This window comes from Klebsiella sp. CN_Kp066 (assembly GCF_040065135.1).
Lineage (GTDB): Bacteria > Pseudomonadota > Gammaproteobacteria > Enterobacterales > Enterobacteriaceae > Klebsiella > Klebsiella oxytoca.
Genome location: NZ_JBEAIU010000023.1, coordinates 451,646 through 508,402 on the forward strand (window position 1 = coordinate 451,646; position 56,757 = coordinate 508,402).

The 56,757-nt window shown below is 57.2% G+C and carries 52 protein-coding genes and 1 pseudogene (2 of these 53 only partly in view); 22 read left to right on the forward strand and 31 right to left on the reverse strand.

Going from position 1 to position 56,757, the window contains the following annotated elements:
* A protein-coding gene (locus tag ABLV75_RS05045; protein WP_162098327.1) for an IclR family transcriptional regulator C-terminal domain-containing protein crosses the window boundary here: on the forward strand, positions 1–491 show its 3' portion. Its footprint begins 397 nt before the window's first position; the window shows 491 of its 888 coding nt (coding positions 398–888); the start codon falls outside the window, past its left edge; its stop codon occupies positions 489–491.
* Positions 492–494: 3 nt separating this feature from the next.
* On the opposite strand, the gene ABLV75_RS05050 is transcribed toward ABLV75_RS05045, so the two are convergent.
* The gene (locus ABLV75_RS05050; protein ID WP_004112851.1) at positions 495–1,985 is read right to left on the reverse strand and encodes an MFS transporter; all 1,491 of its coding nucleotides are present in this window, start codon (positions 1,983–1,985) and stop codon (positions 495–497) included.
* Positions 1,986–2,104: 119 nt separating this feature from the next.
* On the opposite strand from ABLV75_RS05050, the gene ABLV75_RS05055 reads away from it, so the two are divergent.
* From ABLV75_RS05055 to ABLV75_RS05085, 7 genes are all read left to right on the forward strand, one after another.
* A complete protein-coding gene (locus ABLV75_RS05055; protein ID WP_004101906.1) occupies positions 2,105–2,680 on the forward strand; it encodes a TetR family transcriptional regulator in 576 nt (191 codons plus the stop codon).
* Between the two features lie 190 nt (positions 2,681–2,870).
* Positions 2,871–4,259 (forward strand): NarK family nitrate/nitrite MFS transporter, encoded by a 1,389-nt coding sequence (locus ABLV75_RS05060; RefSeq protein ID WP_017145932.1) that lies wholly within the window; start codon positions 2,871–2,873, stop codon positions 4,257–4,259.
* Positions 4,260–4,353: 94 nt separating this feature from the next.
* Entirely contained in the window at positions 4,354–8,094 is a 3,741-nt protein-coding gene (locus ABLV75_RS05065) for a nitrate reductase subunit alpha (RefSeq protein WP_348854898.1), read from the forward strand.
* Positions 8,091–9,635: a nitrate reductase subunit beta gene (narH, locus tag ABLV75_RS05070; protein ID WP_004101903.1), complete on the forward strand. Its 1,545-nt coding sequence runs from the start codon at positions 8,091–8,093 to the stop codon at positions 9,633–9,635. Before ABLV75_RS05065 ends, narH begins: the two co-directional genes overlap by 4 nt.
* Entirely contained in the window at positions 9,635–10,330 is a 696-nt protein-coding gene (gene narW / locus ABLV75_RS05075; RefSeq protein ID WP_017145934.1) for a nitrate reductase molybdenum cofactor assembly chaperone, read from the forward strand. The genes narH and narW overlap by 1 nt, the downstream gene beginning before the upstream one ends.
* Complete coding sequence (narI, locus tag ABLV75_RS05080; protein ID WP_017145935.1) at positions 10,327–11,007, forward strand: respiratory nitrate reductase subunit gamma; 681 nt, start codon at positions 10,327–10,329, stop codon at positions 11,005–11,007. The genes narW and narI overlap by 4 nt, the downstream gene beginning before the upstream one ends.
* 368 nt (positions 11,008–11,375) lie before the next feature.
* Positions 11,376–11,723 (forward strand): hypothetical protein, encoded by a 348-nt coding sequence (locus ABLV75_RS05085; protein ID WP_004101900.1) that lies wholly within the window; start codon positions 11,376–11,378, stop codon positions 11,721–11,723.
* Positions 11,724–11,963: 240 nt separating this feature from the next.
* Here ABLV75_RS05085 and nhoA read toward each other — a convergent pair whose 3' ends face one another.
* The 4 genes from nhoA to ABLV75_RS05105 form a co-directional block, all read right to left on the reverse strand.
* Positions 11,964–12,809 carry an N-hydroxyarylamine O-acetyltransferase gene (nhoA, locus tag ABLV75_RS05090; RefSeq protein ID WP_004112839.1) on the reverse strand — a complete coding sequence of 282 codons (846 nt, stop codon included), beginning with the start codon at positions 12,807–12,809 and terminating at the stop codon, positions 11,964–11,966.
* Positions 12,810–12,885: 76 nt separating this feature from the next.
* The gene (locus tag ABLV75_RS05095) at positions 12,886–14,541 is read right to left on the reverse strand and encodes an iron ABC transporter permease (RefSeq protein WP_348854899.1); all 1,656 of its coding nucleotides are present in this window, start codon (positions 14,539–14,541) and stop codon (positions 12,886–12,888) included.
* Between the two features lie 156 nt (positions 14,542–14,697).
* Positions 14,698–15,666, reverse strand: coding sequence for an ABC transporter substrate-binding protein (locus ABLV75_RS05100; protein ID WP_017145937.1), 969 nt, complete (start codon positions 15,664–15,666; stop codon positions 14,698–14,700).
* On the reverse strand, positions 15,663–16,364 hold the full coding sequence (locus tag ABLV75_RS05105; RefSeq protein WP_017145938.1) for an ABC transporter ATP-binding protein: 702 nt from the start codon (positions 16,362–16,364) through the stop codon (positions 15,663–15,665). Before ABLV75_RS05105 ends, ABLV75_RS05100 begins: the two co-directional genes overlap by 4 nt.
* Before the next feature lie 213 nt (positions 16,365–16,577).
* On the opposite strand from ABLV75_RS05105, the gene ABLV75_RS05110 reads away from it, so the two are divergent.
* Positions 16,578–17,159 (forward strand): flavin reductase family protein, encoded by a 582-nt coding sequence (locus ABLV75_RS05110; RefSeq protein ID WP_004112829.1) that lies wholly within the window; start codon positions 16,578–16,580, stop codon positions 17,157–17,159.
* A 157-nt stretch (positions 17,160–17,316) separates the two neighbouring features.
* On the opposite strand, the gene ABLV75_RS05115 is transcribed toward ABLV75_RS05110, so the two are convergent.
* On the reverse strand, positions 17,317–18,141 hold the full coding sequence (locus ABLV75_RS05115; protein ID WP_004101892.1) for a helix-turn-helix domain-containing protein: 825 nt from the start codon (positions 18,139–18,141) through the stop codon (positions 17,317–17,319).
* 203 nt (positions 18,142–18,344) lie between these two features.
* On the opposite strand from ABLV75_RS05115, the gene ABLV75_RS05120 reads away from it, so the two are divergent.
* From ABLV75_RS05120 to ABLV75_RS05130, 3 genes are read left to right on the forward strand one after another with little or no spacing between them, the layout of a single operon-like run.
* Positions 18,345–19,916, forward strand: coding sequence for a family 78 glycoside hydrolase catalytic domain (locus tag ABLV75_RS05120; RefSeq protein WP_004101890.1), 1,572 nt, complete (start codon positions 18,345–18,347; stop codon positions 19,914–19,916).
* Positions 19,917–19,942: 26 nt separating this feature from the next.
* On the forward strand, positions 19,943–21,325 hold the full coding sequence (locus tag ABLV75_RS05125; protein ID WP_004101888.1) for a glycoside-pentoside-hexuronide (GPH):cation symporter: 1,383 nt from the start codon (positions 19,943–19,945) through the stop codon (positions 21,323–21,325).
* A gap of 43 nt (positions 21,326–21,368) precedes the next feature.
* Entirely contained in the window at positions 21,369–22,973 is a 1,605-nt protein-coding gene (locus tag ABLV75_RS05130) for a carbohydrate porin (protein WP_017145939.1), read from the forward strand.
* Here the strand turns inward: ABLV75_RS05130 and ABLV75_RS05135 are convergent.
* From ABLV75_RS05135 to ABLV75_RS05150, 4 genes are all read right to left on the reverse strand, one after another.
* Positions 22,970–23,191 (reverse strand): hypothetical protein, encoded by a 222-nt coding sequence (locus ABLV75_RS05135; RefSeq protein ID WP_017145940.1) that lies wholly within the window; start codon positions 23,189–23,191, stop codon positions 22,970–22,972. The genes ABLV75_RS05130 and ABLV75_RS05135 overlap by 4 nt on opposite strands.
* Positions 23,192–23,213: 22 nt before the next feature.
* Positions 23,214–23,441, reverse strand: coding sequence for a tautomerase PptA (pptA, locus tag ABLV75_RS05140; protein ID WP_004101884.1), 228 nt, complete (start codon positions 23,439–23,441; stop codon positions 23,214–23,216).
* 69 nt (positions 23,442–23,510) lie between these two features.
* Positions 23,511–24,128 carry a glutathione S-transferase family protein gene (locus tag ABLV75_RS05145; protein WP_017145941.1) on the reverse strand — a complete coding sequence of 206 codons (618 nt, stop codon included), beginning with the start codon at positions 24,126–24,128 and terminating at the stop codon, positions 23,511–23,513.
* A gap of 125 nt (positions 24,129–24,253) precedes the next feature.
* Positions 24,254–25,258: a LacI family DNA-binding transcriptional regulator gene (locus tag ABLV75_RS05150; protein ID WP_017145942.1), complete on the reverse strand. Its 1,005-nt coding sequence runs from the start codon at positions 25,256–25,258 to the stop codon at positions 24,254–24,256.
* A 304-nt stretch (positions 25,259–25,562) separates the two neighbouring features.
* Here ABLV75_RS05150 and ABLV75_RS05155 point away from each other — a divergent pair, with 304 nt between their 5' ends.
* Positions 25,563–26,759 (forward strand): L-talarate/galactarate dehydratase, encoded by a 1,197-nt coding sequence (locus tag ABLV75_RS05155; protein ID WP_017145943.1) that lies wholly within the window; start codon positions 25,563–25,565, stop codon positions 26,757–26,759.
* A 217-nt stretch (positions 26,760–26,976) separates the two neighbouring features.
* Positions 26,977–28,287 (forward strand): MFS transporter, encoded by a 1,311-nt coding sequence (locus ABLV75_RS05160; RefSeq protein WP_004101876.1) that lies wholly within the window; start codon positions 26,977–26,979, stop codon positions 28,285–28,287.
* A 65-nt stretch (positions 28,288–28,352) separates the two neighbouring features.
* Here ABLV75_RS05160 and ABLV75_RS05165 read toward each other — a convergent pair whose 3' ends face one another.
* From ABLV75_RS05165 to ABLV75_RS05200, 8 genes and pseudogenes are all read right to left on the reverse strand, one after another.
* Positions 28,353–29,246, reverse strand: coding sequence for a transporter substrate-binding domain-containing protein (locus tag ABLV75_RS05165; protein ID WP_004101874.1), 894 nt, complete (start codon positions 29,244–29,246; stop codon positions 28,353–28,355).
* Positions 29,243–30,022, reverse strand: coding sequence for an amino acid ABC transporter ATP-binding protein (locus tag ABLV75_RS05170; RefSeq protein ID WP_004101872.1), 780 nt, complete (start codon positions 30,020–30,022; stop codon positions 29,243–29,245). Before ABLV75_RS05170 ends, ABLV75_RS05165 begins: the two co-directional genes overlap by 4 nt.
* Entirely contained in the window at positions 30,006–30,935 is a 930-nt protein-coding gene (locus ABLV75_RS05175; RefSeq protein ID WP_004101870.1) for an amino acid ABC transporter permease, read from the reverse strand. The genes ABLV75_RS05170 and ABLV75_RS05175 overlap by 17 nt, the downstream gene beginning before the upstream one ends.
* 9 nt (positions 30,936–30,944) lie before the next feature.
* On the reverse strand, positions 30,945–31,454 hold the full coding sequence (locus ABLV75_RS05180; RefSeq protein ID WP_004101867.1) for a GNAT family N-acetyltransferase: 510 nt from the start codon (positions 31,452–31,454) through the stop codon (positions 30,945–30,947).
* 11 nt (positions 31,455–31,465) lie between these two features.
* Positions 31,466–33,739 (reverse strand): annotated as a pseudogene (locus ABLV75_RS05185) (NtaA/DmoA family FMN-dependent monooxygenase).
* 30 nt (positions 33,740–33,769) lie between these two features.
* Positions 33,770–34,891 (reverse strand): amidohydrolase, encoded by a 1,122-nt coding sequence (locus ABLV75_RS05190; RefSeq protein ID WP_004101864.1) that lies wholly within the window; start codon positions 34,889–34,891, stop codon positions 33,770–33,772.
* Positions 34,888–35,889: an LLM class flavin-dependent oxidoreductase gene (locus ABLV75_RS05195; RefSeq protein ID WP_004101863.1), complete on the reverse strand. Its 1,002-nt coding sequence runs from the start codon at positions 35,887–35,889 to the stop codon at positions 34,888–34,890. The genes ABLV75_RS05190 and ABLV75_RS05195 overlap by 4 nt, the downstream gene beginning before the upstream one ends.
* A 474-nt stretch (positions 35,890–36,363) precedes the next feature.
* Positions 36,364–36,903 carry an AAA family ATPase gene (locus tag ABLV75_RS05200; RefSeq protein ID WP_004101861.1) on the reverse strand — a complete coding sequence of 180 codons (540 nt, stop codon included), beginning with the start codon at positions 36,901–36,903 and terminating at the stop codon, positions 36,364–36,366.
* Positions 36,904–37,171: 268 nt separating this feature from the next.
* Here ABLV75_RS05200 and ansP point away from each other — a divergent pair, with 268 nt between their 5' ends.
* Positions 37,172–38,629 carry an L-asparagine permease gene (ansP, locus tag ABLV75_RS05205; RefSeq protein WP_016807843.1) on the forward strand — a complete coding sequence of 486 codons (1,458 nt, stop codon included), beginning with the start codon at positions 37,172–37,174 and terminating at the stop codon, positions 38,627–38,629.
* 49 nt (positions 38,630–38,678) lie between these two features.
* Here ansP and ABLV75_RS05210 read toward each other — a convergent pair whose 3' ends face one another.
* Positions 38,679–38,900 (reverse strand): YgdI/YgdR family lipoprotein, encoded by a 222-nt coding sequence (locus tag ABLV75_RS05210; protein ID WP_004101857.1) that lies wholly within the window; start codon positions 38,898–38,900, stop codon positions 38,679–38,681.
* Positions 38,901–39,124: 224 nt separating this feature from the next.
* Positions 39,125–40,186 (reverse strand): YncE family protein, encoded by a 1,062-nt coding sequence (locus tag ABLV75_RS05215; RefSeq protein ID WP_016807844.1) that lies wholly within the window; start codon positions 40,184–40,186, stop codon positions 39,125–39,127.
* Positions 40,187–40,449: 263 nt separating this feature from the next.
* On the opposite strand from ABLV75_RS05215, the gene pqqU reads away from it, so the two are divergent.
* Complete coding sequence (gene pqqU / locus ABLV75_RS05220) at positions 40,450–42,561, forward strand: TonB-dependent receptor PqqU (RefSeq protein ID WP_004101853.1); 2,112 nt, start codon at positions 40,450–40,452, stop codon at positions 42,559–42,561.
* Between the two features lie 73 nt (positions 42,562–42,634).
* On the opposite strand, the gene ABLV75_RS05225 is transcribed toward pqqU, so the two are convergent.
* Positions 42,635–42,934, reverse strand: coding sequence for a DUF406 domain-containing protein (locus ABLV75_RS05225; protein ID WP_004101851.1), 300 nt, complete (start codon positions 42,932–42,934; stop codon positions 42,635–42,637).
* Between the two features lie 293 nt (positions 42,935–43,227).
* On the opposite strand from ABLV75_RS05225, the gene rihA reads away from it, so the two are divergent.
* A complete protein-coding gene (gene rihA, locus ABLV75_RS05230; protein WP_004101849.1) occupies positions 43,228–44,163 on the forward strand; it encodes a pyrimidine-specific ribonucleoside hydrolase RihA in 936 nt (311 codons plus the stop codon).
* Between the two features lie 43 nt (positions 44,164–44,206).
* On the opposite strand, the gene ABLV75_RS05235 is transcribed toward rihA, so the two are convergent.
* From ABLV75_RS05235 to ABLV75_RS05245, 3 genes are all read right to left on the reverse strand, one after another.
* Positions 44,207–45,244 carry an NADP-dependent oxidoreductase gene (locus tag ABLV75_RS05235; RefSeq protein ID WP_004101848.1) on the reverse strand — a complete coding sequence of 346 codons (1,038 nt, stop codon included), beginning with the start codon at positions 45,242–45,244 and terminating at the stop codon, positions 44,207–44,209.
* A gap of 65 nt (positions 45,245–45,309) precedes the next feature.
* The gene (locus ABLV75_RS05240; protein ID WP_004101846.1) at positions 45,310–45,885 is read right to left on the reverse strand and encodes a helix-turn-helix domain-containing protein; all 576 of its coding nucleotides are present in this window, start codon (positions 45,883–45,885) and stop codon (positions 45,310–45,312) included.
* A 165-nt stretch (positions 45,886–46,050) separates the two neighbouring features.
* On the reverse strand, positions 46,051–47,346 hold the full coding sequence (locus ABLV75_RS05245; protein ID WP_032704668.1) for a membrane protein: 1,296 nt from the start codon (positions 47,344–47,346) through the stop codon (positions 46,051–46,053).
* A gap of 493 nt (positions 47,347–47,839) precedes the next feature.
* Between ABLV75_RS05245 and mddA the strand changes: the two genes are divergently transcribed.
* Both mddA and ABLV75_RS05255 read left to right on the forward strand, forming a co-directional pair.
* Positions 47,840–48,358, forward strand: coding sequence for an L-methionine sulfoximine/L-methionine sulfone acetyltransferase (gene mddA / locus ABLV75_RS05250; protein ID WP_004101840.1), 519 nt, complete (start codon positions 47,840–47,842; stop codon positions 48,356–48,358).
* Positions 48,355–48,804 carry a DMT family transporter gene (locus tag ABLV75_RS05255; protein ID WP_004101838.1) on the forward strand — a complete coding sequence of 150 codons (450 nt, stop codon included), beginning with the start codon at positions 48,355–48,357 and terminating at the stop codon, positions 48,802–48,804. The genes mddA and ABLV75_RS05255 overlap by 4 nt, the downstream gene beginning before the upstream one ends.
* 8 nt (positions 48,805–48,812) lie before the next feature.
* Here ABLV75_RS05255 and ABLV75_RS05260 read toward each other — a convergent pair whose 3' ends face one another.
* Both ABLV75_RS05260 and ABLV75_RS05265 read right to left on the reverse strand, forming a co-directional pair.
* Positions 48,813–49,046: a DUF2526 family protein gene (locus tag ABLV75_RS05260; RefSeq protein WP_004101835.1), complete on the reverse strand. Its 234-nt coding sequence runs from the start codon at positions 49,044–49,046 to the stop codon at positions 48,813–48,815.
* A 16-nt stretch (positions 49,047–49,062) separates the two neighbouring features.
* A complete protein-coding gene (locus ABLV75_RS05265; RefSeq protein ID WP_004101829.1) occupies positions 49,063–50,661 on the reverse strand; it encodes an ABC transporter substrate-binding protein in 1,599 nt (532 codons plus the stop codon).
* Between the two features lie 271 nt (positions 50,662–50,932).
* Here ABLV75_RS05265 and ABLV75_RS05270 point away from each other — a divergent pair, with 271 nt between their 5' ends.
* Positions 50,933–52,366 carry an aldehyde dehydrogenase gene (locus ABLV75_RS05270; RefSeq protein ID WP_004101826.1) on the forward strand — a complete coding sequence of 478 codons (1,434 nt, stop codon included), beginning with the start codon at positions 50,933–50,935 and terminating at the stop codon, positions 52,364–52,366.
* A 3-nt stretch (positions 52,367–52,369) separates the two neighbouring features.
* Here ABLV75_RS05270 and ABLV75_RS05275 read toward each other — a convergent pair whose 3' ends face one another.
* The 3 genes from ABLV75_RS05275 to ABLV75_RS05285 form a co-directional block, all read right to left on the reverse strand.
* Positions 52,370–53,626 carry a putative acyl-CoA thioester hydrolase gene (locus ABLV75_RS05275; RefSeq protein ID WP_004101825.1) on the reverse strand — a complete coding sequence of 419 codons (1,257 nt, stop codon included), beginning with the start codon at positions 53,624–53,626 and terminating at the stop codon, positions 52,370–52,372.
* Between the two features lie 80 nt (positions 53,627–53,706).
* On the reverse strand, positions 53,707–54,477 hold the full coding sequence (locus ABLV75_RS05280) for an alpha/beta hydrolase (protein WP_004101824.1): 771 nt from the start codon (positions 54,475–54,477) through the stop codon (positions 53,707–53,709).
* Positions 54,478–54,548: 71 nt separating this feature from the next.
* Positions 54,549–54,722: a GhoT/OrtT family toxin gene (locus ABLV75_RS05285; protein WP_004101823.1), complete on the reverse strand. Its 174-nt coding sequence runs from the start codon at positions 54,720–54,722 to the stop codon at positions 54,549–54,551.
* 197 nt (positions 54,723–54,919) lie between these two features.
* Here ABLV75_RS05285 and yncL point away from each other — a divergent pair, with 197 nt between their 5' ends.
* A complete protein-coding gene (yncL, locus tag ABLV75_RS05290; RefSeq protein ID WP_004101822.1) occupies positions 54,920–55,012 on the forward strand; it encodes a stress response membrane protein YncL in 93 nt (30 codons plus the stop codon).
* A 52-nt stretch (positions 55,013–55,064) separates the two neighbouring features.
* Here yncL and ABLV75_RS05295 read toward each other — a convergent pair whose 3' ends face one another.
* A complete protein-coding gene (locus ABLV75_RS05295) occupies positions 55,065–55,349 on the reverse strand; it encodes a hypothetical protein (RefSeq protein ID WP_032704667.1) in 285 nt (94 codons plus the stop codon).
* 567 nt (positions 55,350–55,916) lie between these two features.
* On the opposite strand from ABLV75_RS05295, the gene ABLV75_RS05300 reads away from it, so the two are divergent.
* Positions 55,917–56,039, forward strand: coding sequence for a small membrane protein (locus ABLV75_RS05300; protein ID WP_004101819.1), 123 nt, complete (start codon positions 55,917–55,919; stop codon positions 56,037–56,039).
* Positions 56,040–56,381: 342 nt separating this feature from the next.
* Here the strand turns inward: ABLV75_RS05300 and patD are convergent, their stop codons facing one another.
* Positions 56,382–56,757, reverse strand: partial view of an aminobutyraldehyde dehydrogenase gene (patD, locus tag ABLV75_RS05305; protein WP_004101817.1) — the end only. The gene runs 1,052 nt beyond the window's last position; only the last 376 of its 1,428 coding nucleotides appear in the window; the start codon falls outside the window, past its right edge; the stop codon is at positions 56,382–56,384.

A 56,757-nucleotide genomic window follows, 5' to 3' on the forward strand; every position in this document is an offset into this window, starting at 1 on the left:
GCGCCCTGGATAATCTGGGTAAAAACCTCGGAGAATCCTGCTCCGCCGCCACGCTGGACGGCGATAACGTCCTGTATATTGCCAGAGCGGCGGTGAATAACCTGCTCAGCGTAGATATCGGCCGCGGTAGCCGTCTGCCTGCGTGGGCCACGTCGATGGGACGCGTGCTGCTTAGCGCGTTGCCGGAAGAACAGCTTGAAGTGACACTGTCACGAGCCAGCTTAATCCGCTATACCCCGTATACGCTATGCGATCTGCCGGGTTTACGGCAGGAAATCGCCAGAGTGCGTATGCAGGGCTACGCGCTCGCTGACCGGCAAATTGAGGTGGGATTATGTTCGCTGGCGGTACCGCTGCTTTCCCGCAGCGGTCAGGTGGTGGCGGCGCTTAACGTTGGCGTTCCGGCAGGCTATACCAACGCCGCCGCGCTGAAGGAGAAAGCCCTCGCCCCGCTACGGCGGGCGGCGATGGCGCTTTCTCTTCAGCTGTAAGGGTTAATTCAGCTCCGGCGCCCTGGCCAGACTGCGCCAGATACCAGCCGCCAGCAGCAGAAGCAGGACACCGGCCGTCGCCAGCACGATACTGTGCGAATGAATAAACGCTGCCTTCGCCGCTTCGAGCAGGTTTTGCGCAGGAATAGCCGGCATCGACTGCGCCAGCTTAATCGCCTCGCTGATGGAGGAGGACGCCTGCTCCGCCGCTGCGCCGTCAACGCCCGACGGCAAAACAATCGATGAGGTGTAGCTGCGGGTCAATATCAGACCGAACAGGGCGATGCCCAGACCAGCCCCCAGCTCGTAGGCCATAGTTTCGATGGCCCCCGCCGCCGCCGCTTTCTCCTTCGGCGCTGCGGCCATAATGGCAGAGCTGGAAGCCAGCAGCGCGCTGGCGACGCTAAAGCCCAGCAGCGTCATCAGTCCCCAGGCTAACCACTGCTGGGTGCTGAAATCGGTCATCGACAGGCCGAGGAAGCTCAGCGCGCTGAGCAGCATTCCCCCGGTTGCCACCTCGCGCAGCCCCAGGCGCGAAACCAACATGCCGGCAATCGGCCCGCTAAAACCGCTGGCCACCATCACCGGCAGCATAAACAGCCCGGCCTCAAATGGCGTTTTGCTATGCACGAACTGCAGCTCCTGCGCCATCAGAAGTTCAAAGCCCACCAGCGTGATCAGCGCCGTCATCGCCATCATCACACCGCTTAAAATAATGCGATGGGTAAACAGTCGCATATCGACCATGGGCCGCGTCGCCATAAGCTGCTTGCGCACGAACCAGAACAACATACCGGCGCCAGCAACCGCCACCAGCCCGGTTAACCACAGCGCCATTTGCCCTTTAAGCGCCGTTTTAGCGCTGAATACCAGCATCAATATGGCGGCGATCAGGATTAGCGCCTGGAATAGATTCAGCGGCTGTTCCCGTCGTGCGGGCTGACGCGGCACCACTTTGGCGTTAATCGCTATCACCAGCAGCACGATCGGCACGTTGATCAGGAAAACCGAGCCCCAGTAAAAATGTTCCAGCAGCATGCCGCCGATCAGTGGGCCAAAGGCCGCCCCGCCGGAACCCACCGCCGCCCACAGGCCAAGGGCCATATTACGCTGTTGCGCCAGCGCAAAAGTGCTGCGAATACCGGCGAGCGTCGCCGGGACGATCATCGCTGCCCCTACCGCCAGTAGCGCGCGGGACGCAATCAGCGTTTCGGCCGTCGGCGAAAACGCCGCCGCCAGCGAGGCGGCGCCAAAAATAGCGCTGCCGAGCAGTAGCAGGCGTTTAAAGCCTATTTTATCGCCCAGCGCGCCCATCGGCAGCACCATGCCGGCCATCACCAACGAGTAAATATCAATAATCCACAATAGCTCATTGCCGCTGGTCCCCAGCGCTACGCTAAGCGTTGGCGCGGCCACGTGCAGAACGGTGGCATCAATCGCCACCGGAATATAAACCAGCAAAATCGCCATCAGCGTCAACCATTGCCGAGACATACTACCTTTCCTCAAAGTTGAAAATTGGACAAGTGTCCAGGATGGCGATCCTGCCCCAATGTTGAACGAGTGTCCAACTTTTTGTTACTATCGGCCAAAAACGGGGGTCACCAGGCGTTATGAGCTACTTAAATCGCGATGCGCGACGGGAAGTTATTGTACTGGCAGCCATGCGCGTAGCGCTTAGGGGCGGATTCAGCGCCATGACCGTGCGCCAGATTGCCGCCGAAGCCGGCGTCTCCGCCGGTCAACTGCACCACCATTTCACTTCAGCAGGCGAGCTGAAAGCCCATACCTTTGTACGCCTTATCCGTGAAATGCTGGACATGCCGCTGGTCGCTGACGACGCCACGTGGCGGGAACGCCTGTTTTCCATGGTGGGCAGCGACGACGGCAAGCTTGAGCCCTATATTCGTTTATGGCGCGAAGCGCAGCTGCTGGCCGACAGCGATAGCGATATCAAAGGCGCATATCTGCTGACGATGAGTATGTGGCATGAAGAGACGCTGAAAATTATTCAGCGCGGAACCGAAGCGGGCGAGTTTACGCCAAAAGACCATGCGGAAAGTATTGCCTGGCGGCTCATTGCGCTGGTATGTGGCCTGGATGGTATTTACGCGCTGGGTATGGAGGAAATAGATGATGCCACCTTTAACCGGCATATCAATTATTTTATTTCGATGGAACTGTTCTGACTCAGGTTACACTTTGTAACAAATAATCTCCCTCTATTCTCCGCGCGTCGACTGCCGACGCGCTTTTCTTATCTATTCTTCATTCATTACAACTAACACATCGTTCGGCCCCTTCTTTCATTCTTTTATATTAATTGACTGTTTTACATCTTTATTCTTTTTGACTGGTTAATGTTCATTCGAGGGCAATATGCTGAGCAAAAATGAGAAAAAGAATCATTATCTTTTAAGCGAGTGGAAACCTGAAAACGCGGCATTCTGGGAAAATAAGGGAAAGAAAATAGCCCGCAGAAATCTTTGCATTTCCGTAGCTTGTCTGCTACTTGCCTTTTGCGTCTGGATGTTATTTAGCGCCGTCGCGGTCAACCTCAATAAAGTCGGTTTTAATTTCACTACCGATCAACTCTTTTTATTAACCGCTCTGCCTTCGCTTTCCGGCGCGATATTACGCGTGCCCTACTCCTTTATGGTACCCATATTTGGCGGGCGCTACTGGACGGTATTAAGTACGATTATTCTGGTGGTTCCCTGCATCTGGCTGGGAATTGCCGTGCAAAATACCGCTACCCCGTTTTGGGTATTTATCATTATTGCCTTACTGTGCGGTTTTGCCGGTGCGAACTTTGCTTCGAGCATGGGAAATATCAGTTTTTTCTTCCCCAAAGCGAAACAGGGTAGCGCACTGGGGATTAACGGTGGGCTCGGCAACCTCGGCGTCAGCGTGATGCAGATGATCGCGCCGGCGGTGATTTTTCTGCCCATCTTTGCTTTTCTCGGTGTTCATGGGGTGCCTCAGGAGGATGGATCTCTTCTCGCCCTTAGCAACGCCGCGCTCGTCTGGGTACCGCTGCTGGCGATCGCCACCTTCGCAGCCTGGGTGGGAATGAACGATATCGCCAGCTCGAAGGCCTCAATTCGCGAGCAGCTGCCGGTACTGAAGCGCCCGCATATGTGGCTATTAAGCCTGCTCTACCTTGCCACCTTTGGCTCGTTTATCGGCTTCTCCGCCGGTTTTGCCATGCTGGCGAAAACGCAGTTCCCCGACGTGAATATTCTGAAGCTGGCTTTCTTCGGGCCGTTTATCGGCGCGCTGGCGCGGTCATTTGGCGGCATTATTTCCGACCGTCTCGGCGGCGTGCGGGTCACGTTGATCAATTTTATCTTAATGGCGCTGTTCACCGGCCTGCTGTTCCTCACCCTGCCCGGCACCGGCTCCGGCAGTTTTCTCGCTTTTTACGTGGTGTTTATGGGACTGTTCCTTACCGCTGGTCTCGGCAGCGGTTCCACCTTCCAGATGATCGCCGTGATCTTCCGCCAGATAACTATCGACAGCGTGAAGAAGCGCGGCGGCAGCGATGAACAGGCTCAGCACGAAGCGGTGACCGACACCGCGGCGGCGCTCGGTTTTATCTCCGCAATCGGCGCCATTGGCGGCTTCTTTATCCCTAAAGCCTTCGGCACCTCGCTGGCGCTGACCGGCTCACCTGTCGGGGCAATGAAGGTCTTCTTTGTTTTCTACGTGGTTTGTGTGCTGGTGACCTGGCTGGTCTACGGCCGTCGTAAATCGGCAAAAAAATAACGACATCTTTGCCGGATGGCGGCTGAAGCCTTATCTGGCCTACAGGATAGTGCGGTCTTGTAAGGCCGGACATTATTGGTGCAGGAGAAATGTCATGAGTAAACTACTGGATCGCTTTCGCTACTTTAAACAAAAAGGCGAGAGCTTTGCCAACGGTCACGGCCAGGTATACAACACCAACCGCGACTGGGAAGACAGCTATCGGCAGCGCTGGCAGTTCGACAAAATCGTCCGCTCAACCCACGGCGTGAACTGTACGGGCTCATGCAGCTGGAAGATTTACGTCAAAAACGGTCTGGTCACCTGGGAAACCCAGCAAACAGACTACCCGCGAACCCGCCCGGATCTGCCCAACCACGAACCCCGCGGCTGCCCGCGCGGCGCGAGCTACTCCTGGTACCTTTACAGCGCCAACCGTCTGAAGTATCCGCTGGTGCGCAAGCGGCTGATTGCGCTGTGGCGCGAAGCGCTGGCTCAGCACGCCAATCCGGTGCAGGCGTGGGATAGCATTATGCAGGACCCGGTTAAAACCCTCAGCTACAAGCAGGTACGCGGCAAAGGCGGGTTTATCCGCTCAAGCTGGAAAGAGCTGAATCAGCTGATTGCCGCCGCCAACGTCTGGACCATCAAAAACTACGGGCCGGACCGGGTGGCGGGCTTTTCGCCGATCCCGGCGATGTCGATGGTCTCTTACGCCGCGGGTACCCGCTATCTGTCGCTGCTTGGCGGCACCTGTCTGAGCTTCTACGACTGGTACTGCGACCTTCCCCCCGCCTCGCCGATGACCTGGGGTGAGCAAACCGATGTCCCTGAATCCGCCGACTGGTATAACTCAAGCTATATCATCGCCTGGGGCTCAAACGTCCCACAGACCCGAACGCCGGACGCCCATTTTTTTACCGAAGTGCGCTATAAGGGCACCAAAACCATCGCGATTACTCCGGATTTTTCGGAAGTTGCCAAACTCAGCGATCAGTGGCTGGCGCCGAAACAGGGCACCGACAGCGCGCTGGCGATGGCAATGGGCCATGTGATCCTCAAAACGTTTCACCTTGATAATCCCAGCGACTATTTCCTCAACTACTGTCGCACCTATACCGATATGCCGATGCTGGTGATGCTTGAGCGCCGCGAGGAGGGTTTCTACGTTCCCGGCAGGATGGTCCGCGCCGCCGATCTGGTCGACGATTTGGGCGAAAGCAACAACCCGGAGTGGAAAACCGTCGCGTACAACAGCGCAGGTGAACTGGTGGCGCCCAACGGTTCGATTGGCTTCCGCTGGGGAGAGAAAGGCAAGTGGAACCTCGAACAGCAGGCCGCCGGGCAAACCATTGAACTCAAACTATCGCTGCTGGATAGCCGTGACGACGTGGTGACGGTGGGCTTTCCCTACTTCGGCGGCAACGAAAACCCGCACTTTCGCAGCGTTAAGCAGGATCCGGTCACCCTGCACCAGCTACCGGTTAAACACCTCCCGCTGGCCAATGGCGAAACGGGACTGGTGGTCAGTGTTTATGATCTCATCCTCGCTAACTACGGGCTCGATCGCGGTTTAGACGACCCCAGCGCCGCCAGGGACTTTGGCGAAATGAAAGCCTATACCCCGGCGTGGGCCGAACAGATCACCGGCGTCCCGCGCCAGCACATCGAGCAGATCGCCCGCGAGTTCGCCGATACCGCGCATAAAACCCACGGACGATCGATGATTATTCTCGGCGCCGGCGTCAACCACTGGTACCACATGGATATGAACTACCGTGGGATGATCAATATGCTGGTGTTCTGCGGCTGCGTCGGCCAGAGCGGCGGCGGCTGGTCGCACTATGTCGGCCAGGAGAAACTGCGTCCGCAAACCGGCTGGCTGCCGCTGGCGTTCGCGCTGGACTGGAATCGTCCGCCGCGCCAGATGAACAGCACCTCCTTTTTTTACAATCACGCCAGCCAGTGGCGCTATGAAAAGCTGACCGCCCGGGAGCTGCTGTCGCCGCTGGCCGACGCCAGCCAATTCAGCGGCCATCTGATCGATTTTAACGTTCGCGCCGAGCGCATGGGCTGGCTGCCTTCCGCGCCGCAGCTGGGGGTTAACCCACTGACCATCAAGGCGCAGGCCGCCGCAGCCGGACTGCCCCCCGCCGACTACACCGCCCGGGCGCTGAAGTCCGGCGAGATCCGCTTCGCCTGCGAACAGCCGGATAACGGCAAAAACCATCCGCGTAATCTGTTTATCTGGCGCTCAAACCTGCTGGGCTCTTCCGGCAAGGGCCATGAGTATATGCTCAAATACCTGCTGGGGACCGACAGCGGTATTCAGGGCGAAGAGCTGGGGGCTACCGATGAGGTGAAGCCGGAAGAGGTGGAGTGGCAAACCGCGGCCATTGAGGGCAAACTCGACCTGCTGGTGACGCTCGACTTTCGCATGTCCAGCACCTGTCTGTTCTCCGATATCGTTCTGCCAACCGCCACCTGGTACGAAAAAGACGATATGAACACCTCGGATATGCATCCCTTTATTCACCCGCTCTCCGCCGCCGTTGACCCGGCGTGGGAGGCGAAAAGCGACTGGGAAATTTACAAAGATATCGCCAGAACCTTCTCTGAAGTCTGCGTCGGCCACCTCGATAAAGAGACCGACGTGGTGCTGGTGCCGCTGCAGCATGACTCCCCGGCGGAACTCTCTCAGCCCTTTGACGTGCTGGACTGGCGGAAAGGCGAATGCGAGCTGACGCCGGGTAAAACCGCGCCGTCGATTGCCGTGGTTGAGCGCGATTATCCGGCGACCTATGAGCGCTTTACCTCCCTCGGCCCGCTGCTCGACAAACTCGGCAACGGCGGTAAAGGCATCACCTGGAACACCCAGAACGAGGTCGATTTCCTCGGTAAGCTCAACTACGTCAAGCTGGATGGCCCGGCTAAAGGCCGCCCGCGCATCGACACCGCCATCGACGCCTCGGAAGTGATCCTCGCCCTCGCCCCGGAAACCAATGGCCAGGTGGCGGTCAAAGCCTGGCAAGCGCTCGGCGAATTTACCGGCCGCGAGCACACGCACCTGGCGCTGAATAAAGAGGATGAAAAAATCCGCTTCCGCGACATTCAGGCCCAGCCGCGCAAAATTATCTCCAGCCCGACCTGGTCCGGCCTCGAGAGCGAGCATGTGTCGTACAACGCCGGCTATACCAACGTCCACGAGCTGATCCCCTGGCGCACCCTTTCCGGCCGCCAGCAGCTCTATCAGGATCACCCCTGGATGCGCGCCTTTGGCGAAAGCCTGGTGGTCTATCGTCCGCCCATTGACACCCGCAGCGTCAGCCAGATGAAAGCGATCCCGCCTAACGGCTTTCCTGAAAAAGCGCTCAACTTTCTGACGCCGCACCAGAAATGGGGCATTCACTCCACCTACAGCGAAAACCTGCTGATGCTAACCCTGTCGCGCGGCGGGCCGATCGTGTGGATCAGCGAAACCGATGCTCGCGAACTGGGGATTGAAGATAACGACTGGATCGAGGCCTTTAACGCCAACGGCGCGCTCACCGCTCGCGCGGTGGTCAGCCAGCGCGTACCGCCGGGGATGACCATGATGTACCACGCGCAGGAGCGTCTGATGAATATTCCGGGCTCGGAAGTCACCGGACGGCGCGGCGGGATCCATAACTCGGTGACCCGCGTGTGCCCGAAACCGACCCATATGATTGGCGGCTACGCCCAGCTGGCTTACGGTTTCAACTATTACGGCACCGTCGGCTCCAATCGCGATGAGTTCATCATGATACGCAAAATGAAAAATATTGACTGGCTGGATGACGAAGGTCGCGACGGGATACAGGAGGCGAAAAAATGAAAATACGCTCACAGGTCGGCATGGTTCTCAATCTTGATAAATGCATCGGCTGCCACACCTGTTCCGTCACCTGTAAAAACGTCTGGACCGGACGTGAAGGAATGGAATACGCCTGGTTTAACAACGTCGAAACCAAACCAGGCATCGGTTATCCAAAAAACTGGGAAGACCAGGAGGTGTGGGAAGGCGGCTGGGTGCGCGACGTTAATGGCAAAATACGCCCGCGTCTGGGCGGCAAAATGGGCGTCATCACCAAAATCTTCGCCAATCCGGTGATACCGCAAATCGACGATTATTATGAGCCTTTTACCTTTGATTATCAGCACCTGCACAACGCGCCGGAGGGGAAACATTTGCCCACCGCCCGTCCGCGCTCGCTTATCGATGGTAAGCGGATGGATAAAATCATCTGGGGGCCCAACTGGGAAGAGCTGCTCGGCGGCGAGTTTGAAAAGCGCGCCCGCGACCGTAACTTCGACAAGATTCAGAAGGAGATGTACGGCCAGTTTGAAAACACCTTCATGATGTATCTGCCGCGCCTGTGCGAGCACTGCCTGAATCCGAGCTGCGTCGCCACCTGCCCGAGCGGCGCCATCTACAAGCGTGAAGAAGACGGCATCGTGCTGATCGACCAGGATAAATGCCGCGGCTGGCGTCTGTGCATCAGCGGCTGCCCGTACAAAAAAATCTACTTCAACTGGAAAAGCGGTAAATCGGAAAAATGCATCTTCTGCTACCCGCGTATCGAATCCGGACAGCCCACCGTCTGTTCGGAAACCTGCGTGGGGCGTATCCGCTATCTCGGCGTGTTGTTATACGACGCGGATCGCATTGAAGAGGCCGCCAGCACCGAGCGCGAAACCGATCTCTATGAGCGGCAGTGCGAGGTGTTCCTCAATCCCCACGACCCGGCGGTGATTGAAGAAGCGCTGAAACAGGGGATTCCACAAAACGTGATTGATGCCGCCCAGCGCTCGCCGGTGTACAAAATGGCGATGGACTGGAAGCTGGCGCTTCCGCTACATCCGGAATACCGCACCCTGCCAATGGTCTGGTACGTGCCGCCGCTGTCGCCGATTCAGTCCTACGCCGACGCCGGCGGCCTGCCGAAAAGCGACGGCGTGCTTCCGGCCATCGAAAGCCTGCGTATTCCGGTACAGTATCTCGCCAATATGCTCAGCGCGGGCGATACCGGCCCGGTGTTGCGCGCGCTGAAGCGCATGATGGCGATGCGTCATTACATGCGCTCGCAAACGGTGGAAGGCGTCACGGATACCCGCGCCATCGAGGAAGTGGGCTTAAGCGTTGAACAGGTCGAGGAGATGTACCGCTATCTGGCGATCGCCAACTATGAAGACCGTTTCGTGATCCCGACCAGCCACCGCGAAATGGCGCGCGACGCTTTCCCCGAGCGCAACGGCTGCGGCTTTACCTTTGGCGACGGCTGCCACGGCTCCGACACCAAATTCAACCTGTTCAACAGTAGCCGTATCGATGCCATCAACATCACCGAAGTACGCGATAAAGCGGAGGGGGAATAATGCAAATCCTCAAAGCGATCGGCCTGCTGATGGAGTACCCGGATGAGTTTCTTTGGCAGTGCAAGGAGGAGGTGCTGGCCATGGTGCGGCACGACGCCCCCATGCTCAACGACTTCGTCGCGGAAATGCTGAATGCTCCGCTGCTGGATAAGCAGGCCGAATGGTGCGAAGTGTTCGACCGGGGCCGCGCTACGTCGCTGCTGCTGTTTGAACACGTGCACGCCGAGTCCCGCGATCGCGGCCAGGCAATGGTCGATCTGCTCGCTCAGTATGAAAAAGCGGGTCTACAGCTAAACTGTCGCGAACTTCCAGACCATCTGCCGCTGTATCTGGAATACCTCAGCATCCTGCCGGAAAACGAAGCGCGTGAGGGGCTGCAAAACGTCGCGCCGATTCTGGCGCTGCTGGGCGGGCGGCTCAAGCAGCGCGAGGTAGCGTGGTATCCGCTGTTTGACGCCCTGCTGAGCCTCGCCGGGAGCCCCCTCTCAAGTGACAGTGTCACGCAGCAGGTTAACAACGAGTCCCGTGATGATACCCGGCAGGCGCTGGATGCGGTCTGGGAAGAAGAACAGGTGAAATTTATCGAAGATAACGCCACAACCTGTGACAGCTCACCGTTACAGCAATATCAACGACGCTTTAGCCAGGACGTGGCGCCGCAGTACGTCGACGTCAGCGCGGGAGGCCCGAAATGATACAGTACCTGAACGTCTTTTTTTACGACATCTACCCCTACATCTGCGCGACGGTCTTTTTTCTCGGCAGCTGGCTGCGCTATGACTACGGTCAGTACACCTGGCGCGCCTCCTCCAGCCAGATGCTCGATAAACGCGGGATGGTGATCTGGTCGAATCTTTTTCATATCGGCATACTCGGCATTTTCTTTGGCCATCTGTTCGGCATGTTAACGCCGCACTGGGTGTATGCCTGGTTTTTACCGATTGCGGTCAAGCAGCAGATGGCGATGGTGCTCGGCGGCGTCTGCGGCGTCCTGACGCTGATCGGCGGCGCCGGTTTGCTCTGGCGTCGTTTGACCAACCAGCGCGTTCGCGCGACCTCGACCACCCCGGATATCATCATCATGAGCATTCTGTTGATTCAGTGCCTGCTCGGGCTGAGCACGATTCCTTTTTCGGCGCAGTATCCTGACGGCAGTGAAATGATGAAGCTGGTCGGCTGGGCGCAAGGCATCGTGACCTTCCGCGGCGGCTCGTCTGAAATGCTCAGCGGTGTCGCCTTTGTTTTCCGCGTACATCTGGTACTGGGAATGACGATTTTCCTGCTGTTCCCGTTCACCCGTCTGGTTCACGTCTGGAGCGCGCCGTTTGAATATTTCACCCGCCGCTACCAGGTGGTACGTTCAAGACGCTGAGTCTTATCCTCACCCCAACCCTCTCCCCGCAAGCGGGGAGAGGGAGAAAGGCAGCCTAAAACCCACTTTAAACGCTACACCAGTTTCCGGTTATCGACGCGCTCGGCGGTATCTTCAGTAGACTTTCGCTTTTACCTTATGCCGAGTGCTTTTCTGAATTGTCAATTATCCCCAATCCAATAAGGTATAGTAGCTTTGAGCTGATCGTCTGGCGAAAGAGCATCACAAACTTAGTTTATTGACTTTGATTTGTATAACCCGCATTGCAGCGAGAAGCATTATTGAAGAATCAACGAATCGCACTTCGAACACAGTAAACAATAGACACGCATTCGTTGGCGTAAAAACGAAAATTTCCGTGAGGAAAGATGAAGACACAGCGCAAATTCTACCGAATTGCCTTCGGAATAGTTGGTTTTTTATTACTCACTTATATTAGAGTGCAATTAGGTTACAATCCTCTCAACCCACTCCTTGCCGATTTATGTTTTTTAGCTGCAGGGTATGTTTTCATCTATTTTGTTATATTTTCACTGATTGAATCCGGTGTGGAAAAGATGGGCTCCTTCCATCAAAAATACAATAAAGACAACCTGCATAAACAACCTCTTAAGTGTTTCATGCAGCATCAATCGACAGTCGCTGGAGGATACAAACTGGTTTTTAACCTTGGGTATATTTTAATCACTTACCTGATATTAAAACAACACCTGTGAAATCTCCACAGCCTCGTATCGAAAAGAAACAATATATTCGTAGAACACAATGAAGGGTTGCCAGACCATTACAAAATCAGCAGCTTGACGTTCGATTATACATGGCATTTATCTCCGCCTGACAGGCTCGCCCTAAGTGAAGCATTATGGGCACAAACAATTTCACAGAGTCAGGTTTCAATGATTCATTTAACCTGACTCTGTCACTTAAAATAGCTGTTTTTAACGCTTTCCCCGGCTCTACTTTCCGGCTTCGGGATGGGTATCAAACGCCGCCATCACTGCCGCCAGTTCCGCTTCGCTGAAGCCATATTTGGCATCATCCACGCCGAGGCCAAAACGCGTTTGCAGCGCTTCATACAGCGCCGGAACATCCGCTAAATCCCGCTTTTCGACCACATGGTTTTTATCCCAATGGGTAAAGTGGAAATTGGTCAGCGTCATCTTGCCGCCATCCGGTAAGTGGCGGCACATCAGCAGATGATGGCGGAAGTGCGACTGCGGCCAGTGCGCTGACCAGAAGTTGCCCATCACATAGTCGGAAGCGTACTGGCGACCTAAGTCAAAATGGTACATCGACTGCCAGTGGCCGTGATGGCTGAACTGCAGGGTCCACTCTTCCCCTTCGTAGATCAGGCGATACTCACCGTGCGGGGTCGCTTGTTCCACATCGGCCAGCAGCTTGATCGGCGCGGTCAGGGTCTGGCCGCCGAAACCAACGTCAGCAATCCAGCGTTCGCCCTCCACGTCCACCAGCAGCAGCCGATGGGTACGCGGCGGCATATGCGGCGGATTGGCCAGCACCACGCGGCCCAGAAGGCTGCGCACATTGAAACCAATTTCGCGCAGCGCTCTCTCCAGCAGGCCGTTTTGCTCGAAGCAGTAACCGCCGCGACGACCGTGAATCAGCTTATCTTCCAGGGTGCGATCGTCGAGATGTATCTCTCTTGGCAGCAGCACATCCAGATTTTCAAAGGGGATCGCGCCGTTATGGTGAATATGCAATTCGCGCAGGGTATTAAGTGAAACACCCGGGGTGCCCGTCCAGCCCAGACGAGAAAAATAGGCGCTTAAAAAGGGACTCATCAATGCCTCCAGCAATCGGTGTCCGACATTTATAGCCTGTTTTTCCCGCCTGACCAGCTATTTTGTGCGATCGCATTTATCCGCGCGTGCCTCGCTGCATCAGCGACAGCGCGCTGAGCATCAGCCCGAGACCGGTAAGCAGCGTCAGCGACGCCATTGCCATTCCCTGCCCCGCCGAGCCCTGCTCAAACTGGCGCCAGATAAACACCGCGACGGTTTGCGTCCCGGCTGGCGCGAGCAGCAGCGAAGTTACCAGCTCGCGGGAGGCGACGGCGAACACCATCAGCATCGCCGCCAGCAGCGCCGGGAAGACCAGCGGCAGAACGATCAGACGCAGCGCCTGCAGGGCCGTCGCCCCATGTACCCTTGCCGCAGGCTCAAGATTATTGCCAAGCTGGCGCAGCGCGCTGCCGACGTAGCGTACCGGCCAGGGCAGCAGCAGACAACTGTAGGAGAGCAGCAGCATAAACCAGCTGTTGTAGGGGGAAAGCGGCCAGAACGGCTGATTCCACAACAGAATCAACCCGACGCCTACCACCACGCCCGGCAGCGCCGCCGGCAGCAGCGATAAGGCATCGACTATCGCGCTCCCCTTGATTTTTTGCACCACAACCAGCCAGGCGGCGAGCAGCCCCACCAGCCCAACAACCCCAGCCGAAGCCAGCGCCAGCGAAAGGCTGGTTGCCAGCGCCGACAGCGCATCGCCCTGCTGGGTAAACAGCGCAGCAAAATGGCGAAAGGTAACGTTGTCAGCATGAATACCGCCCGACAGCGTGCTCATCAGGCTGGTCAACACCATCGATGCGCCAGGCAGCACCACCGCCAGCCCACCGACGCCCGCCATCACTAGCATCGCCGGAAGCGCCAGCCAGCCCAGCTCCGCCCCGCTATTCTCTCCCGGTTTGCCGGTGACGCTGGTAACCTCTTTACCGCCAGTCAGCCGTTTTTGCAGCCACCAGGCCAGCAGCGCCACCGCGATCAGCAGCAGCGACAGCAGCGATGCGCCGGGCTGATCGACGGGCCAGTCGGCAAGCTTTTTCTCAATGCCTACGGTCAGCATGACCAGCCCCGCCCGCGACCCGAGGGCCGCCGGAACGCCGTATTCCTCAATCGCCAGGGTAAACGCCAACAGCATCCCCGCCGCCAGCGCCGGCGAAAGCATCGGCAGCGTGATGTACCAGAACGCACGCCAGGCGCTGGCGCCGTGCACCCGGGCGACAATCGCCAGCCGCTGACCGCTGGCCAACAGGCTGCGCGAGACGGCAAAGTAGACCACCGGAAAGATATTGAGGGTCATCACCAGCACGATCCCGATGCGGCTAAAAAGCAGATCGTTAAGATCCCAGCCGGTCAGCTGCTGCAGATAGCCATGACTTTGCAGCATCAGCATCCACGACAGCGCGGCAATATAGGGCGGCGTCAGAAAGGGGATCAGAAAGAGCAGATCCCACAGCCGCGGCAGCGGGATAGTAAACAATCCGCGCACGACGCCCAGCGGTAGACCGATGACCACGCTCATCAGCGCCACGCCGCAGGCCACCCACAGGGTGCCGCCGAGCATCGTAGGCAGCTGCGGGTCGGCAATCAGTGTTGACACGCCGCTAAACGCGCCGCTCAGCGAGCCGGCGCTAAACCGGGGAAAAATCGCCTGGAGGACGATAAAGAGCAGCGGCAACGCCACCAGCACCAGCAGTGCCGCCAGCGTGCCCGCTGAAATAAGTCTCTGTTTCACGATATATTCCTGGATACGATCTTACCCGGCTCGCGCTGCGCTTAGCCGGGCTACAAAATCACGGCCGTTTACAGTCCGGTAGCCCCGACAGGCGCGCCAGCGCCGCCTCCGGGGAATGTGCCCGAACCAACTTTCGCAGCTTGGGGAAAAGTCGGTTTACTGGGCGAAAAGCGTATTAAAGCGGGAAAGCACCGCACTACGTTCGCTAGTGCCTTCGCCGGCGGTCGGCAGAATTTTCAGTTCGTTGAGCAGCGGACGCTTCGCCGGAATATCGCTGCGGGCGGGCATAAGCCAGGCGTCGGCGACCAGCGCCTGGCCTTCCGGCGACAGCACATAATCAATAAAGGCCTTTGCATCGTCAGCATGCGGGCTGGTTTTGAGGATCATCATTGGCCGCGGCGCAATCACCGTGCCGCTGGCCGGGAAAATCACCTTTAGCGACTCGCCCTGATGAATATTGCCGTAAGAGACATAATCAACCGCGCCGAATACCGCCGCTTTCGCTCCCTGCATCACCGGCGTTACCGCCTGGGCATTCGGCCCGCTGACCGCCATGCCATTCTTCTTCAAGTCTTTAAACAGCGCCCAGGCCTGGTCGCCCATGCCATTCTGTAACCCGATCAGCAAATCCAGCGATGCGCCGGAAAGCGCCGGGTCCGGCGTCGTCACTTTGTCTTTGAACGCCGCTTCGGTCAGGTCGCGCCACTCTTTCGGCTCCGGAGTGCCGCTTTTGGTATTCCAGACGATCCCCAGCGCCGAAATCCCCTGGGCAACGTAATCGGCGGATTTCAGGTTCACCGGGACTTTATCGGCATTGGCGCTCTGATACGGCAGCAGCCAGCCGCGGTGATGCAAATCTTCCGCGGTATCCCACGAGGCGGAAATCAGCACATCTGCCTGCGGGTTAGCCTGCTCGGCCTCAAGACGCGCCATCACCTTACCGGTGGTGGCCTGAAATATATTCACCTTCACCCCGGTTTTCTTCTCATAACCGCTGGCGAGGCTTTTCGCCAGCGAGCCCGGCCCGGCGGTGTAGACGGTGAGCGCGTGGGCGCAGGAGATCGTGGTGGCGGACAGCATCATCGCGAGCGCGGCTCCTTTGGTAACGGTGATAACGGTTTTCATACGGATTCCCCTGAGGTTGAAGTCACGGCGCGGACAGCGGCAACGCAGCCCGCAGATAAATGAATAATCTTGTCGGCCAGCAGCTCGGCTTCGCGACGGTCGTGGGTGACGTAGACGGCAGTGATGCCCAGCTGGCGCAGCAGGCGGCTCATTTCGAGACACAGCGACTCGCGCAGCTCGCTGTCGAGATTGGAGAGCGGCTCATCGAACAGCAGCACGCGCGGTTCTGCGACGATGGCGCGGGCCAGGGCAACGCGCTGCTGCTGTCCGCCGGAAAGGCCCGACGGTTTACGCTCGGCGAAGCCGCTGAGACCGACCATTGCCAGCGCCTCCTCGACCCGTCGCTGTCGTTCCTTGTGCCCGATGCCGCGCATGCGCAGCGGGAAAGCCACGTTCTGCGCCGCCGTCATATGCGGCCACAGGGCGTAATCCTGGAAGACCATGCCGAGATCGCGCTGCTCCGGCGGCATACCCCAGCCGGCTTTCGCCACCAGCCGATCGCCGAAGTGAATGCTGCCGCTGGCGGGTACGGTTAATCCGGCGAGCAGGCGCAGCAGCGTGCTTTTGCCGCAGCCAGAAGGCCCGAGCAGCGCCACGATGCTGCCCGCATCGATATGCAGATCGATCTGATTAAGGACGGTGTTGGCGCCGAAGGCGAAAGAAACGCCGTCAAGCTTAATGCTGGTAAGCGCGCGCATTTTCGCCCTCCCGTTGGGAAAGCGTGGCTCTGCCGGCGGTCAACATCCGCCGGCGCGCGCTCACCTGTGTCAAAGACAGGGGAGCTAACATATTGTTATCCTCTTTGGGACTTAGTGACGCCGACTATAGGGAGCCTTGATGACGTATTGATTACATTTTCATTGCGGATTAACGTGTTGTCTGGCATCAGACCCATTTACCAAGGAACGCATATGAGCCGTTTTCGCCACGTGGAACTCCAGTACGCCAGTCGCCTGCTCAACCATGGCCCAACGATTTTAATAACCAGCTACGACGCCCATACTCAGCGCCGCAACGTTATGGCCGCCGCATGGTCGATGCCGGTGGAGTTCGCCCCGCCGCGGCTGGCTATCGTGGTGGATAAAAGCGCCTGGACGCGGGAAATTATTGAGCGCAACGGCACGTTCGGCATCGTCGTCCCGGGCGTCGAGGCCGCCAGCTGGACCTACGCGGTCGGCAGCATCAGCGGACGCGATGAGGATAAATTTAACGCTTACGGTATTCCGGTGGTGCAAGGCCCGGAGCTGGGATTGCCGCTGATTGAAGAAAAGTGTCTGGCGTGGATGGAGTGCCGACTGCTGCCGGCAACGGCGGCTCAGGAGCAGTACGATACGCTGTTTGGCGAAGTGGTTTCCGCCGCCGCCGACGAACGCGCGTTTGTCACCGGACGCTGGCAGTTCGACGATGATAAGATCAATACCCTCCATCATCTCGGCACCGGCAACTTTGTCGCCAGCGGCCGCCACGTCCGCGCCAATACGCCAGAAGAGTAGCCCGGACAGATGCGCAGCATCGCCTCCGGGGCAATTCTTCACCACCCTGCTCGTCTCTCCCGGGGGCGGCGCGCAGCGCCTGCCCGGGCTACCGGGCCCCAGACCGCTGAGAACGCGTAGCCCAAACAGATGCGCAGCATCGCCTCCGGCAGGTGTACTAGCGCAGCAAACGCCGCCGGTCTTCGCTGGGAGTCAGGCCAAAAACCTTTTTATATAAAGTGGTAAAGTGATTACTGTTGGCAAAGCCGCATAGATAAGCCACTTCGGTAATCGTCATATCGGTCTCGCGTAATTTTACGCGCGCCGAAACTAAGCGCAGACGCTTTAAATAATTATCCGGCGTCAATCCCGTCGCCTCTTTAATATGGCGAAAAGCGGTACGCGTGGTCAGATGGAATTTCTCCGCCAGCTGCTGCCAGTTATGATCTTCAAAACAGTGCTCCTGTAGCCAGGTCAGCAATTTATGCAGCTTATATTTAGTGGTGCTATATTCGGCTTCGGTTTCGGCATGCAGAATCGTCGTCACCAGCTGGAAAAACGCGGCTTCGCGCAGGGCAATATTTTGCCCCTGCCGCAGCTCGGCAGAAAATATCTTATCCACCAGTTCCTTGCAGATATGGCGGGTGTCCGGCGCCAGCCAACCGTAGCAGGACGCATTCTGCGCAGAGAAAGTCTGTAATAAAGTATCGAGAGGCTGTAAATAATGAAACCCTACCAACGGGTTAATCAGCACATTAATTAACTTAAGCGTCCCTAGCTCATCATAATAATGAACGTCACCCGGCTGAACGTAAAAAACGTCGCCCTGTTGAATATATAGTGGTCTGCCATTAATAACATGTAAACCGTGCCCTTCCTCAACGATCACCAGCTCAGCAAATTCATGACTATGTTCATGGCTATTATCTTCCGGATCGCTGGCGTACATGCCCAGCTTATCCTGCGGATGGGTGAAATAATACTCAACGGTCAACATCATCATCTATAAAGTCCAAAACGGCATACGGCGCAGAGGCAAGATAATGCATTTTCCCGACCGCCACGAGCAAGATTTTTGGAATTGTGATCGGCAACCCGCCCATCTCATTATCAGTGCCAATCTGGCAAATGCATTGGCATTGCCAGAGTGGTTACCCCCGGGGCCGGCATCTTATGCTGCGGACAAATAAATACAGAGGACGCAGTATGTCACAGGCAATTCAGCATAATTCTCAGGTCTCGATGACCCGCCACCCGGATTTTCTACGCACCGCCGAGACGCTCCGGCCCGCGCTACGCCGCCAGGCGTACCCGCCGATCGCCGTGGTGGAAGCCCACGCCGACGCCACGGCGCTGTTTGGCTGGCGCGCCGAACCGGTAAGTTCCCCGGCCGCGTTTTACCAGCGCGAGCTGAGCAGCGGCGATAGCGTCATTATTGATTTTGGCAGCCACTTTGTTGGCTACCTGCATTTTCTCTGTCAGAGCGTCGGGAGCCCACCGGACGCTCCGGCCCATCTGCAGTTCACCTTCGGCGAAACGCTGAGCGAAGTGTGTGAGCCGTTCAGCGATTACCAGGGCTGGCTAAGCAGCAGCTGGCTGCAGCAGCAGGATCTGTGGCTTGATGTCCTGCCGGCCGAAGTTGATCTGCCGCGCCGCTACTGCTTCCGCTATCTGAAGGTGGAGGTCAAAGCCGTGTCGCGCAAGTTTCGTCTGCAGTTCAACCAGATTCAGGTGAATGCCGTTACCTCCGCCAGCGGCGCATGCCCGGCAGCGACAACCGCCGACCCGCAGCTCAAGGCCATCGACAGCGTTGCCGTTCTGACCCTGCAAAACTGCATGCAGGAGGTGTTTGAGGATGGCCCCAAACGCGACCGCCGCCTGTGGCTCGGCGATTTACGTTTGCAGGCGCTGGTGAACGATGTGACCTTCGCCCGTCACGATTTAGTACGCCGCTGCCTGTACCTTTTCGCCGGGCATACTCGTGAGGACGGTATGGTATCGGCCAACGTGTTCGTGCAGCCGGATGTCATTGCTGACGATACCTTTCTTTTTGATTATTCTCTATTTTTTGTTGACGTTCTCTACAACTATCTGCAAAGCGCGGAGGATATTGCTACGGCCCGCGAGCTGTGGCCCACGGCCCGTCGTCAGATTGAACTGGCGCTGAAACGCTGCGACGCCTACGGGGTTGTGCGCGATAGCGACGACTGGTGGGTGTTTATCGACTGGCAGGCATCGCTGAATAAACAGGCTGCAGCGCAGGGCGTGCTGATTTACTGCCTGCAGCGCGCCGTCTGGCTGGCCGAGCGTTTCGAACCTGAGCTGGCCGTCAGCTATCGCCAGCGTTTACAGCAGCTTAAAGCTGCGGCCCTCGATGTCTTATGGGACGAGCAGCAAGGCTTCTACATCAGCGGCGAGCAGCGGCAGGTCTCATGGGCATCGCAAATCTGGCTGGTACTGGCGGAAGTCGGTACTCCTCAGCAGCGCCGGGAGATCATGCATAATCTGGAGCAAAATCCCCCCGCGATCGCCATGAACACGCCATACCTGCGTCACCACTATATTGCCGCCCTTCTGCAGTGCGGGCTGCGCGACGACGCTATTGCGCAGATCAAAGCCTACTGGGGAGCAATGGTCGACTACGGTGCCGATACCTTCTGGGAAATCTTCGACCCGGCGCATCCTGATTTTTCCCCTTATGGCAGCAAGCTGATAAACAGTTATTGCCATGCGTGGAGCTGCACCCCGGCCTGGTTTATTCGCCAGTACGGACTTTAACAACAACGATAAGCGAGTTTACTTTTATGGCAGAAACAACCTTTACCCTTTGGCGGCAGCGCCTTGGCTATGGCATCGCCGACCTCTCCTGCAACCTTGTGTGGCAGATGATCTCTCTTTATCTGATGTTCTTTTACACCGATGTGATGGGCCTGCCCGCTTATTACGTAGGCCTGATGTTCCTCGTGACGCGCCTGGTGGATGGCGTTGCCGACGTGCTAATGGGGCTGGTTATCGACAATACCGCCACCCGCTGGGGGCGCTGCCGTCCGTATCTGCTGATTGGCGCGATCCCCTTCGGACTGCTGTGTATTCTGGCCTTTTACGTGCCTGATTTTGGCACTACCGGTAAGCTGATCTACGCTTTTGTCACCTATCTGTGTCTGTCGTTTCTCTATACCCTCGTTAATATTCCATTCTGCGCCATGCTGCCGTTTCTGACGAACGACTCGCGGGAGCGCACGACGCTGTCGGCGGTGCGCATTCTGCTCGGCTCGCTCGGCGCGACTATTGTCGCGGTCGCCACTCTGCCGCTGGTTGGCGCGCTGGGGAAAGGCAATCAGGAGCACGGCTTCTTCTATACGGCGGTGATTTTCGGCGTTATTGCCACCTTTTTTCTGCTGGTGAGCTTCCGGAACGTTAAGGAAAATATCAGTATTACTCAGGAGCGCATGACCTTAAAACGCGCCTGGGTCAGCCTGCGCGCCAACCGACCGTGGTTCGTCTTCGCCATCAATATTTTCCTGATGTGGGGCGCGTTTTTCTTCCAGACCGGGGCGCTGGTCTACTTCTTCCATTATTACGTCGGTAATAACGATCTCACGGCGATCGTCGCCGGGATCTCCACCTTCGTTCCTCTGCTGGGTACCCTCACCGTTCCGCTGCTCGCCAGCCGGATGAAAAAGCGCCACGTCTATCTGGTCGCCAGCGCGATCAACCTGGTCGGCATGGGCATGATGATGGCGGCAGGCGTTAACAGCTGGGGTCTGGTTGCCGGAGCGGTCGTACTCTCGCTTGGCGCCGGACAGCGCACGGCAATTTACTTCTCTATGCAAGCCGATCCGGTGGATTACGGAGTATGGAAAACCGGCATCAATACCGCCGGCATTTTGACCTCTATCAACGGCTTTCTTGGCAAGGTGGCGATGGCGGGCGCGGGAGCCATTACCGGGGTCCTGCTCTCATCCGGCGGTTATATCGCTAACCAGACGCAAAGCGACGGCGCGATGCTGGCGATAAAAGCCTGCTACCTCTATATCCCGGCGCTGCTGATTGTGGCTTCAATGCTGTGGATTGGTCGCTTCTACCGACTCGACGACCAGTACGAGCAGATCCGCGCCGACCTTGACGCTGGACGCCGTGCGCCGTCGAACCCATCGTCCGTTGCTGGAGAAAACCACGCCCTGTAAGGCGCAGCACCCCCTACATACCTCTGAAAAAATAAGGATTGATATGCGTATCTCTTTGATTAGCGCAGCGGTTTGCTGCGCCCTTTTTTCGGCTTACGGCGCGAGTGCGGCCCCGCTCACCGTCGAACAACGGCTAGCGCAGCTGGAGGCCCGGCTTAATCATGCGGAGCAGGAGGCCGGAGAGGCCAAACGTCGGGCGCAGCAGGCGGAGCTGCGCACCAGCGCCGCGGAACAACGCGCGGCGGCAGCGGAAAAGCAGGTGCAGACCCTCAGTCAGCGCACCGCAGCGACCGAGCAAAAGCAGCAGGCTGCTGACAAACAGCTGGCGAAAAGCAGCCTCAGCGATGGCTTCGAGTTCAACGCCTACGCGCGCTCCGGGATGCTGGTTGACAGCCATGGTAAAGGCGCGCGCGGCGGCCCGGGTGTCTCCCCGGCCAGTTCGCTCAACGGCGATGCCCACGTTGGCCGTCTCGGCAACGAGAAAGATAACTACGTGGAGCTCAGCTTCGGCAAAAAAATGACCTTCAGCGACGGGTCATGGGCGCACTTTAAAACCATGCTTGCCGACGGGGCAACCAACCCGGATCCATGGGTACAGGATAACGACAGCCACCACATGAACGTGCGTCAGCTGTACGTCGAGATGGGCAATTTCGCCGATTTTTCCGGGCCGTTCAGGAGCGCTTCCATCTGGGCGGGCAAGCGTTTCGACCGCGATAATTTCGATATCCACTTTACCGATAGCGATATTATGTTCCTCGGCGGTACCGGCGGCGGGATCAATGACGTGATGTGGGGTGATACGCTGCGCGGCGATTACTCGGTCTATGCGCGTAACTTCGGCGATCTGGGTAGCGATAACTACCAGGATAACGATATACAGAACCTGATGTTCACCGCCAACCACTTCTGGAACAACTGGCAGCTGATGACCACGGCGATGACCGCCCAGGGCAATGATGACCTGAAAGATAATACCTCGACCACCGGCAGTTACGCTCTGCGCAGCGATAATACGGCGAAACACGGCTACTACGCGATGCTGGCGTATCACGACAAACAGCAATTCTATGGCCTCGCGCCGGGCGTATCGGAGAGCGCCCTGCAGTACGGCGGCGGGCTGGGCGCCGAGGCGCGCCAGCCCGGCAGCGATGGCGATCTTACCGAGAACGCTAAGTCCCTGCGTTTTGCGTCCTACGGCATTTTGCCGTTGGGGAAAAACTGGCAGCTTGCACCATCGGTTATCGCCCAGCATAGTGAAGATCGCTACCGCGATGGCGACCGCTACGATTGGGCAACCTTTAACCTGCGGGTTTCCCAGGGCATCACCCGCAACTTCGCCCTGCTATACGAGGCGTCCTGGCAATATATGGACCTGAATCCCAACGGCCGAACCTATCGCTACGACAGCGGCGTGCATCAATACCAGGCGGTGAGCGGCGATTTTTACAAGCTGACCTTCGCCCCGACGTTCAAAGTTGGCGATGTGTTTGATATCAAAGCGAGGCCGGAGATACGTTTCTTTGTCACGTGGATGAATTGGGATAAAGACCTGGATCGTTATGCGATCAACGATGATTTCGGCAGTAAAGGCTTTACCGCCGGAGGAAACTGGAACTTTGGCGTGCAGACGGAGATTTGGTTTTAATACATCAGCCCTGGCACCTCTTCCCGGGGGCGGCGCACAGCGCCTGCCCGGGCTACCGGACCGCAGACCGCTGAGAACGCGTAGCCCGGACAGATGCGCAGCATCGCCTCCGGGATATTCTGCCACTCCGCACTCTCTCCCGGGGGGCACACAGCGCCTGCCCGGGCTACCGGATAGCAGACCACTGAGAACGCGTAGCCCGGACAGATGCGCAGCATCGCCTCCGGGAAAGAAAGCGGGTTACATGCTATAACCCGGTTTTTTAATCAGCTGTTCCATCTGCGGGGCGATTTCGCTGTCCCACACCTGTTGCCAGTCGCTCTCTTTAATTTCATTCAGGGCCACGCTCACCGAGCGTTCTTTGCTGTTGAGATGGCGAATCACCACCTCGGTAATATCGGCGGCCAGCGCCGCTTTTTGTTCATCATTCAGGTCGCGGGGAAAACATTTAATATCAATATGCGGCATAGCAGGCTCCTTTATTGTCAGGATGATAAAGCTAGCATAACCCGCATCATCTGGATCGCTTTTTGTGCTTTAAATCAGTTCGTTGCGGCGAAGAACGGCTTCGAGTTTGGGATGGCGATAAACCGCATCCGCCACGGCGACGAATTTTGGCGTTTGCGCCGTAAACCACTCCCGTCGCGGGCCCCAGGCACACATCGCGGCAATATAGCAGTCCAGCAGAGTTATTTCCGCCCCCAGCGCATACGGCGCGGCGGCAAGCTGCTCCTCCAGCCACAGATAAAGCGATTTGCGATAGCTGATGCAGCTTTCCCGCAGCTGCTCTGGCGCATCGGCGGCCCAGCGCTCCGGGTAATCCGCAAAGGTAAAGGTGGGATAAACGTTCGCCACCAGCCAGATGAGCAGACGCTGAAAGGCATGCCGCTGCGGCGATCCCGGCGCCGGAGCCAGATCCGGTCGCACGTCGAGGATCATCAGAGCAATCGCCGCGGATTCGGTCATCATGCTGCCATCTTCAAGCGTGAGGGTCGGCACCTGACACAGTGGGTTAATCTGCTTGAGACGGTCGCGCTGCAGGCCCGGTTGGTCAAAGCCCTCAACGTTGACAAAATGGTACGGGATATCGGCCAGCGTCAGCATCAGTTCGCTTATCGTTGAACCCCAGCCGGGTACGCCATAGACGGTGATCATATTCTGCGCCCTCAAGAAATTTGCCGCCCGTGAACAGAGCGGCGACGGGTTTAGCAACCTTGCAGTATAGGTTTGATTGAGCAATGTCGCTATGGAGTCCCCCTCGCCCAGGCTAAACCACAGCGCTACGCCGACTCACGCGCCACCAGGTGAAAGCCAATATCAATAATCGCGTCCCCTTCTTCTCCGCCTTCTATGCGGTCGGCAAGCAGCGTAGCCGCCTGCTCGCCAATGGCGTGACGGTCGACGCTGACGGTGGTGATCGCCGGACGATTGCTGGCGGCGAAATCCAGATCGCCAAAGCCGATCACCGCCAGATTCTGCGGCACGCGCAGCCCCCGGCTTTCCGCTTCCATAATCGCTCCCTGGGCAAGGGTGTCGGAACTGCAGACGATAACGTCAAACTCGCCACCGGCGAGCAGTTCGCCCAGCCCGCGTCGCCCCAGCGCCAGCGATGCCGGAAGCGGCACCTCGACCTGCGGGGCAACGTTAATTCCACTTTTGGCCAGCCGGGCCAGGAGCCCCTGCTTTCGCAACGTCGCGCGCGCATCGCCTGCCCATAGCAGTCCCGGACGACGGTAGCCTTTTTCCAGCAAATATTCGCCAATGGTTTCACCGACTTTTTCATGCGAAAAACCAACCAGCATATCCAGCGGCGTCGGGGTGAGATCCCAGATTTCCACCACCGGCGTGGCGGCGTTGAGGATCGTCCTCTTTAACGCCGGAGCGTGCTGAATACCGGTCAACACCACGCCATCCGGACGCCGGGAGAGTAAGGTTGCTACCAGCTCGGCTTCGGTCTGACGGCTATAGCCCGCCACGCACAGCAGCATATGATAGCCGCGCGCCGCCAGGGTATCGCTCAGCGCCTGGATGGTATCGACAAACATATTGTTATTGATTTGCGGCACCACCACCGCCACCAGTTTGCTGCGCCTGGAGGCCAGGCCGCCGGCCAGCGCATTGGGGATATAACCCGTGGCCTGCACCGCCTGCATCACTTTCTCTACCGTTTTTGGCCTTACCAGCTGCGGCGTATTCAGCGCCCGACTGACCGTCATCGACGACAACCCGGCGCTGCGGGCCACATCATCCAGCGTCGGCGCGCGCGTCGGTTTTCTGCTTTTCACGGCTAAGCCCCTGTGTTGAGTCGTTTCCTGTGGCCATTATTGATGATGGTCCAGGCAATTGCCAGCGCCCGTCCGTATATCCCCAATAGAATCAACGACCTGCCGAATTAAATGTTATCGCTATCATTATGATTTGTGAATTTTCACAAACCTTTTTGGAACGTGACCTGCGCTGCATAATTTTACCCTTTATAACCGCTAATTGTGATCGTTTGTACAAATTAAAATCACTGTCGTAGCACCAGGATAATTTCAGGATTAAAAATGTTAGCGCAAACATTTTACCACTAAAAAGGAACTGACTATGACCTCGAGCGCAAATTCCGACTCCGTGACCTACGCCAAAGCTTCCGGCGTCAAAACCGCCGCTGAAACCGGCGACCGCATTGAACATGTCAAACTGTCGCTGGCCTTTCTGCCGCTGGCCACCCCCGTTAGCGATGCAAAGGTTCTGACCGGTCGGCAAAAACCGCTGACCGAAGTGGCGATCATCATCGCGGAAATCCGCTCCCGGGACGGCTTTGAAGGCGTTGGCTTCAGCTATTCCAAACGCGCGGGCGGCCAGGGCATTTACGCCCATGCAAGGGAGATTGCCGATAATCTGCTCGGCGAAGACCCGAATGATATCGACAAGATCTACACCAAACTGCTGTGGGCCGGGGCTTCCGTAGGTCGTAGCGGCATGGCGGTGCAGGCAATCTCCCCTATCGATATTGCGCTGTGGGATATGAAAGCCAAACGCGCCGGGCTACCGCTGGCGAAACTGCTCGGTTCGCATCGCGATTCCGTGCAGTGTTACAACACCTCCGGCGGCTTCCTGCATACCCCGCTGGAGCAGGTGTTGAAAAACGTGGCTATCTCACGCGAGAACGGGATTGGCGGGATAAAACTGAAAGTCGGTCAGCCGAATACCGCTGAGGATATTCGCCGTCTGACGGCAGTACGCGAAGTCCTGGGCGATGACTTCCCGCTGATGGTGGACGCCAACCAGCAGTGGGACCGTGAAACCGCTATCCGCATGGGGCGCAAAATGGAGCAGTTCAATCTGATCTGGATTGAAGAGCCCCTTGACGCCTACGATGTGGAAGGCCACGCACAGCTCGCCGCCGCGCTGGATACGCCGATTGCCACCGGCGAGATGTTGACCAGCTTCCGCGAACATGAGCAGCTGATCCTCGGCAACGCCAGCGACTTCGTGCAGCCCGATGCGCCGCGCGTCGGCGGCATCTCCCCGTTCCTGAAGATTATGGATCTGGCGGCGAAGCACGGTCGCAAGCTGGCCCCACACTTTGCGATGGAGGTACACCTGCATCTCGCCGCCGCCTACCCGCTCGAGCCCTGGCTGGAGCACTTCGAGTGGCTGAACCCGCTGTTTAACGAACAGCTGGAACTGCGCGACGGGCGGATGTGGGTTTCCGAACGCCACGGTCTGGGCTTCACCCTGAGCGAACAGGCCCGCCGCTGGACCCAGCAAAGCTGCGAGTTTGGCAAACGCCCTTAACCGAATTCCCCGCATGGCGGCATAAGGGCTACAGGCCGCGTAGCCCGGCAAGGCGCATCAAGCGCCGCCCCCGGGAGAATACCGCATTCTCCCGGGGGCGATGCTGCGCATCTGTCCGGGTTACCGGTCCGCGGACGACTGAAAACCCGTAGGCCTGCCGGGGAAATACCTCTTATTGGCTGTACCCACAATAAACAACCCTGCAAAGGAGTTGAAGATGACTACACCCTTAAAACGCAGCAACGTGCGTTACGGCATATTACTGTTTTTATTTCTGGCTACCGTATTTAATTATGCCGACCGGGCAACGCTGTCCGTTGTCGCGCCTATTATGAGCAAAGAGTTAGGTTTTGATCCCGAGGCGATGGGGCTGGCTTTTTCAGTTTTTGGCATCTCCTACGTCATTATGCAAATACCCGGCGGCTGGCTGCTGGATAAATATGGTTCGCGGCTGGTCTACGGCTGCGCGCTGATTGGCTGGTCAGTCGTCACCATGTTTCAGGGAACGATCTATCTGTTCGCCAGCCCACTGATTGTACTGGTGATTCTGCGCCTGATGATGGGCGCGATAGAAGCCCCCGCCTTTCCCGCCAACAGCCGTCTGAGCGTACAGTGGTTTCCCAATAAAGAGCGCGGGTTCGTCACTTCGGTCTATCAGGCCGCGCAGTATATTTCCCTGGGGATTATTACGCCGCTAATGACGATTATTCTGCATAATTTAAGCTGGCACTATGTATTTTATTATATTGGCGCTATCGGCGTGGTGCTGGGGATATTCTGGCTGGTAAAAGTAAGAGATCCCTCTCATCATCCAAAAATTAACCAACAGGAGCTCGACTATATTCGCGAAGGCGGCGGCGAGCCGGAATTAGGCACGAAAAAAACGCAGCAGAAATTAACCCTCGCGCAAATCAAAAGCGTCTGCGTCAATCGTATGATGATCGGGGTATATATTGGCCAGTTCTGCGTGACGTCAATCACCTGGTTCTTCCTGACCTGGTTTCCGACCTATCTTTACCAGGCCAAAGGCATGTCGATTCTCAAGGTCGGCTTCGTCGCCAGCATCCCGGCCATTGCCGGATTTATCGGCGGCCTGCTGGGCGGCGTGTTCTCGGACTGGCTGCTGAAACGCGGCTATAGCCTGACGACCGCCCGCAAGTTGCCGGTGATCTGCGGCATGCTGCTCTCCTGCGTCATTGTGGTCGCCAACTACACCACTTCGGAAGTGGTGGTGATCGCCGCCATGAGCCTGGCTTTCTTTGCTAAAGGGTTCGGTAACCTCGGCTGGTGCGTGCTGAGCGACACATCACCCAAGGAGATGCTGGGAATTGCCGGTGGGGTGTTCAATATGTGCGGCAACCTGGCGAGTATTATCACGCCGCTGGTTATCGGCGTGATCCTCGCTAATACTCACTCCTTCGATTACGCCATCCTGTACGTCGGTTCCATGGGCGTACTGGGCCTGTTCTCCTACCTGTTTATCGTCGGGCCGCTGGATCGCTTAACGCTGACCCCGCGCGCCGCCTGATTTAAAACTCTGGCGAGCCTTCGCCTCCGCTGTTTCGCATCACACTCCTGCGAAACAGCGGTTTTTTAGTAGGTAATCCCCGGCGGATTCACCTCCGATTGTCTCACCTCTTCGCCCTGCTCACCCCAGCGGGCCAGCACTTTCTGATACTCTCCGCGCGCTATCGCGCCATCCAGCGCGGCCTGAAGCGCATAGACCAGTCCGTTACCCTTCCTGGTGGTGGTGGCGACATAAGCCTTTTTTGGCCCCAGCCCGACAACTTTGGTTTTACCGCTGAGCGCCGCTTTGTAAGCGGCTACCGACTGCGGCCCAAAAAACACGTCCGCGCGACCGGACTGAATATAGAGATTGCCCGAAGCGTCATCGGTCAGGTAGACCGGTAGCGCAGGTTGTCGCCCGGCGGCTTCGTTTTCGGCGTTCCAGCCGAGCAAAATTCGCTCCTGGTTGGTCCCGGACCCGACAATCACTTTTTTACCAGCGAGATCCGCCGGACCGCTCACGCTGGCGATGTCGCTGGTCGATTTTACGGAAAAGGCCAGCGAATCGACGCGATAGGTGGCAAAATCAAACTTCGCTTTCCGCTGCTCGGTTACCGCAATATTCACCAGCGCCACGTCGTAGCGCCCGGAAGTAATCCCCAACGGCCAGTCCTCCCAGGCGGTGGGCACCAGCTTTAGCTTCAGCCCGAGGCTGCCGGCCAGCAGTCGGGCGATATCCGGGTCGCTGCCGATACGCGTGCGGTTATCGCTGGCCAGCAGCGCCAGCGGCGGCGAGTTGAGCGCTGAAATCGCCACCGTTAAAGTACCCGGTTCGACGAAGACGTAATCCGCCGGGATCTTCGCCACCGCCTGCTCATCGCGGGTTACCGGCAGCGGCTGCTCGTTGGCGCGCAGGTCGATAGCCGCCTGCGATGCCGCAGATAAAGAGAGTAACGCCAGGGTCAAAAATCCGTTTTTCATGCCGCTAATACCCTCGATAAAAACTGCTGCGTACGCGGGTGCTGCGGATGGTTCAGCACATTGTCGCTGCTGCCCTGCTCGACTATCTTGCCGTCGACCATAAACACCACCCGATCCGCCACCTCTTTCGCAAAGCCAATTTCGTGGGTGACCACGACCAGCGTGGTGCCGGAGCGCGCCAGCTTTTTAATCACATCCAGCACTTCCCCCACCAGCTCCGGGTCAAGCGCGGAGGTGGGTTCATCAAACAGCATCACTCGCGGGTTAAGCGCCAGCGCCCGGGCAATGGCGATGCGCTGCTGCTGACCGCCGGACAGGTGCCGCGACCAGGCGTCGGCTTTATTGCGTAGTCCAACTACGTCCAGCAGTTCGTACGCCCGCGCGATAGCCTCCTTACGGGTCGCCTGTTTATGGGCGATGGGGGCTTCAATCAGGTTTTCCAGCACCGTCAGGTGCGGGAACAGGTTGAAGTTCTGAAACACGTAGCCAACGTTGATCCGCTGGCGAAGGATCTCCTTCTCTTTCAGTTCGTAGAGCTTGTCGCCTTTACGGCGATAACCGATATAGTCGCCATCGATCTGAATAAAGCCTTCATCAACGCGCTCCAGATGATTGATCGCCCGCAGCAGCGTCGATTTTCCCGAACCGGACGGCCCGAGGATCACCGTCACCGTACCGGGTGCTATTTCCAGCGATACATCGTCCAGCGCTTTATGGCGGCCAAAGTATTTGCTGACGCCGGTAATGGAGATATGACCGTTACGAGAGTTGAGCATGGGCGGACTCCTGCGGTTGGGGACGATGAACGGTTTCAACAACGCGACGGCTGCTGCGGGCGCTATTAACCGCCGAGCGGCGCTCGCTGCGGGCCAGGCCGCGCTCGACCAGATACTGAATCAGCGACAGCACGCTGGTGATCGCCAGGTACCAGGCGGCGCCGACCATCAGCAGGGGGATCACTTCCTGGGTGCGGTTATAGATCATCTGGATGGTGTAAAACAGCTCCGGCATCGCCAGCACGTAAACCATCGCCGTCCCCTTGGCGAGGCTGATAATTTCGTTAAAACCCGCCGGTAAAATGGTGCGCAGCGCCTGCGGCAGGATAATGCGCAGCGTGCGGCGGCTGGCCGGAAGCCCCAGTGCCGCCGCCGCTTCATACTGCCCGTGATCGACCCCGAGGAAACCGCCGCGAATAATTTCGGCGGTGTAGGCGCTTTGTACCAGGGTCAGCCCGACAACGGCGGTAGAAAACTGCCCCAGCACGCTAATGGTCTCAAAGCTGGCCCAGCGAATAGCGGTGAACGGAATGCCGATCGACAGGGTGTCGTAAAGATAAGAGAAGTTGTAGAGAATAATCAGCACCACGATCAGCGGCAGCGAGCGAAACAACCAGATATAGCCCCAGGCAAGGCTGCTCAGCAGCCATGAACTGGAGAGTCGCGCCAGCGCCAGCAGTCCGCCGAAGATAACGCTGAGCGCCGTCGCCAGCAGGGTCAACAGCAGCGTCTGCCCGAGGCCTTCGAGGATCACCGGGTCAAAGAACCAGCGGGCAAAGACGCCCCACTCCCAGCGCGGGTTAAAGGCAACTGATTGAATCACCACCGCCAGCACCAGCAGCGCCAGCACCGCGCCCACTGCCCGCAGCGGATAGCGCGCGGGGACAACCTTAATCGTTTCCTGAGTATGCATATTGGCTCCTTAAGCGCTCTGGCTCAGCGCGCTGACCGCCAGCGCTTTCGTAAAGCGCAGCCGACCATCGAACGGCGGCAAACTGTACTCTTCCGGATCGCGGTTGAGGTCAAACTGCGCCTCGTAGCCCTGGCTCAGATAGAGCCGCACCGCTTCCGGCTGACGAAAACCGGTCGTCAAAAAGATATGGCTGTAGCCTGCCAGCAGCGCCCGACGTTCCAGCTCCTGCACCACTTTCGCCGCCAGCCCCTGCTGGCGCAGACGACGAAGGGTCCAGATCCGTTTGATTTCTGCCGTATGGGCATCTTTCGGTTTATACGCGCCGGTAGCGATAATTTCCCCCTCCCGCTCCAGCACGATAAATAGCCCCTGCGGCGCCAGATACCATTCAGTCAGCTCGACTTCGGCATCGCGGGAAAAGTAGTCGCCGTAGCGCGCGGCGTACTCGCCGAACAGGCCCTCAATAATCGGCTGCAGCTCCGGCGCTTCCGGAGAGACATCGCGGAATAGATCGCTCATCATGCCTCCTGTTAATCGCCGAGTCCGGCCGGGTTAATTTCCGATTGCGGGATGCTCTCCACGCCTTCGCCCCAGCGACTCAGCACCTTCGCGTAATCGCCGCTGCGGATAGCGCCGTTCAGCGCCGTCTGTACCGGTTCAACCAGACCGCTGCCTTTTTTCACCGTCACGGCGATATGCGCCGCCTTCGGCCAGCCGCCGTCAACGCTGCCCACCAGCCTGGTTTTGCCGGTCAGCGCCGCTTTCCACGCGCCGATTACGTTCGGGCCGAAGAAGGCGTCGGCTCGCCCGGACTGCAGCGCCAGGGTCTGGGCGGCGTCGTCTTTGGTGTAGACCGGCGTAAACGGCTTCAGCCCCTTCTTGAGATTCTCGGCGTTCCACGCCAACAAAATCGCTTCCTGGTTGGTGCCGGAGCCGACGATAATCCGCAGCCCGGCAATATCTTCGGCTTTTTCAATTTTGCTCAGCGGACTGGTGCTCTTGACGTAAAAACCCAGCGAATCTTTGCGGTAGGTGGCGAAATCAAACTTCTCTTTGCGCTCTTTGGTCACGGTGATATTGCTGACCGCCGCATCATATTTGCCGGAGGCGACGCCGAGCGGCCAGTCTTCCCACGAGGTGGGCACCACGTTTAGCTCCAGCCCGAGGCTGTCGGCCACCAGGCGGGCGATATCCACCTCGCTGCCGAGCAGGGTTTTGTTATCATCAGAAAACACGGTCAGCGGCGGCGAATTCAGCGCGGCGACCGCGACGGTCAGCTTACCCGGCACCGCCAGGTGGAGACCCTTCGGCAGTTGGGCGATAGCCTGCGGATTTTTTGCCGTGTGAATCGGCGTTTTGTTGGCTTCGAGGCTCACGCCGGTGCCGTTGATCGTGACGTTCTGCGCCCAGGATGACGCGCTCACGGCCAGCGCCAGCGCCAGTAATAGCGATTTTTTCTGCATTTTCTGCATAGCGGGTGTTCTCTATTATTGTTTTTGGAATTGATTGACGGGCTCTGCCAGCCCTAAACTTTCGCGCAGCGTGGTGCCGGGATATTCTTCACGGAATAATCCACGCTGCTGCAGGATCGGTACCACCTGGTCCACAAAGCGCGGGAAGGTATCCGGCGTACCGCCCTGGATAATAAAACCGTCCGCCGCGCGCTGTTCAAACCACTGCTGTAGCCCATCTGCCACCTCTGCGGCGGTTCCGGCAAAACGCGGTCGCGGGCTGGCTGCCTCCAGCGCGACCTGGCGCAGGGTCAGGCCGCGTTCGCGGGCGTTGCGTTTAATCTCATCGGTGGTGCTGCGAAAGCTGTTCTGCCCGAGGTCACCGATATCCGGGAACGCCTCATCCAGCGGATATTGGGCGAAATCGTGATGCTCAAAATAGCGGCCGAGATAATTCAGCGCGTCCTCAATCGATACCAGCGCGGCGGTGGTCTGGTATTGCTGTTCCACATCGTCGGCGCTATCGCCAACGATCACGCTGACGCCCTGGAAAATGTGTAGTTCGCTCTCCCGGCGGCCGTACGCGTCGAGCTGGCTTTTGACGTCGCGATAAAAGGCCTGCGCTTCCGCCAGCGATTCCTGATGGGTAAAAATAGCGTCGGCATGGCTGGCGGCTAATTTTTTACCGTCTTCGGAAGCGCCCGCCTGAAAGATAATGGGTCGGCCCTGCGGCGTGCGGGCAATATTTAGCGGGCCGGCCACTTTGAAGAAATCACCGTGATGATTAAGCGTATGCAGCTTATTTTTATCAAAGAACTGGCCGCTCTCTTTATTACGAATAAACGCGTCCTGTTCCCATGAATCCCACAGGCCTTTAACGACCTGAAGATATTCATCGGCGATGCGGTAGCGCAGCGCATGATCGGGATGCTGCGCCCGGGAGAAGTTTTTCGCTGAGCCTTCGAGCGGCGATGTCACCACGTTCCAGCCAGCGCGTCCTCCGCTCAGATGATCGAGGCTGGCGAACTGGCGAGCGGTGGTAAAGGGCTCGCTGTAGGAGGTCGACAAGGTGCCGACGAGGCCTAAACGCGAGGTTACCGCTGCAAGGGTGGATAATACGGTGAGTGGTTCAAAACGGTTTAAAAAATGCGGGATCGATTTTTCATTAATATATAAGCCATCGGCAACAAAAATAAAATCGAGCTTGCCCTCTTCCGCTTTTAACGCCGTCTGCTTCACGAACTCAAAGTTAATACTGGCGTCGGCCAGCGCGGCCGGATGGCGCCAGGCCGACATATTTCCCGATGCGCCATGTAAGATAGTGCCAATGCGCAGCTGTCGTTGTTCAGACATCGTTAATCCTTAGTCTATGACCCTGAATAATTAAAGTTCTTTCAACGCCTGCTCTGCCAGATCGGCAAAGTAGTGCGCCGCCGGCGCGATTAAGCGCTCATCCGGGTTAAACGCCGGATGGTGAAGACCAAACTCGCTGGCGCTGCCGATGCTGACGAACGCGCCGGGAATATGCTGAAGATAAACGGCGAAATCCTCTCCGCCGAGATGGAGATCCGCATGGTGCGTGCGGTAGCCGGATCGATCGGCCACGTGGCTGGCGAAAGCCGCCCAGCGCTCATCATTGACCAGCGCGGTCGGCCCGGCGTACCAGAAGACATCGATCTGCGCGCCGAAGGCGCTGGCGAAGCCGGCGGCAATCTCGCTCACCCGCGCCTTCACCCGCTGCTGGACTTCGCTGCTGTGGGTGCGCAGCGTTCCTTCCAGCTCGACGCTTTCCGGCAGGACATTCCACGTATTGCCGCCCTGAATCCGCGTGACGCTCAGCACCACGGAATCGAGGGTGTTCACTTCGCGGCTGGCGACGCTTTGCAGCAGGGTCACCAGCTGGCTGGCCAGCAGAATGGCGTCCTTCCCTTCATGAGGCCGGGCGGCGTGAGCGCCTTTGCCGGTCACCTTAAACACAAAGCGATCGACGTTGGCATAAAACGCGCCGCCTCGGGTGGCGAATTCCCCCACCGGCAGCCCCGGTTCATTATGCATACCGAAAATGGCGGAAACGCCCTCCAGCACGCCGGCGCGAATCAGGGTTTTCGCGCCGCCGAAGCTCTCCTCCGCCGGCTGGAACAGAATGCGGACGCGTCCCGCCAGCTGCGCTTCGCGTTGTTTCAGTAGTAAGGCCGCGCCAAGGATCACGCTGGTATGAATATCATGCCCGCAGGCGTGCATCACGCCGGCATTCAGCGAGCGAAACGGCACGCTGGCCGCCTCTTCGATCGGCAGCGCATCAATATCGGCACGCAGGGCAATCACCTTATTGCCGCTCCCAACCTCGGCAACCGCGCCGGTTTTCAGATCATATGGCAACAGGCTGATGCCGCCGCTTTGTAGCCAGTCGCGAATACGCGCGGTGGTGTCGACCTCCTGCAGCGAAAGTTCCGGATACTGATGCAGCTCGCGCCGCCAGCGAATTAACTGTTCAGCAAGGCTCATGGCTGGACCTCCGCGCTCAGATGCGCCCGGGCCAACAGACGCAGGGAGTTAAGGCGCGCCGCGCCGTCGCTAATGGGCGTGTCGATAATAAATTCGTCGATGTTCCACGCCGACTGCAAGGCATCCAGCTGCGCTTTCACCTGCTCGGGGGTGCCGAACAGCACGGCCGATTCCCGCCGGGCGATACGCGTCGGCCTGCTGCCCGCCTGACGGGCAAAGGCGGCCGCCTGCGCTTCGCTGCCGACGGTCACCCGCTGACCGTTTTCCAGCTCAACGCCCCATGCTTCGACGGATTTTGCCAGCGCCGCGGCCGCTGCGGCCTCTTCGGCCACAATAACCTGAACGGCGATAATGGCGTCGCGACGGCTCAGTTCGCGCCAGCGGGTTAACACCTCCCGCAGCAGTTGCTTATCGCCGTTGAGATGGGCGGCGAAGACGAAGTTCCAGTCCAGCTGCGCCGCCAGCTGCGCGCTCTCCAGGCTGGCGCCGAGCAGAAAACCGTCGGCGCGACGCGGCGGGATTGGGGTTGCGCGGACGCTCTCTTCACCATCGGTTTCGGTCAGCGACAGCCAGTTGTCGAGCTGCGCCAGCTGGTCGGCAAAACTCCCCTTTTGCTGGAGATTAAGTCCCTGCTGCAACGCGCGAGTGGAGAGCGGCAGTCCGCCGGGGGCTTTGCCCACGCCCAGATCCACGCGGCCCGGGGCAAGAGAAGCCAGCATATTGAAGTTCTCCGCCACCTTATATGGGCTGTAGTGCTGCAGCATAACGCCGCCGGAGCCAACGCGAATGCTGCGGGTCTGGCCGAGGATCCAGGCAATCGCCAGTTCCGGCGACGGGCTGGCGAGCTGGTCGGTGTTGTGGTGTTCGGCGATCCAGAAACGGTGATATCCCCAGGCTTCCGCCTGTTGCGCGAGCGTTAATGTGCGCGCCAGCGCCTGGGCGGCCGTTTCTCCGGCTGCCAGCGGGCTTTTATCCAGGATACTGATTCGATAGGACATTTCGCAGGCTCATGTGAATTAACATGTCTGCATTATTAGAAGCGCCCGCGGCTGGAGAGAAACAATTTATTTACATGTGCTCTGCCGAAAATTAGATATGCGGTGAGGTAAATGTCCCCGGAGGCGATGCCACGTCACGACGCATTCCCCGGGTTGCGGCGCAAACGCCTTATCCGGGCTACGAGTTCCCGGCAATCTGCGGCCCGGTAGCCCGGACAGGGGCTTTGCGCCGCCCCCGGAAAAAGAGCGCAGAGTGACAGGATTTCCCGGAGGCGATGCTGCGCATCTGTTCGGGCTACGCGTCCTCAGCAGTCTGCGGCCCGGTAGCCCGGGCAAGGGCTTTGCGCCGCCCCCCGGAAAAAGAGCGCAGAGTGGCAGAATTTCCCGGAGGCGATGCTGCGCATCTGTCCGGGCTACGCGTCCTGAGCAATCTGCGGGCCTGTAGCCCGGCTAAGCGCAGCGCGAGCCGGGGGATTATCGGCTATTCTGCCGAAGCTCGCGCACCAGCGCCTCGGTCTGCTGCTGGTTGCGTAAGCGCACAAAGCGAATATGTCGATACTGCGGATCCTGCATATCCGCCAGATAGCGGCGGCGATTATTGCGCCAGGTTTTTAGCGTCCAGAGAATAATGGAGTCCCGGCTAAAGAAGGAGCGGCGGAAGGTTTCACAGTTACCGGTGCCAGGCCACAGTTCCTGGCGTCGGCTGGCACGCGATGCCGCGCGCCAGATAGCCTGGCGCATCGTGCGCCAGAAGCTGTAATCCACCCACACCACCAGATCCACGTCGCGCCATTTTACCGGACGACTGCGGTTATAGTTGCCGTCAAGCACCCAGCCTGGCGCGGCGAGCGCGGCGGCGAGCTTAGCGTAGAACTCATCGTCCGGCGTCCCTTGCCACTCGGGCAGCCAGTAGAGCGCATCCATTTCGATATAAGGCAGAGACAGTTCCTGAGCCAGCCGACGCGCGAGGGTAGATTTGCCGACGCCGCTGGTCCCTACTACGTTGATTTTCATCGTGGCCTCTCGGGCAAAACGCGGGCGGAAAAGCATAGCGCAATACCGTTAAAACGCTGAGCAAAATTTCCAGGGTGCCGGGGAAGCACTTAAACCTGCCGATCTCATTGATATTTAAGCAAGTGCTGTCGACAAATCTTTTACGTGCGTCCATTTTCCGATACGTGTAGGATTCTCCGCCATGCTCGCTTATCTCATTCATCAGAATGATGGGAGAGCCAGCAGCACGAACCACTTCATGGACATTGACAGGAAAATAGCGACATCAATGAATACAAAACACTCTAGCGTGGCGGAGCAGCACGCTGCCAAACGCCACTGGCTAAACTCGCAGGAGTCCGGCTACCACAAGGCAATGGGCAACCGTCAGGTGCAGATGATTGCCATCGGCGGCGCGATTGGTACCGGCCTGTTCCTCGGCGCGGGCGCGCGCCTGCAGATGGCGGGACCGGCGCTGGCGCTGGTTTATCTGGTCTGCGGCCTCTTCTCGTTCTTTATTTTACGCGCGCTTGGCGAGCTGGTGCTTCATCGCCCTTCCAGCGGCAGCTTCGTCTCCTACGCCCGCGAGTTCCTCGGCGAAAAAGCGGCTTACGTTGCGGGCTGGATGTACTTCATCAACTGGGCGATGACCGGGATTGTCGATATCACCGCCGTCGCGCTGTATATGCACTACTGGGGCGCGTTCGGCGACGTTCCGCAGTGGGTGTTTGCCCTCGGCGCGCTGGCGATCGTCGGTACCATGAATATGATCGGCGTGAAATGGTTCGCCGAGATGGAGTTCTGGTTCGCGCTGGTCAAGGTACTGGCAATCGTGGCGTTTCTGGTGGTCGGGACTATTTTTCTTGGCACCGGCAAGCCGCTGGATGGCAATGCCACCGGTTTCCATCTGATCACCGATAACGGCGGTCTGTTCCCGCACGGCCTGCTCCCGGCGCTGGTGCTGGTTCAGGGCGTGGTTTTCGCCTTCGCTTCTATTGAACTGGTAGGTACCGCCGCCGGCGAGTGTAAAGATCCGCAGACCATGGTGCCGCGCGCCATCAACAGCGTCATCTGGCGTATTGGTCTGTTCTACGTTGGCTCGGTGCTGCTGCTGGTGCTGCTGCTACCGTGGAATGCCTATCAGGCCGGGCAGAGTCCGTTCGTCACCTTCTTCTCGAAGCTGGGCGTGCCGTATATCGGCAGCGTGATGAATATTGTGGTATTAACCGCCGCGCTCTCCAGCCTCAACTCCGGACTGTACTGCACCGGGCGTATTCTGCGCTCCATGTCGATGGGCGGTTCGGCGCCTAAATTTATGTCGAAAATGAGCCGCCATCACGTGCCGTATGCCGGTATTCTGGCGACGCTGGGCGTCTATGTCGTTGGGGTATTCCTCAACTACCTGGTGCCTTCGCAGGTGTTTGAGATAGTCCTCAACGTCGCTTCGCTGGGCATCATCGCCTCGTGGGGATTTATTGTGGTGTGCCAGATGCGCCTGCGCAAGGCGATCAAAGAAGGCAAGGCCGCAGACGTCAGCTTCAAGATGCCGGGAGCGCCTTTTACTTCCTGGCTGACCCTGCTATTCCTGCTGAGCGTGCTGGTATTAATGGCTTTCGATTACCCGAATGGAACTTATACCATCGGTTCGATTCCGCTGATTGCCGTTTTGCTGGTCGCCGGCTGGTTTGGCGTACGCAAGCGCGTGCATGATATTCACAGCACTGCGCCGGATATTGAAAAACCGTAACTCGTCCCTTTTGCGGTTTGCCCGGTGGGGCAAACCGCAACTGCAGAACTTAATTATCTTCCACCAGCTGAGCAACATCGCTGCTGTTAATCTGGCGCTTATTGCCCGACTCATCGGTATAGCTGGTCATGCCGGTATCTTTATCCAGCTTCGGTTTGCCCTGCGTCACAATGGTTTGCCCGCTTTTCGTCGTCATCACGTAGTTTGAGCTACAGCCTGCCAGCAAAGCCAGCATTGCGCCGGCGCAAACGACCATCAATGTTCTTTTCATCATATCTCCAGGATTAATGCCACCGTCCCGCTTGCGCAGGAAAGCGGTAAGTTTATAGCCATTACATTTGTCAGGCTAATAAGCGTTTGTAACAGAGGGTGATATCGGTGAAGACGCTATTTTCTGTAAGGCACGAACCAGGCGGGGATTATGCCGACCGGGTAAGACGCAAACCGCCGCCCGGCAGAACGACTTTCAGGAGGGGCTTCCCCCTCCCGTGAAGATCACAGCGCGATGCGGATAACGTCATCCGGCTGGGTCGCCTCTTTCTGACGCGTCGATTCCTGCTTCACGCTAACGTACAGCGTTTTGCCATCGGCGGAAAGCATCAGGCTGTTCGGGTGGGTCGGGGTTTTGAAAGTTTTGACCACCTTGTAGCTCTTACCATCGATCACGCTCACTTCCCCGGCTTTGCGGTGCGTCACGTAGGCTTCATTGCGCGTCGGGTTGAACAGAACGGCCAGGGACTCCGGCGCGGCGATTTTCTCCAGCACTTTGCCATCGCGAATATCGACCACCAGCACTTCCGGCTGTTTACTGTCGGTGATAAAGGCGCGATGACCGGCGGTATCAAGGCTGAGATTCAGATAGAAGTGCTCTTTGCCATCATCCTGCAACTTCTTGCGCGAGAGGATCTTATTGCTGGTACTGTCGATAGTCACCAGCTCGCCGTCGGCGTTGGTGGTATAGATGCGGTTCGCTTCTGCGTCCACCGCCAGGCCGGTCGCCATTGCGCCGGTATTAGCGATAGTGTCTTTCAGCGTCAGCTTGTCGCCATCCACAACCCAAATCACGCTCTCTTTACCCAGGCCGGTGATGTAGACGGTATTGGTTTTCTCATTGACCGCCAGCTCGCGCGGCGCCAGCGGGCGCACGGTTTCGCTGCGCTGACGAGCGTCGAGCACCAGACGCCCTTTTACCTTACCGGTTTTAGCATCAATGGCAGTGACGGTGCTGTCGGTAGTGTTACCAAACCACAGGGTCTGGGTGGCGTTATTGATCGTCGCGCCGAAGGGTTTCAGGTCGTTATGAATGATCTGGGTCACTTCGAGGGTCGTCGGATCGAGACGGTAAACGATGCCGCCTTTATCCAGCGAACGGCTTTGCGATGTGGCCACCCACAGCGCGTTCTCCTGCTGGCTATAGGCCATTTCGTATGCGCCCTTGCCGACGGCTTTGCGCAGCATTTCTTCCGCCGCATGGGCGCTAAAGCTCCCCGCCAGCAGTAATGAAGTTAACAACAGTGAACGGCGCAGACGCGGCGCGGACAGATGACGTAATGACATGACGACTCCCTTTGATAAAACAAATATATGCCTGCTCGACAGTGCTTCCGGGGCGCAAAATCATCGCTTTGCGCTATTCTCTGGAATGCGAATAGTAATCATTATTTATCGCAATGTGGAGCGTTAATTACCAGTTGTGTCCTGAGCATCACGCAATTCTTGCTATTTGTTAACTCAAATCCTGTTAAGTCTTTTCAAAAAATTTACAAAAGAGCTAACATATATACATATGTTCCGTTTGGTTCGTTTTGTGAGTAACGTTGATGAAAATCCTTTCCGTGCGCGCCGTCGCGCTCCCCGCTCTGCTTTTACCGCTGGTATCCGCTGCGCCAACCGCTATCGCCGCTGAACAGACCATGGTAGTTACCGCCGCGCCGTCGGCAGTCTCTGAACTCGATACCCCCGCCGCCGTCAGCGTGGTTAACGGCGATGAGATGCGCCAGGCTGCGCCGCGGGTTAACCTCTCCGAGTCGCTGGGCGCGGTACCGGGACTACAGGTGCAAAACCGCCAGAACTACGCGCAGGATCTGCAGCTTTCAATTCGCGGCTTTGGCTCTCGCTCCACCTACGGGGTGCGCGGGCTGCGCATTTACGTCGATGGCATCCCGGCCACCATGCCCGACGGCCAGGGGCAAACCTCGAATATTGATATTGGCAGCCTCGATTCGCTTGAAGTGCTGCGCGGACCGTTTTCCGCCCTGTACGGTAACTCCTCCGGCGGGGTGATCAACGCTACCAGCCAGACCGGCGCCCAGCCGCCAACTCTCGAAGCCAGCAGCTATTATGGCAGCTTCGGTACCTGGCATTACGGCATGAAAGCAACCGGCGCGGTCGGCGACGGCACCCATGCGGGCGATGTCGACTATGTGGTCTCCACCAACCGCTTCACCACCCATGGCTCCCGCGACCATAGCGGCGCGCGTAAGAATCTCGCCAACGCGAAGCTCGGCGTGCGCATCAATGACGTCAGTAAGCTGACCCTGCTGTTTAACAGCGTGGATATTAAAGCTAATGACGCGGGCGGCCTGAGCTATGACGAATGGCAAAACAATCCGCGCCAGTCGCCGAGAGGCGATGAGTACAATACCCGTAAAACCATCAAACAGACCCAGGCCGGTTTACGCTACGAGCGACAGCTGAGCGAGCAGGACGATCTGAGCGTGATGATGTATGCCGGCGAGCGTGAGACCACGCAATATCAGTCGATCCCGCGTGCGCCGCAGCTCAAACCCACCCATGCGGGCGGCGTGATCGACCTGACGCGTCACTATCAGGGCATTGATACCCGCTGGACGCACCGTGGCGAGCTTCTGGTGCCGGTCACCTTTACCACCGGTCTCGACTACGAGACCATGAGCGAACGTCGCAAGGGTTACGAAAACTTTGTCATGAACAACGGCGCGCCGCAGTACGGGGAGAAAGGCGACCTGCGCCGCAACGAGCGCAACCTGATGTGGAACCTTGACCCTTATCTGCAAACCCAGTGGCAGCTCACCGAGAAGCTCTCTCTGGACGCCGGCGTGCGCTATAGCTCAGTCTGGTTCGATTCCAACGATTATTACATTACGCCGGGCAACGGCGATGACAGCGGCGAAGCCAGCTATCATAAATGGCTGCCGGCAGGCTCGCTGAAATATGCGGTAACCGACGCCTGGAATGTCTACGTCTCCGCCGGTCGCGGTTTCGAAACGCCGACGATCAATGAGCTTTCCTATCGCTCCGGCGACCAGGGCGGGCTGAATTTTGGCCTGCAGCCGTCGACCAACGAAACGGTTGAAATTGGCAGTAAGGCGCGAATCGGCAATGGCCTGTTAACTGCCGCGCTGTTCCAGACCGACACCGACAATGAGATTGTTGTCGATGCCAGCAGCGGGGGCCGTACCAGCTACAAAAACGCCGGGAAAACCCGTCGCCAGGGGATGGAACTGGGGCTGGATCAGCAGTTTGGCGAGAGCTGGCGTTTAAAAGCGGCCTGGACCTGGCTGGATGCGACCTATCGTACCAACGTCTGCGACGATGCCAGCTGTAAAGGCAATCGTATTCCGGGGATCGCCCGTAACATGGGCTACGCCTCCTTCGGCTACCAGCCCGAAAAAGGCTGGTACGCGGGCAGCGATATTCGCTATCTGAGCGATATTATGGCTAACGATGAGAACACCGCCAAAGCGCCGTCCTGGACAGTCGTCGGCCTGACGACCGGCTATAAATGGAGCTACGGCAAGATGGATATGGATCTGTTTGGCCGCGTCGATAACCTGTTTGACCGCCGCTACGCCGGTTCGGTTATCGTTAACGAATCCAATGGACGCTACTACGAACCGGCGCCGGGCCGCAACTACGGCATTGGGCTCAATCTGGCATGGCGATTTGAGTAACCCTTAACCGCTGAACCTCAAGGGGATCGCTTGCATGATCCCCTTGAGGATTAGCTGTGGCGGCTTACTGACGTTAAATCAGGTTTCTTAAGGACAATTCGAAGATAATCTTCTCCGCCTGGCAGGAGAAGGCAATTGAAGCCTCAAGCTTAACCTCATCACCGGCGGTCTCAATGGTATAGTCAACCTGCGGCGGCTCGCTGGCGGGTGCGGCGGCTTCGGCACGTTGGCGAACGGCCGCCAGGGTGGACTCAGCCTCTTCGCGGCTGGCGAAGTTTTTCTCAACTCGCCATACGCAGTCCTCATTATCAATAATCGAACCTACATCGATGGCACAGCCTTTGGTACTGCATTTATCTACAACATCTTTCATTGCGGTTACCTCGTGAAATTTTCTTTAGAATAAGAATCCATTTGCGGAAAGCAAACCAATAATATTCGTATGGTTGAGTCGTTTTATCATTATACGCCACCGCGTGAAGCGACTTCTTGCACCACCGCATGGCTACGCCCTGATTGCGCACAGATCGCGCATCCGTCCTGGCGAGAGAGCCCAAAATACCGGCAACCATTCGTGCACACCATCACACTATCCTGCGTTAAGCCTCGTCTATAGCGCTTTGCGGCGTTACCCTTGTCACAAAATAACGCCAACAAGGAGCTGCCATGGCACTGCCAGTGATTATCGATTGCGATCCGGGTCACGACGACGCGATCGCCCTCGTTCTTGCCCTCGCCTCACCCGAACTCGATGTGAAAGCCGTCACCTCCTCCGCCGGAAACCAGACACCGGAAAAAACGCTGCGCAACGTCTTGCGGATGCTCACCCTGCTTAAGCGCCCGGATATTCCGGTCGCCGGCGGCGCGCTTAAGCCGCTGATGCGGGAGCTGATTATCGCCGATAACGTGCATGGCGAGAGTGGGCTTGACGGCCCGGCACTGCCGGAGCCAGGCTTTGCCGCGCAGGCCTGCACCGCCGTCGAGCTAATGGCGAAAACGCTGCGCGAAAGCGCCGGGCCGGTTACGATCGTCGCTACCGGTCCGCAAACCAACGTCGCCCTGTTGCTCAACAGCCACCCTGAACTGCATAGCAAAATTGCCCGCATCGTGATGATGGGCGGCGCCATGGTGCTGGGTAACTGGCAGCCGGCGGTCGAGTTTAATATCTACGTCGACCCGGAAGCGGCAGAGATCGTTTTCCAGTCCGGGATCCCGGTGGTGATGGCCGGGCTGGATGTCACCCACAAAGCGCAAATCCACGTCGAAGATATCGAGCGTTTCCGCCGTATCGGCAATCCGATATCCACTATCGTCGCCGAACTACTCGACTTTTTCCTTGAGTACCATAAGGATGAAAAATGGGGTTTTGTCGGCGCTCCGCTGCACGATCCTTGCACCATTGCCTGGCTGCTGAAGCCGGAGATGTTTACCACCGTTGAACGCTGGGTCGGCGTGGAAACGCAGGGGAAATATACGCAGGGAATGACGGTGGTCGATTTCTACAACCTGACCGGCAAGACGCCAAATACGACGGTGATGCTCGACATCGATCGCCGGGCCTTTGTCGATCTGCTGGCCGAGCGGCTGGCGTTTTACGCCTGATGGTCAAACTATCCGGCAGGCGCGAAGCCTGCCGGGTACATGATTACTCGTCAGGAGAGACGCGAACCACGACCTTACCGAAGTTCTCACCCTTCAGCAGGCCGATGAGCGCCTGCGGCGCGTTCTCCAGGCCGTCAACGACCTGCTCGCGGTATTTGATTTTCCCTGCCTGCACCCAGCACCCCATCTCCTGCTGGAACTCCGCAATCCGGTGACCGTAATCCTGGCCGATGATAAAGCCCTGCATCCGAATGCGTTTTTTGAGGATCGTCGCCATCAGCAGCGGTAAACGATCCGGGCCAGCGGGCAGCGCGGTAGCGTTGTAACCGCTGACCAGGCCGCAGACCGGCACGCGGGCCGATGTGTTCAACAGCGGCAGCACTTCATCGAATACTTTGCCGCCGACGTTCTCATAGTAGATATCGATGCCCTGCGGGCACGCTTCTAACAGCTTAACGGCAAAATCGGGCGCGCGGTGATCGATACAGACGTCGAAACCCAGCGTCTCTACCGCATAACGGCACTTCTCGCTGCCGCCCGCAATGCCTACCGTACGGCATCCTTTCAGCTTCGCTATCTGGCCGACCGTGGCGCCGACCGGCCCGGTGGCGGCGGCTACCACCAGCGTCTCGCCCGCTTTTGGCTGGCCGATATCGAGCAGTCCCATGTAGGCGGTAAAGCCCGGCATACCGAGGATACCCAGCGCCCAGGAGGGGTGTTCCGGGTTATCGCCCAGCTTCACCAGCCCGCTGCCATCGGAAATCTCATAATCCTGCCAGCCGCCGTAGCCGAGCACCCAATCGCCGGGCTGATAATCAGCATGGTTCGACGTTACAACGCGGCTTACGGTGCCGCCCACCATCACCGCGCCAATGGCGACCGGCGGCGAGTAGGAAGGCGCGTCGCTCATCCGCCCGCGCATATAGGGATCTAATGACAGAAAGACGGTGCGCAGCAGCAGCTGCCCCGGCCCAGGAGAAGCGACCTCACCCTCTTCCAGGCGGAAGTTCTCCCCGGTCGGCTCGCCGTGCGGACGGGATGCCAGCAGCCAGCGGCGGTGGCGTTGCGGATTAAAAGCCATAACAAACTCCTCTTTTGACAAGTCTGTATTGAGGCTAGCTGCTTTCCCGTCAGCGCGCATTGACATTATGAGGCAGATTGATTGAGCCGGACGACCAGATAGACGCAGGGCTGCGTGGTTTCATTAATGAAGCGGCAGTCGTTAGGCGGCCCGAGCTCCAGACAATCCCCCGCCTGCATTTCGTGGCGCGTAGTGCCTTCGATAAACACCAGCTCGCCCTGCTGCAGCCAGATAAGCTGTCGCGCCAGAGCATAAGAAGCCGCCGGCATCGGAATATCGCTGCCCCCGGGCAGCTCCACCTGCACCAGATCGATAGGCAAATCGCTACGCGGCGACACGTGACGACGCAGATAGTGGCTCTGCGGGTCGTGCCACACCGGCTGATTAGCCAACCGCAGCAGCTTGCCTTCCTGCATCTCGGCGCGGGCGATCAGCGTCGACATACTGATGCCAAAGGCGCCGGAAAGCCGCCCAAGCATAGAGGCCGTCGGGCTGCTTTCGCCGCGCTCGATCTTGTGGATCATCGCCCGGGACGCGCCCGCCCGATCCGCCAGTTCGCTCAGCGACCAGCCGCGAGATTCCCGCTCAATACGGATGCGTGCGCTGATGCGCTGGTTCAGGTTGTCTTCTATAGTGTTCATAGCGTGACACTATAGTGTAGGGCGTCTGTTTGCACAACCAGCCGAAAATGGCCGCTTATTCCGAGGAAAAGGCCCGACGTGATATTACGCCGGGCAATCTGGAGAAATCAGGGGATAATTAAACTTACATCCTTTAAGGCAATAAATGAAAAGAAAACGCCTCGACTAAATAAAGACGCGCAGGCCCACTGCGCCAAGATGATCGTCAATATTCCACGCCTCGTTATCGTTGCCCCAGGCTTTTTCGTAGCCGTATTCAAGATAGGTCACCGCGCTATTACCTAGCCAGTAATCAGTGCCTAATACCGTCGACTGGAAGTGCTGCCCGTCCATGGCATCCCCGCCCTGCGACCAGTTAAAATCAACATACACTCCCCAGGCCGGCGTGATTTTAAACTGGGAGTCATATTCCAGGCCAAGCACCGTTTCCTGGTCATCACCATGCCGGGTATTACGATCGTAATGACCGCTGGTCGCCGCTTTAACATCATTAACTTTATTCAGGTAATACGTCACCTCCGCGCCGTTATACCAGACGTGGTCGCCGACGTTGGCGGTATATTTTGCGTTCATCCCCATGGAATACGTATTGCCGTCATAGGCATCACCGTTATTATCGGTGTAATGAAAGCAGTGACCATTCGGGCCAAAACTCTGGCAGCCGCTGGCTGACCCGCTATTTACCGTGTAATGATTATAAGCAACGGCGCTGGAGACGGAGAAGCCGTTATCCCAGCGATACTGCGCGGCGGCCGCGGCGCCGCCGTGAACGGTGGCTGAACCATCGCGGTAAGCGTCATGCAGGTTCGGGCCATCGCCATAGGCCGCAAAGCCGATGCTGTCGACGTTGTCATTACCTTGCCCCATGACGCCAAGGGTCATATTTTTATCATTAAAATAGTAGATTGCCGCGGAATTAATAATATCCGTCGACATTCCGGCGGTATCATGTTTCGCCTTTCCACCCCAGGCATAGGTTGTGTCAATGCCCAACCCCCAGTCGGTCGGCGCATATTGTTTACCGAAGGTCACTACACCATATCGATCGTTACCAATACCGGCATAAGCCTGCCGGGTATAAACATCGTTGCCCTGGTCATCTGTTGCGGAATCTAAACCATGAACGCCAGTCTCATAATAACCTACGGCATAATTACTCAGGCCGTTCAGATCAAAATTATGCCGTACGGCTACCCCCAGCCGTGAGTCATTATTCTGTATATTATGTTCCTGGCTATGATGAGAATCCGTTTTGGCCATTAAACGTACGGATCCTAAAATACCGATCGCCGTATGATCATTGCTCCACAGCGACTCCCCTTTAGTCTGCGTTGCGGTATAAGCCGGTGCCGCCTGTAGCACATTGGTTTCAGCCGCCATGGTGATATTGACTAATACATTACCCATAATAATTGTCAGTATCGAAGGCACTACTACTTTCATATTTTTCCTACGCGCCATTGCTTCACCCTTATCAGCAAAATGAATCCCTGCGTATAAATACGCATAATGGTATGAATGGAATATCGTTATAAAATCCACCAGAGTTATGCCGTCTATTTTTCCATACGCACTCTGATTAATGACAATATATCTTCCGGGGTTAAGCTATTTCTATTGCGTAAAAATAAAAAAGGGAATGCTATCACAATGATTTGTATCATCTTCAATACAATCATGAAGTTATCGTGGCCACAACTTCATTACTAAATGTCATCAAAATATAAAAATGGTAAATAAAAATTGAAAATATGACTGTAGAGTAATAGTGATACGTTCAATCAGTTGTAATACAGGAGTTATTGATTTGAATGATGAGACAGGAGAGTCCTGGACAGAGAACCGACGGATTCGGCAAGCCAGAGGAAAAATTTATGACTAAAACAGATGACATCCTTGCGTACATTATTGTAATAATAGCGTACTACTATAGTGTACAAGCCTGAGGGTTACCATGATCATCCGCCATGCCAGCAAAGACGATTGCGCGGCAATCGCAGAAATCTACAACCATGCGGTCGTCCATACCGCCGCCATCTGGAACGATAAAACTGTCGATACCGACAATCGCATCGCGTGGTATGAAGCCCGACAGATCGCCGGTTATCCGGTGCTGGTGAGTGAAGAAAACGGCGTCATTACCGGTTATGCTTCCTTCGGAGACTGGCGCGCCTTTGATGGCTTTCGCCATACCGTCGAGCATTCCGTATATGTCCATCCTGCGCATCAGGGCAAAGGGCTGGGCCGCAGCCTGCTGGTGGCCCTGATCGCCGAAGCTAAGCGGTTGAATAAGCACGTGATGGTTGCCGGTATTGAAGCGCAAAATGAGGCTTCTTTACATCTGCACCACACGCTGGGCTTTATCACCACCGGACAGATGCCGCAGGTCGGCACGAAATTTGGCCGCTGGCTGGATTTGACCTTTATGCAGCTACAGCTTGACGATCGCCGCGATCCGGACGGCGGCGCATGAATCAGACGCTCACCCTGGCCTGTTTGATTGCCGCCGGCATTGGGCTGGTCGTGCAAAACACCCTGATGGTACGAATTACCCAGTCCGCATCGACCATTCTGATCGCTATGCTGCTGAACTCGCTGGTCGGCATCGTGATTTTTGTCACGATACTGCTGCTGAAGCACGGCGCGGCAGGGATTCAGGAGCTGGCGGTCAGCGTAAAGTGGTGGACGCTAATTCCGGGTTTGCTGGGTTCGTTCTTTGTCTTTGCCAGCATCAGCGGCTATCAGAACGTCGGGGCGGCGACCACCATCGCAGTATTGATTGCCAGTCAGTTGATCGGTGGCCTGGTGATGGATTTACTTCGCGCGCATGGCGTTCCGCTTCGCGCGCTGATTGGCCCACTCTGCGGTGCGGTAATGCTGGTTATCGGCGCCTGGCTGGTGGCCAGACGCCAGTTCTAGCGCCTGGCTTAGTGGATCTCGCCGCCGCGGGTCAACTGCTCCCGGCGCGCTTCCTGTTCCTCATGCTGCTGGCGGCCATGATGAGCAATAGCGTTACGCAAACGCTGCTGCTGCACGTAGCGCTCTTCTCGCCCCAGCCCGGCGTCGTCGCTTAATGTAATCAGCAGTTCGTTCATATGGCTAATGACGCTTTCGGCAATCGCCGCGTCCACGCGCGCGACGACCTCATCCAGATGCGACATGCTTCCTCCTTCCGGCTTAATTAAGTTTAACTTTGGAAAAATCGCTGCCCATCAGGCTCACGCTGTATCCGCTAACGTTACTGCGCGTCGCGTAGAAGGTTTTGCCGGTTGCCAGGGTGATCCATGGGGCCTGCTGATAAAAAATCTCCTGCGCCTGAGCGTAGAGTTTAGCGCGCTCCTGCGGGTCGCTCACCAGGATAGCCCTTTTCACCAGCGAATCGTAGGGCTTATCGCACCAGCGGGCAACGTTGGAGCCGGTTTTAATGTTATCGCAGCTTAACAGGGTACCGGCAAAGTTATCCGGATCGCCGTTATCTGACATCCAGCCAAACAGCGCGCTGTCATGCTCCCCTTTGCGCATACCGGCGAGGTACTCGCCCCACTCATAGGTGACGATTTTGGCTTTGATGCCAACTTTGCTCCAGTCGTTCTGGATCATTTCAGCGATACGGCGCGAATTAGGATTATACGGGCGCTGCACCGGCATCGACCAGAGGGTGACTTCGGCCCCTTTTTCCAGCCCGGCCTGTTTAAGGAGATCTTTCGCTTTTTGCGGATCGTAGTCGTAATCGGGCAGATCTTTCTTATAGCCCAGCATATTGGCAGGGATCGGCGATTTCGCAACGCTGCCGGACTCCAGGAACACCGCTTTCACGATCGCCTGCTTGTCGGTGGCATAGTTGAGCGCCTGCCGCACCAGCAGGTTATCGAACGGCTTTTTCTCGGTATTAAACGCCAGATAGCCGACGTTGAGCGCCTCAACCGAATGCAGCGCCAAATCTTTATTACCTTTAATCACCGGGAATTGTACCGGCGACGGCGCGGGAATAATCTGGCATTCATTGGTTTGTAGCTTCGCCAGCCGTGTCTCAACGTTCGGGGTGATCGAGAAGATCAGGTGTTTAGTCGGCACTTCACCATCCCAGTAGTGCGGGTTGGCAACATAGCGGATCAGCGAATCCACCTTGTACTGCTGGAGGGCGTAAGGTCCGGTGCCGACAGGCCAGGTATCGATATACTCCGGCGTGCCTTTTTTCAGCATTGCATCGGCATATTCGGCAGACAGAATTGACGCAAAATCCATCCCCCAGTCGGCGAGGAATGCCGCATTGGGTTCGTTGAGCACAAACTGAACGTGGTAGTCATCGATCTTTTTGACCTCTTTAATCAGCTTATCCAGCCCGGCGTCGTGAAAGTATTCGTATTGCCCGTGGGAAACATTGTGATAAGGATGATTCGCATCTTTCTGGCGCAGCACCGAGAACAGCACATCATCGGCGTTGAAATCGCGGGTCGGCTTAAAGAATTTATTGCTGTTGAACTGCACGCCTTTACGCAGGGTAAAGGTCCAGGTTTTGCCGTCCGGAGAGACGCTCCATTCCGTCGCGAGGGAAGGAACTGGCGTGTTTTTGACCGGATCAAAGTTTATCAGCCGGTTATACAGCACCTGAGAGCTGGCGACAAAAGAGGGCCCGGAACTGGCAATCTGCGGATTGAAGGATTCCGGAGAGGCTTCGGAGCAATAGACCAGCGTATCATCGCCCGCCGCCAGCGCGCTTGCCGCCGGCAGAAGTGCGCTCAACGCCAGCGCAATAAACGTTTTCCCTGTAAACATGGTTATAAGCCTTATGAATTTGTTATAAGTCCTTTAATAACAGCACAGGGGAATTCAACCGGCAAATAATCAATTGGTATCAGGTTATGCTAAAAACCGCTTTTTCGCCGATTAATTCAGCATCTCTACTCTCACTCCCCCCTCGATTTCAGTCATAAATGTGAAGCGTGCGAAAGGTTGCGAAAAAACAGGGCGATAACCGCCCGGACGGCATCACGCGGCGGCGCAACCCGGTACACTCGGCAAATCGCAACGCCAGGAGAAACCTACAATGACAATAACCTGCACTCTCTACACCAACGGCCAGTGGCACGATGCGGAAGGCCATGCCACTTTTACCCGCCACAACCCGCTGACGCAAGAAAACGCCTCCGTTGCCAGCGCCGCCAGCCTGGCTGACGCTCGCCGCTGCGCCGATACCGCCGGCGCGGCGTATCCGCAATGGCGCGATACGATACCCGCAGAACGGCGACGCCTCCTGCTGGACGCTGCCGAAGAGATGCTGCGCCGTGAGGCGAAGTTTATTGCCGCGATGGCGGCCGAAACGGGAGCCACCGCGCACTGGGCCGGTTTTAACGTGCATCTGGCCGCCGATATCCTGCGCGAAGCCGCCGCATTGACCACACAAATCGAAGGCCAGGTGATCCCCTCTAACGTGCCGGGAAATCTGGCGTTGGGCATCCGTCAGGGGGCGGGCGTCGTACTCAGCATGGCGCCGTGGAACGCACCATTGATTCTGGCGACTCGCGCTATCGCCACGCCGCTGGCCTGCGGAAATACGGTTATTCTCAAAGGCGCGGAGCTCTCGCCGGCGACTCAGGGGCTAATTATCGATGCCCTGGCGGCGGCGGGCTTCCCCGCCGGCGTGGTGAATTATCTGACCTGCACTCCCGCCGACGCTCCTGCGCTGGTGGAGTCTCTAATAGCGCACCCCGCCGTACGTCGCATCAACTTCACCGGTTCCACGCCGGTAGGACGGATTATCGCCCGCACCTGCGGGGAGCATCTGAAACCGGCGGTGCTTGAACTGGGCGGCAAGGCACCGCTGCTGGTGCTCGACGACGCTGACCTCGAACAGGCGGCTGCGGGCGCCGTTTTTGGCGCATTCGCCAACGCCGGACAAATCTGCATGTCGACCGAGCGCATCATTGTGGATGCGGCCGTCGCGGAAGAGTTTGTGGCGCTGCTGGCCAGGCGCGCGGCGGCCCTGCCCGCCAGCCTGCTCGGCCCGGTGGTAGAGATGAAGACCGTCACCCGCTGCAATGCCTTGATAGAGGATGCGCTGGCGAAGGGCGCGCGCCCGCTCACAGGCGGCACATCCAATTCGACGCAAATGCGCGCCACCCTGCTCGATGGCGTCACCCGGGAAATGCGCATCTGGCATGAGGAATCGTTCGGCCCGGTGAAATCGATTATTCGCGTTCAGAACGAAGCCGAAGCGCTGGCCGTCGCGAACGAAAGCGAATATGGCCTCTCGTCGGCGATATACAGTCGGGACAGCGCCCGGGCGTGGAACCTGGCGCAAAATCTGCAAACCGGCATTTGCCACATCAACGGCCCCACCGTGCACGATGAAGCGCAAATGCCGTTTGGCGGCTGTAAATCATCGGGCTATGGCCGCTTTGGCGGACGCGCGGGGATTGCCGAGTTTACCGAGCTGCGCTGGATCACGCTGCAAACGCTCCCGCGCGAGCTGCCGTTTTAAGTTTCAAGGCCGCCAATGGTTCTTGAATTCCCACAGGCGATTAAAGGCCACGTCATCCAGCTGTCGTTCTGCGGAAATATTGCCGCGGAACGGTCGGGAGGTGGTGGCCGCAGCGCCCCATGGGGAAAGCCGATCGTAGCTTTGATCGATAGCGCTGTTGGCGATCAGCACCTGTCCGTTGGCGGTCTGCCCCGCTAAATAGCCGGTCTTGCCTGCCCCCTGATCCCAGGCGCGGCCCAGCTTTGCCTTGAAACTGCCCTGATAGCCGCTGTCGCCGGTAAAGCGGCTGTTCTTCACCAGAAAGCCGTATGGATTATCCGGCAACGTGTTCGGCGCCAGCACGTAAGCCTCGGGAGAACGGCGCGTCGAGACGGTGTGGAAATGCACATTGTCAAAGACCGCATTCGCCCGGCCGAAGACATAATCCACGTCCCCTTCGACGTAGCTGTCTTTGACGTATACGCGGCTAATGCGATCCGTCACCGCTTCATTACGCAGGTTGCTGGTATTCAAATAGAGCGTATCCTGGCGTCCCAGCAAACGGACTTTCTCCAGCTGCACGCGATCGCCATCCGTCCGCAGAGCCACCCCCTGGTGGGTACCGCCATCAACGGTATCCAGCAGACTGTTGGCTACGCTAAGATTAACCAGCTGGAAATCAGCGCTTTGCGACCACATCACCGCCGCGCAGTTGGTCCCTATTGTCTTACTGGTACGCCCGGCGCAAAGCGCATACTGGTACCAGGCGGGGTCGCCTTCACGATACTGATGCTGGCCGTTCACCTGCTCGCGATAGCGCTGCGCAGAAAATTGTGAATCCAGCGCCAGCTCAATCCTGACCTCTTCGGGCTGCTCTCCGGCGCCATAAAGGGTTATCGGCGGCGCCCCTGCGGGGATATAGACCGTTTCCCGATAGATGCCTGGCTCGATACGGATATAGATACGCTCATTCTTTGCCGAATGCTGGGCTATTGCCGCATTAACCGCCTGCTGAATGCGGGAGTACGGCGCTCCCGCTGGCGCCACGCGCCAGGCACTTTCCGTTTGCGGAAGGCTAACTGGCGATGGCGACCATGGCCCATCCGGGGCACTCAACGCGCCGCCCTGCGCAAAATAGCGCTCCATGGTGAAGCTTGCCGCTTCCGCCGCCGTAAGCTGCGGGCGGGAAGCCGTCCCGCGCGGATGTTGCGTTACGCACCCTTGCAGAAGCAAAGGCGTACAGAGTAAAGCCGAGATACCCAGGATGTTGATTATTCGCATTTCACGCTCGCCACATATGAAAGAAACGAAATATCAAAATAAATGAAATATTGTTTCTTTTTGTATGTAGCGATCACGAATCAGGCTTCTGCCTCAATGCTGGCATAAAAATTGTCCAGCGTGCGGGCCAGCGCCGATGGGTTTTCCCACGCCATTGAATGCCCGGCCAGCGGGATCGCTAACAGCGGGATCCCCGCCGCGACAGTATCCGTCGCTTCTTGAGCCGGTAACGAGTGCTCTCCGTAAATCAGGGCCTTAGGACAGGATAAATGGATAAAGCGGGTAAACCAGGACGGATTAGCGCCCTTCACCAGGCTGGACGCTCCGCGCCACACCGCCCACGGAGCGCTGTTTTGCAGGCAACCGGCCCAGGGCGAGGTTTCGGCACTGATCATCTCGGCATAGCCCCTGGCAATAAAGCGCTCTTCGGTTTGTTCCGCGATGCGCCTGCTGTACATCCCGCCCCCGGGATAGAGATTGGGTTCGGCCACCAGCAGCCCCAGCACCCGTTCGGCGAGCCGTTCTGCGGCTTCAATCGCCACGCTGCCGCCCATGCTGTGACCATACAAGTAGCAGCGCGTTAGCCCTAAGCAATCCAGAAGCTCAACTATCACTCCGGCCTGATCGCCAATGCGATAGCCGAAAGATGGCGGCTTGTCGCTGTAGCCGTATCCGGGTAAATCGACCAGAATCGTTCGCCGTCCGGCCAGCGCAGGATCGGCGGCCACGCGAGGATAGTCATAGGTTGAGGCGCAGCCCAGGCCGTGGATAAAGATAATCGGTTCACCGCGGCCGGGCAGGTCCAGCCAGCGCACGTTGCCGCCGGCCTGAGAGGAATAGAAACTGTTCATCGAAGATCATCCGTTAGTTGAGCCTGTTTTTTTATACAGTCATCACTAAAAGTTAGCCATCGATTTTTCAATCAGAACAAAGAGACCAGCAACGCCATGGGAAAGCTGAACGGCCATGTCGCGCCAATCAGCAGCGCCGCCAGCAGGCGGATCCAGCGGCTCTCTTTCGTTAAGAACCAGCTTATTACCGCGCAGATACAGCCCATAACTGCATAAAAAACCAGCATTTTCTGGTACAACGTCATTTTTCTTCTTCCTTCCCTGAGAGGCATTTTCGCGTCAAGCGATGCCTTTTCGTACCCCAGCGTACGTCAGAGTTTATGGCATAATAAAACGAGTCACGGCTTTAATTTTCAGAAATACGCCCGATTCGGCTTAGTCCGATAGCGCAACCTTTGACCTCGTACTATAACTGTAGAGGCTAATTCATTAAGGTGGCGTTATGGATGTTTCCAGCAAAACCGTCCTTCTGATAAATGTCGGCGCAGCGCTTGCGCTAATCGGCCTGTTGTCCGTTCGTTTTGGTTGGTTTTAGCGATTTTACTCAGCAATGAAACCTAAAAAAGCAGCCTTTGAAGGCTGCTTTTTTACGATTTAATAGCGCCTGCCTCAGCTGCAGAGGCGTGTTGTTGCACGGTCATCAGCTTCTGCAATTCAGGATCCCACGCCGGGAGCAGGTCAACTTTTTCACTGTCCCACGCGGCCGCAGCACAAACCGCTACTGCTACGCCCTGTTTTTCACAATCAACAATCTGTTTAGCGGGAAAATTCCCGTAAAGCATCGCTGTGGCGCAGGCCACGAAGAGAAAACACGCTATTTTTTTCAAAACTATATCAACGTCGAAGCAACAAATTGCGCCGAATGTTCGCATGAGCGGCTATATAAAGTCAAACCCGCTTCCCTGCCCCACCAGCCGTCATCATCGCGGCTTATTTAACATAAATATTACATATCCGCTAAATTTAAAGGGGGGCACGAAAATATTAATGGCGATAAATGAATATCTCTTGCCTTTCAGAACTTATTCTCACAACCCGCAGTTAATAACACCTTTATTTATAGGGTTATATATTTGATGGCTTAAGTTTAAATAAGCCTCATTTGCCGCAATCAGCGCTGCGCGCTATTCTCCGAAGCTCACGGGCCTTTCCTGGCGCAGGGCAATTGTTTACTATTCTTTATCCAATCATCAGCATTGAGCCAAGAGGCGATCATCATTATTAGCGGGTTCGATGGCGGCCAGGATGCAGTAAAACGGGTTAAAAAGACAAAACACCATTACTTATCAATAGCTTACAAAACCAAAATAGCGATAAAACTTTTCTGTCGATTTTAAATGATAAGAAATATCATTTGCCTTGTTTCGCATAAAATCATACATTCATAATTACAAGTTATGCGAAGCTTGTTTTTTACTCATTGCTTTTTGAGGTGGTACATGTCCGGAATCGCCGTGCTTATTGTGGCGTTAATTTTACTTATTGCTGCAATTTATAATCTTTTTTCTTATGTTCGCGAGCGTCGTCAATCAAGTTTACCGAGCAAAAAAAACAAACGTTAGCCTGTTAATCATTTGCCAAAAAATAAATAACGCCGTACGTATTTAATTTCTGATGACCTGATATCAGGCAAAATCACAGCAACAAGTTAATATCTCCAGCGCAACAAAAAGCCCCTGCATTGCCTGCAGGGGCTGGCGAACTTTTCCGTCAGTTAACGAGAGGACCCGGAAGAGCGCATCCCTCGCCCCGAGGACTAACCGGCCCCACCCGGCGCTTATCTCCGGCACTCATCATGGCTTAGCTCTTGAAGGGGCTTAAGAATATTCTCATAAACGCACGCTTCTGTTTTAACATTTTTTGCTATGGTAACTATTAGCAGGCTAATCTGAATCACTCATCCTCTACCCGTGCTTGATCATCACATGACGGATGGTCGTATAATCCTCCAGGCCATACATCGACATATCCTTGCCGTAGCCGGAGAGCTTCTGCCCGCCATGCGGCATTTCGCTAACCAGCATAAAATGCGTATTGACCCAGGTACAGCCATACTGCAGGCGGGCGCTGAGCCGGTGCGCTCTGCCGACATCGCGAGTCCATACCGACGAGGCAAGACCATATTGGGAATCGTTGGCCCAGCACAGCGCCTGCTCTTCATCGCTAAATGCGGTGATGCTGACAACCGGACCAAAAACCTCCCGCTGCACAATCGCATCGTCCTGCTTCGCCCCTGCCAGCAGCGTGGGCTGGAAGTAGTAACCATTACCCGGCGCTTTG

Coding starts and splice junctions, on each gene's coding strand:
- ABLV75_RS05270 (WP_004101826.1), top strand. CDS start 50,933: ATGACAATAACCTGCACTCTCTACACCAACGGCCAGTGGCACGATGCG.
- ABLV75_RS05165 (WP_004101874.1), bottom strand. CDS start 29,246: ATGAAAAACGGATTTTTGACCCTGGCGTTACTCTCTTTATCTGCGGCA.
- ABLV75_RS05215 (WP_016807844.1), bottom strand. CDS start 40,186: ATGTCATTACGTCATCTGTCCGCGCCGCGTCTGCGCCGTTCACTGTTG.
- ABLV75_RS05125 (WP_004101888.1), top strand. CDS start 19,943: ATGGCAGAAACAACCTTTACCCTTTGGCGGCAGCGCCTTGGCTATGGC.
- ABLV75_RS05275 (WP_004101825.1), bottom strand. CDS start 53,626: ATGCGAATAATCAACATCCTGGGTATCTCGGCTTTACTCTGTACGCCT.
- narI (WP_017145935.1), top strand. CDS start 10,327: ATGATACAGTACCTGAACGTCTTTTTTTACGACATCTACCCCTACATC.
- ABLV75_RS05130 (WP_017145939.1), top strand. CDS start 21,369: ATGCGTATCTCTTTGATTAGCGCAGCGGTTTGCTGCGCCCTTTTTTCG.
- narW (WP_017145934.1), top strand. CDS start 9,635: ATGCAAATCCTCAAAGCGATCGGCCTGCTGATGGAGTACCCGGATGAG.
- ansP (WP_016807843.1), top strand. CDS start 37,172: ATGAATACAAAACACTCTAGCGTGGCGGAGCAGCACGCTGCCAAACGC.
- ABLV75_RS05060 (WP_017145932.1), top strand. CDS start 2,871: ATGCTGAGCAAAAATGAGAAAAAGAATCATTATCTTTTAAGCGAGTGG.
- ABLV75_RS05100 (WP_017145937.1), bottom strand. CDS start 15,666: ATGAAAACCGTTATCACCGTTACCAAAGGAGCCGCGCTCGCGATGATG.
- ABLV75_RS05175 (WP_004101870.1), bottom strand. CDS start 30,935: ATGCATACTCAGGAAACGATTAAGGTTGTCCCCGCGCGCTATCCGCTG.
- ABLV75_RS05235 (WP_004101848.1), bottom strand. CDS start 45,244: ATGGCTTTTAATCCGCAACGCCACCGCCGCTGGCTGCTGGCATCCCGT.
- ABLV75_RS05200 (WP_004101861.1), bottom strand. CDS start 36,903: ATGAAAATCAACGTAGTAGGGACCAGCGGCGTCGGCAAATCTACCCTC.
- ABLV75_RS05255 (WP_004101838.1), top strand. CDS start 48,355: ATGAATCAGACGCTCACCCTGGCCTGTTTGATTGCCGCCGGCATTGGG.
- ABLV75_RS05055 (WP_004101906.1), top strand. CDS start 2,105: ATGAGCTACTTAAATCGCGATGCGCGACGGGAAGTTATTGTACTGGCA.
- ABLV75_RS05170 (WP_004101872.1), bottom strand. CDS start 30,022: ATGCTCAACTCTCGTAACGGTCATATCTCCATTACCGGCGTCAGCAAA.
- ABLV75_RS05115 (WP_004101892.1), bottom strand. CDS start 18,141: ATGATGATGTTGACCGTTGAGTATTATTTCACCCATCCGCAGGATAAG.
- ABLV75_RS05190 (WP_004101864.1), bottom strand. CDS start 34,891: ATGAGCCTTGCTGAACAGTTAATTCGCTGGCGGCGCGAGCTGCATCAG.
- ABLV75_RS05180 (WP_004101867.1), bottom strand. CDS start 31,454: ATGAGCGATCTATTCCGCGATGTCTCTCCGGAAGCGCCGGAGCTGCAG.
- rihA (WP_004101849.1), top strand. CDS start 43,228: ATGGCACTGCCAGTGATTATCGATTGCGATCCGGGTCACGACGACGCG.
- ABLV75_RS05110 (WP_004112829.1), top strand. CDS start 16,578: ATGAGCCGTTTTCGCCACGTGGAACTCCAGTACGCCAGTCGCCTGCTC.
- ABLV75_RS05240 (WP_004101846.1), bottom strand. CDS start 45,885: ATGAACACTATAGAAGACAACCTGAACCAGCGCATCAGCGCACGCATC.
- nhoA (WP_004112839.1), bottom strand. CDS start 12,809: ATGAGTCCCTTTTTAAGCGCCTATTTTTCTCGTCTGGGCTGGACGGGC.
- ABLV75_RS05280 (WP_004101824.1), bottom strand. CDS start 54,477: ATGAACAGTTTCTATTCCTCTCAGGCCGGCGGCAACGTGCGCTGGCTG.
- pqqU (WP_004101853.1), top strand. CDS start 40,450: ATGAAAATCCTTTCCGTGCGCGCCGTCGCGCTCCCCGCTCTGCTTTTA.
- ABLV75_RS05245 (WP_032704668.1), bottom strand. CDS start 47,346: ATGGCGCGTAGGAAAAATATGAAAGTAGTAGTGCCTTCGATACTGACA.
- ABLV75_RS05145 (WP_017145941.1), bottom strand. CDS start 24,128: ATGATCACCGTCTATGGCGTACCCGGCTGGGGTTCAACGATAAGCGAA.
- pptA (WP_004101884.1), bottom strand. CDS start 23,441: ATGCCGCATATTGATATTAAATGTTTTCCCCGCGACCTGAATGATGAA.
- ABLV75_RS05160 (WP_004101876.1), top strand. CDS start 26,977: ATGACTACACCCTTAAAACGCAGCAACGTGCGTTACGGCATATTACTG.
- ABLV75_RS05105 (WP_017145938.1), bottom strand. CDS start 16,364: ATGCGCGCGCTTACCAGCATTAAGCTTGACGGCGTTTCTTTCGCCTTC.
- ABLV75_RS05300 (WP_004101819.1), top strand. CDS start 55,917: ATGTCCGGAATCGCCGTGCTTATTGTGGCGTTAATTTTACTTATTGCT.
- ABLV75_RS05195 (WP_004101863.1), bottom strand. CDS start 35,889: ATGTCCTATCGAATCAGTATCCTGGATAAAAGCCCGCTGGCAGCCGGA.
- ABLV75_RS05260 (WP_004101835.1), bottom strand. CDS start 49,046: ATGTCGCATCTGGATGAGGTCGTCGCGCGCGTGGACGCGGCGATTGCC.
- ABLV75_RS05050 (WP_004112851.1), bottom strand. CDS start 1,985: ATGTCTCGGCAATGGTTGACGCTGATGGCGATTTTGCTGGTTTATATT.
- mddA (WP_004101840.1), top strand. CDS start 47,840: ATGATCATCCGCCATGCCAGCAAAGACGATTGCGCGGCAATCGCAGAA.
- ABLV75_RS05295 (WP_032704667.1), bottom strand. CDS start 55,349: ATGCGAACATTCGGCGCAATTTGTTGCTTCGACGTTGATATAGTTTTG.
- ABLV75_RS05225 (WP_004101851.1), bottom strand. CDS start 42,934: ATGAAAGATGTTGTAGATAAATGCAGTACCAAAGGCTGTGCCATCGAT.
- ABLV75_RS05120 (WP_004101890.1), top strand. CDS start 18,345: ATGTCACAGGCAATTCAGCATAATTCTCAGGTCTCGATGACCCGCCAC.
- ABLV75_RS05285 (WP_004101823.1), bottom strand. CDS start 54,722: ATGACGTTGTACCAGAAAATGCTGGTTTTTTATGCAGTTATGGGCTGT.
- narH (WP_004101903.1), top strand. CDS start 8,091: ATGAAAATACGCTCACAGGTCGGCATGGTTCTCAATCTTGATAAATGC.
- ABLV75_RS05135 (WP_017145940.1), bottom strand. CDS start 23,191: ATGCTGCGCATCTGTCCGGGCTACGCGTTCTCAGTGGTCTGCTATCCG.
- ABLV75_RS05155 (WP_017145943.1), top strand. CDS start 25,563: ATGACCTCGAGCGCAAATTCCGACTCCGTGACCTACGCCAAAGCTTCC.
- ABLV75_RS05265 (WP_004101829.1), bottom strand. CDS start 50,661: ATGTTTACAGGGAAAACGTTTATTGCGCTGGCGTTGAGCGCACTTCTG.
- yncL (WP_004101822.1), top strand. CDS start 54,920: ATGGATGTTTCCAGCAAAACCGTCCTTCTGATAAATGTCGGCGCAGCG.
- ABLV75_RS05065 (WP_348854898.1), top strand. CDS start 4,354: ATGAGTAAACTACTGGATCGCTTTCGCTACTTTAAACAAAAAGGCGAG.
- ABLV75_RS05085 (WP_004101900.1), top strand. CDS start 11,376: ATGAAGACACAGCGCAAATTCTACCGAATTGCCTTCGGAATAGTTGGT.
- ABLV75_RS05210 (WP_004101857.1), bottom strand. CDS start 38,900: ATGAAAAGAACATTGATGGTCGTTTGCGCCGGCGCAATGCTGGCTTTG.